Genomic DNA, 57,671 nt, shown 5'->3' with positions numbered 1-57,671 from the left:
TATAGAATATATATGCAATATTATTAATTTAAAGACATTAATCTACTTAAACCTGATGGTTATATAGTAGTTTGTAGCTAATTGCCTATAAAATCATCTGTAGAACTGGAATATTTTTACAGATAGATATTCTCTTGGCAAATAGACTAGCTGTTGCAAGGAATCTATTTGTTTGAAAGCAAGTCTTTTCTACACTGAAATATGCAGATAAAAATACCATAAATTAACTTATATATCTGGTTATATCTCGAAGTGTAGCAATATTAGTGAAAATTTTTGAGTGTTAAATTAATTCAACATTATCAGGGATAGTCATAATTTTTTTGAGATTGACAAGTCACTGAAATGTCTGATGGCTTTCACTAAATTTTTCAAACCAAAAATATGAGGAGTGGTGGAAATGTTCAATCGTTCATTTCATAATTTGTTCATAGAATCGATGGTTTTGGGGGCTACTTTGCTAGCCAGCACATCAGCCCATGCTAAAGACAGGAATTTAGTGGCTAGGACTGCCAATTTTGGGGAAAATTCCTCGGTAACAACCATCGCCCAAACCCCTAAAATTCCTGCAATCAATAGTGATGCAAATGTCCAACAGATAAACAGTATGTCTCAGGTAACATCTGTATCTCAATTTTCAGATGTGCAAGAACCTGGATAGCCGTTGAGCGAAAAACCTAGATGCCACCACCAGACGAAGCATATCGTGATGTAAGTCAACTTTGTGCCCACATTCAGCTGAATAATTTGACCAAATATGAGTTCAAAAATATAGCTAATGACAGCAATTATAGCAATGAAAAGCAGTCCCTTAAATGGCTGGCTTTTCCAAATGCTCCGCCTCTGGGTTGGGTTTGCAACGCTCATAGGATCAACTTAAATAATGTTGGATTTACCCTGGGTAAAGCATTCTGGAAAATGTTAATTCTGAAAGCTTCACCCCAGTAGAGAATGCTGCAATTACAACCAAGGGTGGCGCGGGGGATAGACACCATTTAGGAAGTAGTTACCAACAGCGTAGTATTTCCAACGCACGGGATCGTGGAGTGTGTGAGCGCGGGCATTTCGCCAGTGGCGATTGTAGTTGAATTCTTCCAATGTGGACTTAGTACCTGCTAGTTCAAACAATTTGTTGGTAGCGAGTAATGCTGCTTCGGTGGCTAAGGCTTTGGCTTCGGCAACTGCGATCGATGCTTCAACTACTTTGGGTTCTTCTAAGCCTGACTCGTTGGCGATGTCAAGAAATTCGCCTGCACGACGCAGCAATGCTTCAGAAGCGTGAACCTGAATTTGGACATTGCCTAAGTTGTACAGTGTCAGCGGATCTTCGTAGCCTTTTTCTAAATTGCTGTCAACCCAAGGGCGGGTATAGTTGCGAACAAAGTGGATGGTGTCACGGACTGCGGCTTTAGCAATTCCCACGTCTACGGCGGCTTGGATGATTTGCGCGATCGCACCCATTGGAGTAGCCCTCTCAAAGGCTAAGTAGTGCGGAATCACGTGTTCTGCCTTAACTTTCACATTTTCAATAATGGTAGTACCGCTAGCAGTGGTACGCTGTCCGAAGCTCGTCCAATCATCAAGTAGGGTTAGTCCTTCGGCATCTCTTTCGACAAATGCCACCACTGTTTTACCATCTGGATTGCTGGCAATCACAGGAACCCAATGTGCCAGTAGTGCCCCAGCAGAGTAATATTTGCGTCCGTTGAGTACGAAGTCAGATCCATCTGGTGTTAATTTTGTCTGCACATCATTCACAGACTTAGTGCCAATTTCCGAGAAGGCGTTACCAAAGCGCTTACCTTGTAGAACCAAATCAAAGAAGAACTTCTTCTGCTCATCTGTACCATCCAACCGGACTGCTTCCACCATGTAGAGATGGTTTTGGGGAATTTGGCCGAGGCTAGAGTCAGCTTCAGAGATGATTTTAATTACTTCTGCTAGGGTGGCACTTGATACAAAAGCACCGCCATACTCTTTCGGGACTGTAATTCCCCACAATCCACTCTGGGAAAACTTTTCTACTTCCTCAGCAGGCAAACGCCGATTTTGGTCGCGTTCTGAGTCTCCCTTGGCAAACTCTGCTGCTAATTCGTGAGCGATCGCGATCGCTTCTTTGTCATCCCGAATAATATGCGCCTTCTGGTCAGTATTAATTACTGATGTCATGATAAAACTCCTTGATTGTGATTGAGTGACTGATAATCGTCACTACTATGAGACAGCCTTTGGGTTTTTCTTAGTGCCGTTCGGATATAGCTGTTATCTACAACAGTTTCAATCCACAAAACCCGCTCCTACAGAGTATGTTGCTGTTAATCTTCTACACTCCAACCAACTCATCAGCTGTCCGACGATTAGATTTAAGTTCGCGCACAATTGGTATTACTGTCTTACCAAATGCTGGCAAATCATCTGTGTAGTGTAAGAAGCCACCAAGAATTAAATCAACTCCCACTTCATGGAACTGGCGAATCTTGTCAGCGACTTGTTCAGCCGTGCCAATCAAACCCGATCGAAAGCCATCGTTATACTGCACCAAGTCTTCAAAATTGGAATTCGCCCACATTCCCTGACCATCACGAGTCGAAGATCCCGCTTGTTTCACGGCTTCGCCAAATCCTTTCACAGCTTCTACATCAGCTTGGGCAATAATATCGCGCAATACTTCATGCGCTTCTGCTTCCGTATCTCGCACGATGATAAAGGAATTCAAACCAAACTTAATTGTGCGTCCTTCAAGACTCGCTAATTCAGACACCTCTGCAATCTGCTCTTTCACACCTTCTATGGTGTTGCCATTCATGAAATACCAATCAGAGACGCGGCCAGCCATGCGCCGTGCAGCCTTGGAGTTCCCACCTTGGAATATCTCCGGGTGGGGATTCTGATTAATTGGTTTAGGCTTCACCCAACCGCCGTTAATACGGTAAAAGTCGCCCTTAAAGTGAAACTCATCCTCAGTCCACAAACCCTTGAGAACGCGGATAAATTCTTCTGAACGACGATAGCGTTCGTCATGGTCTAACCAATGTTCACCATATATAGTGAATTCATCTTTGAACCAACCACTAACTACATTCAAAGCAAACCGACCGTTAGAGAGAAAATCAATACTGGCACCGATTTTGGCAACTACTCCGGGATGCCACAATCCAGGGTGAACTGCTGCAATCAATTTCAATTTCTTGGTGACTGGGGCTAGCGCTGACACAGTTGTAAGTGCCTCTAGCTGGTACTCAGCGCCATAACTAGCGATAAATCTGGCTTGTGCTAGAGCATATTCAAATCCAACTTCTTCAGCAGTCTGAGCTAGTTGAGCATTATATTCGTAAGTCCAATCTGTGCGTTGGGGAATTTTACTAACAACTAACCCACCGCTGACATTGGGAATCCAGTAAGCGAACTTAATATCTACCATAATTGTGCGTTTGTAATTGAAATTGCTTGTTTATTTGTCTAAGTTTGCAAGTGAAGCAACAAAATCTAATTTGTCATCGCTAACAAATCAGCTAAAACTTGATAGGGCAAAATCTTAGTCAAAATCGAAAGCTTGAGAGTGGTTGCAAACTAGTTTGAGTTTAGAAGTAGACAATTCTTTGATGGCAATAATATACCATAACTCGACTGTGCTACCGTAGTTTTTAATGAATCAGACTTTATCACAACAATTTTTCTGATGTCGTGACTTGATATACTTAAATTCCATTTCCATATTCCATTTTGGAATACTGCCCAATTTTCCTGAGTATTTAATTATTTTTTATACCTGCTGGCTATTATCCTGATTCAGTCAGAGCAATCAGGAATCAGGACTCGACAAAGTATCGATACTATTCCATATCGTGATAAATAAATGCTTCTCATCTGTCATCTGCAACTATACATAGCAGAAATAAATGTGGTAGTGTGAACTACTAAATTACCGTAAAAGTATGTAGTTGCCGTAGTTTGTTAATGCCTCGTAAAAAAAAGCACAGGAAAAACATTTATGCCACTTCAGTTTGGAATTTGGTCGCCGGTCTGTGGTGGATGGTTGCGCGTTGTCAACCATGAAGCTAATTTATCCACCCAAGATTTGGTAAGGCTGGCAGTTCAGGCAGACGAGTTAGGTTATGATTTCTATTACATTCCCGAACATTACTTAAATGCAGTTCACGGGCCTAACTATAATGTCGCTGACGCTTGGATTACAGCAGCTTTAGCAAGTTTAAACACCAAGAATATCAAGATTGTTGCGGCTGTACAACCTGGTTTTAAACTGCCTGCGGTGGTGGCCAATTTGAGTGCAAACATTCAAAATCAACTTAGTAACGGCAGATTTGCTCTGAGTGGTATTGCAGGCTGGTGGAAATTAGAAGTAGAAAGCTATGGAGATATTTGGCTACCTCACAGCGATCGCTACGCACGATTAGAAGAGTATATTGAGGTAATTAAGGGGCTGTGGACAGTCGAAAACTTTAATTATGTTGGCAAATACTACACCATTAAGGGTGGTATTCTCGCAGATCAGCCGACACCAACACCACCCATTTTCATTGCTGGGGAATCAGATCGGGCAATTAACCTAGCGGCTCGTCTGGGAGATTATCTATTTATCAATGCTGATGAACCAGAAAAAACGGCAGCATTGGTGCAGAAAGTGAAAAGATTAGCTAGCGATCGCTACGGTCGTCAGATTAAAGTAGCAATGAGTGCCTTTGCGATCGTTCGTGAACATACAGCCCAAGCCGAAGCCAGATTAGAAGCGATTTATCGTTCTGCCGATTGGCAGCAAATCGAGTACTTTCAAGAGCAAATCGATCCGAACGTAGTTGCCCACAACAAACTAGATATCAGTCAAACCATTGAAGCCAATCTCGGTTTATCTGCTCAACTGGTTGGCGATCGCTATACTGTTATTCAACGTCTGAAAGAATACGAAGCTGTTGGCGTTGACTTAATAGTACTGAAATTTGAATCTATGTTGGAAGATACTATTCGCTTCCACAAACTAGTGATTTCCGAATATAGACAGCAGAGTAGCTTAATTACAAAGTAATTAAAAATCTTGCCTTACCTAGCATGAATAAGATTAAACTCGAAGATATCACCCTAAATCACCTCAAAATATTAAAAGCAGTAGATGACTGTGGTAGCTTCTCAAAAGCCGCCCAAAAGCTAGGTTATAGTCAGGCACTAATTAGTAAAAAAGTCAAACAAATAGAGGATTGTTTCGGAGTAATTCTCCTAAATCGCTCCCCTGGCTTTATCTGCTTGACTAATAAAGGCAAGAAATTAATTTCCCAGACACTTAATGTCGTAGAAACTGTAGAAAATCTGCAAGAAGAATTTCAGGCAACATTTAGCGCTGAGGGCGAAGATTTGATATTGGGGGCTACTAATTTAATTTTAGAAGTCTGGCTCAAACAATATTTGCAGCGATTTCAGCTTTGCTTTCCAGGTAGAAATCTTAAAGAGATTGCGGCTAAAAACAGCAGATTTTTTTCAAATTGTCAACTCATAGAAATGGATCTTCTGCTCAACAGTTGCGCTGGATATAAAGAAGAACACCACTGCACTAGATTAAAAACTCATAAGATGCTGTTGGTTTCCTTTGGGGCAAGTAAATATCTCATTGAGCATAGCCTAGTTAAAATCAATGATATCGATCTGGCTGATGTTGTGCTTTTAGATGAGGTTCATCAGGAACTATCTAAAAATGAATTTTTGATGAACAAATTAAGTGGCGTACAAGTGCTACAAAGTTATCAAGATGTACTAAACTACGCCGAAAAAAATCAAAAGCTAACGATTTTACCTGACTTTTGCCAAGCTGATATCATATCTCAATACCAAGTTTTAACTTTTCCGATTCAAGATATTAATGAATATGGAATTTATCTTCATGTTCCTCGCTTTAGTGAATTGTTAATATCCGCAGAGAGTTTGGTAAGAAGTTTTAGACTAGATGCGGATAACTTAGAAAGTTTGCCCAACGTAAATCTATTTTTAGGTAGCTGTTCTCCCAAAGAAGAAAATATTCTGAGGATAGGTATTCAGAGAGATTCCATAGGACAGTTTATTGCTGGATATGGAACTAAGTATATTTCTGATTTACAGAGAGCATCATCACTTGAACAGGCTATTTTCAAAAATATTGAAATTAATCGAGATTTCGAGTTACAAATTATGCCCTTTGCTTCTGGGGAACAAATGAACCGACAGATGAAGCGGGGAGAACTAGATATTTGTATTTTAGATGATATTTCTCTCTTGAATAATGGTAGCCAATTCTTTGATGATTTAAGTTTTGGTTCTAAATTAATTGGGATTGCTTCGTATAATCTTTTGGGTCAAGATATAAATATTGTTTTGCATAAAGATTCTTCTATAAATACTATCCAGGATCTAAAAGGTAAACGAATTTCTACTTTATTTGGTTCAAATGCTCATAGGTTCATCATTACTCTTTTTGACCTCTATGATATGGATGTCAGTAAAGATTGCAGATTAGTGAATGAAGATCCTCGTAGAGCAAGTAAGAGTTTGGCAAATAAAACTATAGATGCCTACGTATGTTGTCACACTTTTGCCTCAATTTTAGAAGCTTATACTTTTGTCAGAAAACTACCTTTATCTCAAACAATTAGTTTAAGAATTCCATCAATCAGAGGAATTGTTTGTCGTTCGCAGTTCATTAAAGAAAACCCTAAAATCGTAGTTGCTTATTTACATGATTTAGTAGTCGCTAACTATTGGTTTAATTCATCTCCAATCAAGGCAGCAGATTTATTAACTAAAGTGATTGATGTGAGAACAACTCAAGTCAATCAGTTTTTTAATCCTGTATTTGGGAATCGCATCGATCCGACCCTCAAACCTCAATGGTCTTGGTTACTGAAAACTTTAAATCGCAGGTTGGAAGGGAAATATGGTATTTCACTATTTGATGTGGATTTCTGGATAGATGATTATTTCTTAAGACTTGTTTATAATTTGCTGAATCTAGATTATCACTTTCATCAAGTTTCTTTTGCAAGTGAATTTTCTAGTAGCTATTTTGTTGAGGAACAGTTTAGCCGACACATAAAAGTTCTGTAATGATTTAGCTCGGAGTAGTTATACCAAATTAAAAATTAAAAATTCAGAAAGCTCAATTTTATTTATAGCGATTCTCAGTTGCATAGAATACAGACCTAACCCCCAGCCCCTTCCCTTCTAGCGTTGGGGAGTAAAATTCAAAGCCTCTCTCCTTTTAGGAGAGAGGTTTGGAGATAGGTCAAAGTGTATTGCATCCGAACGAGAAGCGCTATATGTTTCTAGGCTTGCATCTGCCACATTCTTTTGAAATTGGTATTAATATCATGTACGACTAATTAGTTATAATTCCCGCATCTGTGCAAAAACCAGGAAACCCTCTTTCTTTCCCCCTGCCCCCTGCCCCCCTGCCGTTTTAATGATAAGTCTTTAACCGGACACGATATAACTCCTTCAATACATAATTGAGGGGCAATCTCCCTATGCTTGCTTTCACATATCAAAAGCAGTCACAAGGCTATTGCCCCTAAATATTTTGAGCGTGTTCGCTCTTTCTCCAGAAACACCTATGAATTATCCTTCATCAGACTATCTGGACTTATGACTCCACACACCATACTCCGCAATCTCAACACAATTACTCAGCTGTGACGAGTTCAGTACTACCACGTGTACGACGCCGTGTGAGGCTGTTGTACAGCATTACACCGATCGCCTTAATCAAATTGCCTTCCAATTCCTGGAACATCTTCATGTTCGTGCCAAAGGCGGCGTTAGCTTCATCAACGATGCGATCGGTTGTAGCATCGTCAAGGGGTAATTCATCCAAATTTTGCCGATATTTGGCTTTGAATGCCTTCTCGTCAGGAATTTCTGGAAACTCATAAAAGGCTGTTCCTTGCCCATCAGACAAATTCATCGCTGTTACAGCAATATTTTTGAGAATTTGTCCCCCGGATAAGTCACCCAAGTAACGAGTGTATGAATGGGCGATTAATAGTTCCGGTTCTGTAGCAGATATTTCTCGGATGCGCTTTACATAAGCTTCACCTGCGGGAGATAGTTTGATTTGCTCTCTCCAGTTAGCACCAAAGTAATAACCTAGGTCTTCCTCTAAGGTATACTTGCGGTTTAGCTGGGGAAAGTTAATTTTAGAAAGAATTGGGTGCTGGCTATGCTTTTCCATTTCTTCTTCCATCGCTGAGTAGACGAAGTAGAAGTTAGCAACTAGTTTCCGGTAAGAGTTTTTCTCGACGACTCCTCTTAAAAAGCACTTGACAAAACCTACATTTTCTGCCATTGTGTGGGCTTTCTTAGTGCCTACACGTAATTTGGTTGCTAAATTGCTGCTCATGCTAAATTTCTCAACTTTAAAAAGTTAACTGCCGGAGTTTTAATTTCCGAACGGCTAAAAAAGCCATTAAAACGTTACCTTAAAACTATTTGATGAGAATTTATATTAAAATTTTTTAAGCTGCAAGAATTTTGTAGTTTTTTACACAACAACAAGCCTATGAGAATAGAATTTTACATGTCGGTGCTTTGGTTTTTGGTTGTTATTAGCTGAATTTTGCTTTCAGTCTCAGGTTTCTTGAAAAAACCTTGTGATTAAACAAGCGTAACATTTATTACAACTTGTTCTTTGTTAGTAGCATTGCAAAATGTGAACTAATACAGATAAAAATCAAGACTAAAGTTGAGGGCATAAAAGGAATAATTAGCTAAAATGTGGAGACTTTACTGATAATGTAAAAACCAATACTGACTTTATGAAAGATTTACATTTAAACAGGCATTACTTAAGTAATATTACGTAAGCTATGCCTGATCTAGAATGAACTTCTAAAGAGAAAAAGCATGTCGAAATTGCTGAATAAAGTCTTAAATGCTATTTTTCAGTGTGATTGTGTGGAGTGTTTAAACATATGGTTTCATCTATAACTCTGACATCGGGTATTCCTGGGGGTTCTGCTTCCGAAAGTGAGGGATTGGGCAAAGGGATTGAGAGCAGTTTTGGGCTGAATTTAATTCCACTACCAGCAAATCCCTTATTTGGCACAGATGGGATTCGCGGACGAGTCGGAGAATTACTAAATGCACCCCTAGCATTGCAAGTTGGTTTTTGGACGGGGATTGTTTTACGTAACCATGCTACTCAAGTCGGGCCAGTCATTCTCGGACAGGACTCTAGAAACTCCAGCGATATGCTGGCAATGGCTTTGAGTGCAGGGTTAACAGCAGCGGGGTTAGAGGTTTGGTATTTGGGATTATGTCCCACTCCTGGCGTTGCCTATCTCACCAGCATCAGTGATGCCATCGGCGGAGTGATGATTTCTGCCAGCCACAATCCCCCAGAAGACAATGGGATTAAGATTTTTAGTGCCGATGGTGGGAAGTTACCGCCAATATTGCAGGCAGAAATAGAAGCGGGACTGCGTGGCAAGATATCACCTATTGCTAAAGTCAGTAATTGCGGACGGCATTACTCACGTTTCGAGTTAGTGGAGCATTATAGCTCGGCATTGAAAAAACCCTTGAACAGTGCCTTAAATCTTCAGGGAATGAAGATTGTTTTAGACTTGGCGTGGGGAGCAGCAGTCGGGTTAGCACCATCAGTATTTACACAAATGGGGGCAGAGGTAATCTGCTTGCATAACGAAGCAGATGGCGATCGCATTAATGTCAACTGCGGTTCCACCCACCTAGATATTCTTGCAGCCACAGTAGAAGAACACAACGCCGACATCGGCTTTGCCTTCGATGGTGACGCCGATCGCGTCTTAGCAGTAGACAATACAGGAAGGCAAGTTAACGGCGATTACATTCTCTACCTGTGGGGACGCCACTTACAAAAAAACCAACAATTGCCAGACAACCTGATTGTATCTACAGTCATGGCCAACTTAGGCTTTGAGAAAGCTTGGCAACAAATTGGTGGTAACTTGATTCGTACCGCAGTCGGCGACCAATACGTGCAAGCCGAAATGTTGCGGACTGGGGGAATGCTAGGCGGCGAACAATCAGGTCATATTCTTTGCCGTCATTATGCTGTGACTGGAGATGGCTTGTTAACAGCATTACATATCGCAGCTTTAGTGAGAGAGGCGGGTGTTCCCTTGAGCGAATTAGTAGATCAAAGCTTCCAGACCTATCCACAATTGTTGCGAAACGTGCGAGTTAGCGATCGCGATCGCCGTTTGGGATGGCAAGATTGCCAACCTGTACAACAAGCGATCGCTCTTGCTGAAGCTGCAATGGGTGATTCCGGCAGAATTTTGGTTCGCGCCTCTGGTACAGAACCAGTCATCAGAGTAATGGTGGAAGCAGCCAATGCCGAACTCGCTAACCACTGGACAAATGAATTAGTTGCACAAGTCCAGCAGCATTTAATGGACTAAATGAGCTATTATCTCAGCTTTTAACAAGCAGCAATTTCCCGTCACAGCTTCTACAAATTAACCAGTCTTGGTTATGTGTAGAAGCTGTGATATTTGTATTGTTAAATCATTATCATTTTCGGGAGCCGTTTATATTTTAGAAACAGGAGAAAATCTTTTTGATAATTCAAAGAGATTAAGATTTAGCATTTTTAATCGCAAATCATTAAATCAATCAGTTAGAGATGAATTCGGATTGTACGACTTACAGCAATCCCAAGAAATTTGTCAACTATAATAGATTCTCCGAGGCTGATAGGCGACAGCACCACTATGCCAAAATTAAAGTCCAAATCTCAGCAATCTAAAAACTCGAAAAAGCAGGCTAAAAAGGAAAATTCTGCCCTTAACCTCAAAGAACAATTAGCTCAAAAGCGCAAAGCAGCCCAAGCACGTAAAGAATTCACTAGCTTACTCACCACCGCCACCTTTAGTGGTGTCTTCGTTGGTATTCTGCTTTTTTTCATAGCTGGAATTAAAGCAGCAGTCCCTGGTGTTTTGGGAATACTTGTTATGTCCCTTTCCTACAAATACCCGCGCCAAGCGCTATATGCTTTCATCATTTACGTACCTGTTGGGGGTACTATCACCTACTACTTGGGCAATAGTCCCATACTCCAATTAGCTAAAGATGCTTTTTACATTCCAGCGTTAATTGGACTTTGGCAGACTTGCCGTAAACAGGGGCTACCCCTAATTATTCCCCAAGGGATTAAAATCCCACTTTATATTGTTTTGGGTTGCAGTGTACTAACGCTATTATTTGTCAATGGTGGACAACAGTTTAACCCGCCGAGTGTGGGACTATTGGAAAAAGCACCCAATGAAATACCTTTAGGTATGGGAATTCTGGGACTGAAAGTATTTTTAGGTTATGTTCCCCTGATTGGTTGTGCCTACTATTTAATTCGCGATAAGCGGGATTTTCTATTTTTATCACGCCTCCAGATTGTCCTTATACTGATTTGCTGTGTGCTGGGATTTATTCAATACCTGTTATTACTAACTGGTGCATGTCAAGGCACTAGAGGTCTTGAAGGAGATGCCTTATTTAGAGCAACCCTCGAAGCCAGATGTTATTTTGGTGGAGCGCTAGTATATAGTCCCGATGAAGGGGTTATTCGCCTACCAGGGACATTTGTAGCTCCTTGGCAGTGGGCATGGTTCTTAATTGCCAGCACCTTTTTTACCTTTGCCACCGGCTTCACCGATCCCTCCCCAATATGGCGGCTGGTAGGTTTAGGTTCTTTAGTGACAGTCTTTATTAATGCTGTAATTTCTGGACAGAGAATCGCCTTAGCTTTAGTACCAATCTGCTTCGGGATTTTGCTATTGCTTACCGGACAAATTGGCAACCTGAAACGATTTATCCCCATAGGGATAGGACTTGCTTTTGTTCTGGGGATTGCGATGGTGACTAATCCTGCTGTCGTGCAAGAGAGAACCGCGAGTTTTACTAGTCGATGGGAGGCTTCACCACCTCAAGATTTTATCGTCCAGCAATTTGAAGAGAATTGGAAAAACGTAGACGGGCCATTAGGAAGTGGTTTAGGTCGAGCAACAAACTCTGCTCGGGCGATGGGTAAAACTAAGCTTGTCGAAACCTACTATCCCAAAGTACTTTATGAAGTTGGAATTCTTGGAGTACTAGGTTTTCTGGGTTTAGTAACAAGTTTAACAATTATTGGCTTTAAGACCTATCGCTCTATAAAGAACCGTAATTTCCGCAGTTACGGAGCAGCTTTGTGGGTGTTTATATTGTTTATTAGCTACAACACCTACTACTATCCTCTGGATGTTGACCCAGTTGCTGTCTATTATTGGTTTTATGCAGGAGTTCTTTTTAAATTGCCAGAACTGGAGAAACAAGATAAGGAAGATGCTAACCCTCAGCAAAAAAACAAGAAAAGACGTCTGAAAACAATATAAATGAAATAAAAATGATAAAAGTTATCATAGGAGGTCAAAAACACCTCAGCATTCCAAATCTACCTCGAAATTCTCGGCATACACTCATCCGCCCCAAGCCTTTTCCCGCGGGCAGATATCCTATAGAAAAAATTTGGTATCCTTTAGCCAGCTTTATGGCGTGGCAACCTGTATGGGGAAGATACCAAGCTATTCATTCTTTTAACAGAATTTTATATACAAATAAACCTTGGTTTCTCACTTTTGAGGATCATCGTGTTTTATATAGAAATCCTCAAAATCAAGGTGAAGCGGCAATTTATGAATTATTAAATAATCGGTTAGCACTAGAAAATTGCCAAAAAATTATCGCTATCTCTGATTATGCCAAGTTGAGATTAGTTAAGCGAATAGACGGTTGGAAGATAGAAGACAAAGTTAGTAAGAAATTGGATGTAATCCATCCCAACTTTCCAGTCAGAGTTAACCAATCGAAACTTTATCAGGAACAGACAAATATCCAACTTGTATTTATTGGCAATCACATTGCCCGCAAAGGCGGAATTGTTGCTTTAAGACTCGCCAAGAAAGCAGAAAAATTAGGTTTACCTATTACTGTACATATAATTTCAGGACTGGAACATGGTTCAGGAGTACCAACGGATTTTCCCGATCGCAGCAAATATGTAGAGGATTTAAAGTTACTTAATCTCAATAACGTTGTTTTTCACAAAAATATTCCTAACGACAAAGTTATTGAGTTATTATCGCAAAGCCATTTTCAATTAATGGCAACATTACATGATACTTATGGCTATAGTATCATCGAAGGATTTTCTGTTGCTACTCCGGCAATTACGACAAATGTATGTGCCTTACCAGAGTTTATTCGTCACGGGGAAAATGGTTATATTTTAGAGTTACCCATTAATGAAATTAGGCATTGGAGTAATTGGCTACACGGAGAAAAAACCAAAACTAATGAATATTGGGAAATTGTGAATAGCACCTATGACTATTTGGCAGAGCAAGCATTGCAACAAATTATCCAATTTCTTGATAGAACTGATAAACAAGAACATTATGAATTTTTAAGTGCAGGAGCATTAGCTCAAGCACAAATTGTGCATAATTCCGAAAAGCAAAATGAGTTATTTGATAATCTCTATGCAGCAGCAGTGTAAAAATTGACTGAATGTGAATTCTGACTTTTTACCTTATGTGGAAAAACTAACACCAGACCTAACCCCTGAGCAAGCTTCCTTGGTAGGGAAGAGGGAAAATTTAAAGCTTTTTCCCTACTAGGGAATAGGTTTTCTAGAACCTATGAACAGTCAGAATGGAAATGAAAGCAATGGTAGCTTACTGAATTTTATGAAAATTAATTTTTACAAGGCTATCATAAAAGTAGTGAAATTACTTAAAAAAACCATGAATAATTGGCCATTAATTACTGTATTAATCCCGACCTACGGACGGGAAGAAGCGCTACGAGATAGCATTGTGGATGTCTTAAAACAGGACTATCCAAATTTTGAAGTTTTAGTTGTAGACCAAACCCCAAAACACCAACCAGAAATTCAAACGTACTTAGAGGAGATGGCGGAGGTAGGTAAAATTAAATGGTTGCGCTTAGATTGGGCGAGTTTACCAGGAGCGCGGAATTATGGTGTCCGGCGGTCTTCTGGTGAAATAATATTATTTATTGATGATGATGTTCAGCTAACCCCTGGATTGTTAGCAGCCCATGCAAAAAATTATTTGCAAAATCCAGAGGTGGGGGCTGTAGCCGGACGGGTATTTGACAGAATGAAATTGGGTGATTCTGGAGGAGATTTAGAGATTGAATATCTACCTCCCCAAGCTATGGACCCCGGAATCGCTTGGTATCATATTGATTTGGTACATACCATCAAACCCCAGCAAGTACTGACAGCCAGGGGTTGCAATATGTCTTTTCGGAGCGAAATTTTTACTAAATACGGACTGAGGTTTGATGAGAGGTTTCGCGGTAGTGCAGTGCGCGAAGAGTCAGATTTTTGTTTGCGGGTGAGGCAGACAGGATATAAGATTTGGTACGACCCAGAAGCCCATTTGGTGCATTTAGGCGAAGAAACAGGGGGTTGTCATGATATTAGTATGCGATCGCTGAAATATCAACTCACCTTCTACCACAACCATTTCTTACTGGGGCTGAAAAACCTCACTGCGACTCAAGCTTTACGCCTATACGCCCGTTTATTTGACTGTCATGTTCTGGGACGCCCACCTTGTCATAAAAGCGGTTCCCCCATCAAAATTGCCACTCGCGCTATTTTCTACATTTTGGGGTTTTTCAAAGCCTTGGGTACTGTCATCCAATCAATATGGAACGATGGCCAAATTTACAGTCGATTGGATCAAAAAGTTTAGTTATTGGGCATTGGGCATTAGTTATTTAAAAAAATGACAAATAACAAATAACAATGAAAATCTTAGTTGCTAGTCACACTTATATCGTAGACCTCAACTGTGAAAAATTACGTGCTTTATCTCAACTAGAACCGGACATTGAGGTGACAGTTGTAGTTCCAAAACGCTGGAAACCAGGTGGCGTGCAAAACAGAATTATTGAAACTGAATACCGCGATGAAGGCACATTTAGAATAGTTCCAGTTTCTAATTTTAGTCAAAATCATCAAGGACTCCTTACCTTTGGTGCTGATTTGATATCTTTGTTAAAACAATTTCGCCCCCAAATTATCCAGGTAGAACAAGGGTCTAGAGCATTGGCTTATACTCAAATGATTGCCTTAAATAAGCTATTAGGACTCAAGGCTAAAAATTTATTTTTTACCTGGTGGAATCTTCCCTATGAACTGAAACCACCAATTGCTTTATTAGAAAAATATAACCTCAGCCACAGCCACGGGATCATTTCTGGCAATCAAGATGGAGTAGAAGTTTTGCAACAACGCGGATATGAAGGGGCAATTAAAGTCATGCCACAACTGGGTGTAGATGAAAGTCTATTTACTCCCAAAGCCCAACCAGAATTAGCTGCTAAGTTTGGCATTAAAAAAGGAGATTTTGTGGTAGGCTTTGTTGGGCGATTTGTGCAAGAAAAGGGTTTATTAACACTTTTGCAAGCCTTAATAAGTTTAAAAAATAAACCTTGGAAGTTACTGCTACTAGGACGAGGAGAGTTGCAAGATGAATTAATCAAAATAGCGACAGAGAAAAATATTAAAGAACGGTTGATTTTGGTAGAAAGCGTCCCACATGATGAGGTTGCAAACTATATCAATTTAATGAGTACTTTGGTATTGCCTTCAGAAACAACTTACAAGTTTAAAACCTTAACTTCTGTTGGTTGGAAAGAACAATTTGGTCATGTCTTAATTGAGGCGATGGCTTGCCAAGTGCCTGTAATTGGTTCTGATTCTGGTGAAATACCCTATGTAATTGGCGATGCTGGTTTAGTATTTCCCGAAGGTGATGCTCAAGCCCTTGCTAATTGCTTAGTTCAATTAATGGATAAACCATATTTTGCTCATACTCTGGGTGAAATGGGTTATCAAAAAGCAATGATTAAATACACAAATAAAGCTTTAGCTAAACAGCAATTAGAGTTTTATCAAGAATTGGTCATTGGTCATTAGTCATTGGTCATTGGTCATTGGTTATTAGTGAATAACAAATGAAAATATTACAAATTGTCCCCTCAATTTCTTTGATTTACGGCGGCCCCAGTCAAATGGTACTAGGATTAGCTCCAGCATTAGTAAAAGAGGGAGTAGAAGTTACAATTCTCACAACTGATAGTAATGGCGATAATGGTCAAACACCTCTGGATGTTCCTTTAAATCGCCCAATTAAACAAGATGGCTATGAAATAATTTATTTTCGTTGTGCCCCATTTCGTCGTTACAAATTTTCCCTAGATTTATTAAACTGGCTAAAACGTCATGCTCACGAGTTTGACATAGCACATATTCATGCTCTATTCTCGCCAATAATTAGTGCTGCTGCTATTGTGTGTCGCCAGCAAAAGCTACCTTATATTTTCCGTCCTTTGGGTACTCTCGATCCGGCTGATTTACAGAAGAAAAAGCAATTAAAACAGCTTTATGTCGCAATTATAGAACGTCAAAATTTAGCTAGTGCCGCAGCTATTCATTTTACCAGCGATCAAGAAGCTAAAATATCAGAACGATTTGGAGTATCTACGCCAGATTTAGTAATTCCCTTGGGTGTAATTCCCCGTCAATCTTCTATTAAAAATGTCTGTAGTCAGTTAGAAATACCAAAGGATGTACCGTTGGTGCTGTTTATGTCACGAATTGACCCGAAAAAGGGGTTAAATTTGTTGATTCCGGCGCTAGAGAAGCTATTAGCAGTTGGTTATAAGTTTCATTTTGTCTTAGCTGGGACAAATCCTCAAGATCCAGATTACGAACAAAAGATAATATCTCAAATTCAAAATTCACCACTGCGATCGCACACTACAATTACTGGCTTTGTGACTGGAGAGTTAAAAATTAGTTTACTACAAGCTGCTGATTTATTTGTCTTGCCTTCCTACTACGAAAATTTTGGGATTGCTGTAGCTGAAGCGATGGTTGCAGGTGTACCCGTAGTCATTTCTGACCAAGTGCATATTTGTCAACAGATACGTGATAGTGAGTCGGGTTGGGTAGGCGCAATAGATGTTCAAGTACTGGTAGAGTTACTGCAAGAGGCTTTGCAAAATCCCGCAGAACGCCAACGACGGGGATTAAACGCCCAAAAATATGCCTTGGAAAATTTTAGCTGGGATGCGATCGCAAAGCAAACAATCCAAGCCTACCAGGAAATTCTCACAAACAAATTAATTTAACTCAACGCAGACAACAGCAGTTTTTGCCAAATAGGTACTAAAAGTGCTTTGACAAAGATATCTGCAATCATAAAATTAATCCCAATTAAGATTAACGCTAAAAATAAAAATCTAGACATAGGAGTTGAGCCAGACTTTATCCGAAAGTGCTGACAACCTAAAATTTTGTTTCAAACAGCTAAAGCCCGATTGGGGAATAGGGGTTTTATGTCATGATGGCATACTAGAATATATATGCTTTTCTAACTACAGGGAATCTCTCATGGCTCTCCGTCTAGGTGACACAGTACCCAACTTTACGCAAGCCTCAACACACGGCGACATCGATTTTTACCAATGGGCAGGTGACAGCTGGGTTGTGCTGTTTTCTCACCCTGCTGATTTTACACCTGTTTGTACAACAGAACTTGGCACAGTTGCCAAGCTCAAACCAGAATTTGACAAGCGCAATGTCAAAGCGATCGCACTCAGCGTTGATGACGTAGAATCTCACAAAGGCTGGGTGGGAGACATTGAAGAAACTCAAAGCACCACCCTTAACTACCCAATTTTGGCAGATGCAGATCGCAAGGTTGCTGATCTGTACGACATGATCCACCCCAATGCTAATGCGGCTGTGACAGTGCGATCGGTTTTTGTAATTGACCCCAACAAGAAACTCCGTCTCTCTTTCACCTATCCTCCTAGCACGGGACGCAACTTTGATGAACTTTTGCGGGTGATTGATTCTCTGCAATTGACTGATAATTACAGCGTGGCGACACCAGCTGATTGGAAAGATGGGGACGATGTTGTAATTGTCCCCTCACTCAAAGATCCAGAAGTACTCAAACAGAAATTCCCCAAAGGTTACGAGGAAGTTAAACCCTATCTGCGGGTAACTCCTCAGCCTAACAAGTAAATCTGAAAATGATTTCGGATAAAAAAGCAAGGACGTAAAGTTATAACTTTGCGTCTTTGTTTTTTTGCGTGAGAATATAGTCAGTTGGCTAGGCATCCGAACCTGAAGGATATTCCGATGTTTTCATCTCTTTTGGTTTTGTAAATTTCCTCTATGCAACGCCAGTTTTTTCATGGTCTGAGAATCTTAGCTGTAACTTGTGGTGTTCTGATAGCCTTTTTGGTTGACTTATGACTCCTGACTCCTGCCCAAACAGTAAGTGGTTGCCCAACTTTTTTATATAGTAAACTCTCCATAATCACACCGTTATTATTGGCGGTGAGAGTTTTATTCGGCTGACGGAGAGACTCATAAAAGCCGTTGTACCAGCCCTCTTTAGACTTAAGGTTGGCTTGAACGAAATCAAATAACTGACGGGTATAAGCAGTGTTATAAAGTACATGCCAGCCGATCGCAGCTTTGGCACTGAGAAATCGCAAATTGTTGTACTGTTCTCTGGTATCTGCAATGGTTGCCCAAGGTTCTCCGTTGACAAATAGACTGCTGTAAACAAAGTATGGCGGACGATCTAAGTTGTCTTCGGTGACGGCAGTTAATTGTTTTGTGGCTTCATAACGCGCTGCTTGAGCAGCTAAAATCCGATCGGCATAAGCTTTAGGCAAAGCTTGAAATCCAGTTTCAATGCCATCTAAGATATAGGGTTCGCTAAGAACGTAGTTATTGGCTCCAGAGTTTTTATAGTCCCGTTTATCGTAAGGAATTCCCTGTCCGTAAAGATCGACAAAGGCAGTCTGAGACTGATAATCTAAGGCTTTATTAACATCCAAACCCCACAGTTTCAGACCATAAGCAGCATAATTCTCATACCCCAAGCGACCTTCTTGGTTATACTGTTCTTTGCCTTTGATGACAGCAGTACCATACATTTGGCCATTTGTGGTCAGACGTTTGACTTGCCAATGTTTCCAAACTGCTGCTGTTTGCGATCGCATTTCTGGATACTTGGCCTCGACAATCTTCAACCAGATTGCCATTCTTCCCAAATCAATGGCTGACCAACCAATTTCTTCCCGTTTTTCTAGTTGACCATAATTAACGGGTACGAGTGTTTTCGCATTGTAAACCTTGTTGGGTAGTTCTCCTTTGTACAAAGGCATTGATGCTAATGTATTCAACATTTTGCTCATTTTGGCTTCAAATTCAGCCGCAGGCACGATATTGAGTTCTCTAGCACTGACTAAGGCTGCGATCGCTGCTGTCTGATCCCACATACTTATCGAGGCAAAGCCATCAACAGAATTGATCAAGCCAGTTTCATCGTTCCAGTTGCGCTGGAAGTATGACCAAGCTTGACGGGCCGTTGTCATTTCCTCTGGGGTCAGTTTTCCAACTCCAGGAGCAGTATAGGGAATTATGGCTACTGTTAGTTGGTTCTTAGGAATGGATTGACCTGGTAAAACTACGGATTTAGCATCAAGGCTGGCAACTATTTCAGCTTCTTTCGCACTAGAGACAGGGCTTTGGGGTTTCTCTGGTTGAGAAGCAATTGGGGATGTTGATATTTCAGGTTTTTTTATAGAAGTATTGGAAAGTTGTTTAGACCAACCATTTAAAAGTGCGATCGCGATCGCAGCGGTAAGGACTCCTCCTACAGAAGCTAGTATGGACAAGCTCTTAGGTGGCGGTTGAAAGTCAGAACTCATACTTATTAAAGCCTTATTTTGTAAGTCAGGGTTATTTGCGTAGTTTCACCAAATACATTCTTCCCAACTTTGAAATCTAACTAACACCCAGAAGTCCACCTGACCACTACAATAAAATAGTCACGCACCCGATCTCTGGAGTTCTAGCAGTGGGCTTATTTGATGATTTGAGTCGGTTTTTAGAAAACCGTTTAGAAGAATTCTTGCGTAACAATCCACATTTGGAGTTAGAGGCGCTGCTAGAACAGCTGCGTGAGCAAGAAGAAGACACATTAAAGCTGATCGCAGATTTAAAATTACAAGAGAAGCGATCGGAAGAAGAAATTCTGTCTACCGCGCAAGAAATTCAGCGTTGGCATATCCGCATTCAAAAAGCCAAAAACGCCAATAGAGAGGATTTGGCAGCGGCGGCGGGTGAGCGAGAAGCAGCCCTGTTGCGCGAAGGAAATCAGCGCTGGGGACACATGCAAGGACTGAAAGAACGCATTAACCAATCTCAAGAACTACTGCAAAAAATTCAGCAACGGCGACAGGAGGTACAAGCTAAAGCCGCCGAAGCACAAACAGCCCGTGCGAAAGCGCAAACCCAGCAGCGTTCGGAAAGCATTGGTTGGTCGAATCAGACTAGCAGTTATTCTGGTGGGTTGGATGACTTAGAAGAGAAGTTCCGTAGCTGGGAAACTCAGGATGAATTAGAACAAATGAAGCGGAATATGCAGAAGTAGCGCCTATTGGCTAAAATACGCCAAAATAACAAATGCGATCGCCAAAGTAACAGACGTTTTGAGGTAGTAAAACCAGGGAGAGGTCTTTTGATTCAGCTACTTTCTTCATTCTCAGGTAGTTTTGGAATGTAGAGTTAAATTTTTCCAAAATGTCTTTAACTGAAGAAATTCTTTCCCAATTACCCGGCGATGTTTTAGGAGGATTGCACCAAGGCGATCGCATCCTCACATCTCTAAGAGAAAATACCGCACCAATACCAACCTTAGTTAAAGAAAGTCAACAGCCTTTAGGCGTTGTAGATTTCGATGTGCTTATCTGCGGTGGTACTTTAGGCATTTTAATTGGTTGTGCCTTAGCTGTGAAGGGACTACGGGTAGCGTTGCTGGAACGGGGAATTTTGCGGGGGAGAGAACAAGAATGGAATATTTCTCGCAAAGAATTAGATGTATTTGTGGAATTGAACTTGCTGACTGAGGAAGAATTAGAGAGTGCGATCGCCACTCAATATAACCCAGCGCGAGTAAGTTTTGCTGGCGGTACAGAAGTTTGGGTAGAAGATGTCTTGAATATCGGCGTAGATCCAGTTTATCTACTAGCTACTTTGAAAACCCGATTTCTCGCCGCCGGGGGAAAGTTGTTAGAAAACACACCCTTTACTGAAGCAGTGGTTCATCCCGATGGGGTGATGGTAAATAACCAATTCAAAACTCGGTTATTAATCGACGCGATGGGACATTTTTCACCCATCACCCAACAAGCACGCCAAGGCAAAAAACCAGATGCGCTGTGCTTAGTTGTGGGAAGTTGCGCTCAAGGTTTTCCTGAAAATAACTCAGGCGATTTATTATTATCATTCACATCATTGCAGAATCAATGCCAATACTTCTGGGAAGCCTTTCCAGCTAGGGATGGCAGAACCACTTACTTGTTTACCTACATGGATGCAGAACCCCAACGTTTGAGTTTAGAAGCGATGTTTGAGGAATATCTGCGTCTTCTTCCAGAATATCAGGGAGTGGAGTTGAGCAACCTGAAATTTCAACGGGCACTATTTGGTTTCTTTCCCACCTATCGCCAAAGTCCGCTAAAAACTCCTTGGAGTCGCATTCTACCAGCCGGAGATAGCAGTGGTAGTCAATCTCCCTTGAGTTTTGGTGGTTTTGGGGCAATGGTGCGTCATCTGAAGCGTTTAACTTATGGCATTTACGAAGCGCTGGAAACAGAACAATTATCTGCAAAAGCGTTAACACTGCTGCAACCCTATCAGCCAAGTTTGACTGTCACCTGGTTGTTTCAAAGGGCGATGAGTGTTGGTGTAAATCAAAAAATTGCCCCAGATCAAATTAACCAATTACTCTCAGCGGTATTTCAGGAAATGCAACAGTTGGGTACACCAGTGCTAAAACCCTTTTTACAAGATATAGTGCAGTTTTCGGCACTAACGCAAACACTGTTAAAAACTGGTTTATATCATCCTGGAATAGTTGCCAAAATAATTCCACAAGTAGGTTTGGCAAGTTTGTTAGATTGGATGTTACATTACAGTAATTTAGGTGTATACACTGCCTTACTTGCGCTAAGTCCAATGCTAGAAACATGGATTAAGAATCAAGCAAAAGAACAACAATATTATTGGCATCGTTTGATTGATGCTTGGAAGTATGGTTCTGGCGGTGATTACTCAGATTAAACTTAGAATTTTATCGGTGTGAGGATAACATAATGGAACGGAAATCATCAGGAATCAAATACTTTGCAGTGCTGATTGGATTTCTACGCGATCGCCAAGGATTTTTAGAGGAAGTTCGCCAAGGTACAAGATTACCAAATAAAATCATTTCGCTGCTAGTTTGCAGTTCCTTATTTATCGCTGCTTATGGCGGAATTATTGGTGCATACCATAGCTGGATGCAAGCTATATCTTCCGCCATAAAACTCCCAGCCCTTTATTTAATCACACTTTTGATTTGTATCCCGACCTTGTTCTTTGCGAATATTATTTTTGGTTCCAAGCGGAGTTTTGCCCAGCATTTAGCATTAGTTTTAACTGCGGTTTCAGTCACCAGCGTACTTTTATTTAGCTTTGCTCCAATCACGCTGTTTTTCTTAATTACCACCAATAATTACCAATTTTTAATTCTGTTAAATGTCTTTATCTTTGCCATCACTGGATTTATTGGTGTTTCGTCTTTATATCAAGCCACGAGTTTAGTTTTAGAACAAGATAATGAAGGTAGTAAAACCCGCCAGAAAATTTTGCAATTTTGGCTATTTCTTTACGCTTTCGTAGGCAGTCAATTAGGATGGACTCTCAGACCATTTTTTGGCACACCTGGTTCTGTCTTTGAACTATTCCGTGAAAGAGAAGGTAATTTCTATTTAAGCGTGATTAAATCTCTGAGCTATCTCTTTGGATTTCGTTAATTACTCATTAGCAATTACCCAAAATATACAACCTATAAAAATATGCTGAAAAAGCAAAATCGCGGAATTCAACAATTTAGTGTTTTAGTGAATTTACTGCGCGATCGCCAGTCATTCTTAGAAGAAATTCGCCAGGGAGTGCGATTACAAAATAAAATCAGTTCTCTGTTCGTAACTAGTTCCATTTTCTTTGCCATCTATGGCGCAATTATCGGTGCGTCTAACAGCTGGGCACAAGCATTATCTGGTGCTATTAAACTCCCAGCATTTTATTTATTAACACTGATTATTTGTTTCCCGACTTTGTTCTTTTTTAATGTTTTGTTTGGTTCCCGGAGCAGTATTCAACAGCATTTCGTGGTGCTACTCACATCTGTATCAGTGATTAGCGTGCTTTTATTCAGTTTGGCACCAGTTACGCTATTTTTTCTGATCACTACACCCGATTCTTATCAATTTTTTAAACTGTTGAATGTATTTATTTTTGGGATTACAGGCATATTTGGCGTTAAATTTCTTTACGAAGGAATGCAATTACTTTCTCAACTAGATGAAGTAGGCAAAAAAACCCGCACGACTATTTTAAGATCCTGGTTATTGCTTTATGCCTTTGTTGGTATGCAGTTAGGATGGTTTCTCAGACCGTTTTTTGGTGCCCCTGACTCTAAATTTGAATTGTTTCGGGCAGTTAAAGGCAACTTTTATTTGGATATTGTCGCGGCTATTTCCGAAATTTTAGGTTTGCGTTAATCTCAGATTTTTGCGTGTTTTGTACTATCTCCAGATAATTACTCACCGTTTGCGTAATCATTATTAAATAAGTCAGGAGGCAGAGGGAAGTATTCCTCCTGCCTTTTTTCATTAACTACTGCTGAAGGGTATAAAAATATTACTTCGTTAGACAGAATATTGATAGCAGTAGTTACCGCTCATCAGAATAATTTAAATTTTTTTATATTATAAAACTTATACATATTATACAAATTATACGCTATTAGAGCATTTATTGAAACACGAACTCTAACAACAGGATGCTAAAAGTAAGCAGTGTTTATGAAATTTATGTTTAGTCGGTCAAATAAATAGTTTATCTTAGCAGTGCTGCCCTGAAAGCCAGTGCCTTCAGGATACTAATTTCTGCAATCAAAGCTGCTAAGGGAGTAGATACTTTCAAAGGTAATAGCCCGTTCACAATTTTTGTACCTACTGATGAGACGTTTGCTGAACTTCAAGCAAACACACATAAATGCACTATTTAAGAACTTTCCAAAGCTCAATAAAGTCTCAATTTTGGAACTGTGATGCATATAAATAATAAATTTCCTACTAATACTTCATTTCTTCAAGGGCTGCGAGTACTCCTTGTAGATAATGATGTCAATTTCTGCAATTCGTTGACGGCGATGTTGCAATCTTATGGTGTGAAGGTGCAAGTGGCATTTTTTGTCCAGCATGCTATGGAAATATTTGTGCAATGGCAACCTGATATCCTCTTGAATGGTATTTCCTCGCCAAAGGAGAATGGCTATGCTCTGATTCACCAAGTGAGAACACTTACGGGAGAGCGAGGCAAAGTAGTGCCAGCCATCGCTCTGACAGGCACTGTAACTGAAGATATGTATCAACATGTTCTCTTAGCTGGGTTTAATCTATGCTTTGCTAAACCCGTAGTTATTGATGATTTCGTTGCTGTGCTTGGCATTTTAGCAATTGCCAATAATCCTCATTTGCGCTCATGCTAACTAATATCCATAGATAACAAGCAAAAAACTTAGAGAAATATTCAGGTATTTAGACCAAGACTAAGATGGGGAGTGGGGAGTAATGGAGTTAAATGACTTCAAAATCACTGTAAATTACAAAACAAATATAATATCAATGCTGAATATTAAAGCATCTTCCAAAAGGTCTATATTTCCGATGACTACTCATTAATAAATATCAATATAGATTAATTTTTAATTTTAATTTATAGCTGTCTGCTCAGAGGATGTTTGAAAAGTTTTTTTGGTAACACTAAGCCTCGAAAACCTAACCCCCCAGCCCCCCTTCCTTACAAGCAAATGGGGGTTTCAAAGCCTCTCGACCTTTCGGGGAGAGGAATGGAAGCGGGGTTTTGAGTATACTTTACAACTTTTCAAACAACCTCTTAGGAGCAGATGGTATGGTGGAAAGAAACATTTTGCAGATACTAACTTTATACTACCTTATACCATTTTAATGTGAAGTTGCACATATCTTGATCCCCCTAAATCCACCTTAAAAAGGGGGAATTTGATAGATGTTTTTCCGGTTTCCCCCTTATTAAGGGGGGCTAGGGGGGATCGAATTCTATGCAGCTTCATAAAAAATTGGTATTACTTACAAATTCTCAGTTTGAAAGGCTCAGATCCCCGACTTTATTCCAGAAGTCGGGGATATTTTTGGGCGTAATTCCTGCACAGATTGTTATAATCAAATGCTATTGCACGAAAACCCGATGTAGTGGGGCTTACAGTTGTAGACTCCTACAGCCGATTTCTGTGTTGCAAAGATTTTTGGAAATGGTGTTATGTATGTTGAGGTAGGAAGCAACGTCCTTCTCCCGCCTACCAGTTCGCGAAACTTACTGTAGGGAAGGGTTGATAAAACTTTAAATCCGCTACAACAGAAAAAACCCTCTGCTAAACCTGTGAAAAAACGAGTAACACTCACCTTCCCGAAACGCGCTGTACAAATGCCAGTCACTTACGTACTGGCCAAAGAGTTCAACGTCGCCGCCAATATTATCCGCGCCCAAGTTGCCCCAAATCAAATTGGCAAACTGGTAGTGGAACTATCGGGAGATATCGATCAATTAGATGCAGCGATCGAGTGGATGCGATCGCGCCATGTTAATGTTTCTTATACATTAGGCGAAATTGCGATCGACGAGGATGTGTGTGTCCACTGTGGTCTGTGTACTGGGGTTTGTCCTACCGAAGCCCTCACCCTCCACCCAGAGACATACAAGTTGACATTCACGCGATCGCGCTGTATTGTCTGCGAACAGTGTATCCCTACCTGTCCTGTACAAGCAATCTCTACTAACCTTTAACAATCTAAAATCTAAAATCCAAAATGGATTTCACCCCAACTTAAACACATCCGCTATTACACCACCATCATCCACCAGCCTAGTTTTTGCTGGAGAGTCATAAACTACCAATAACGAAGGTATACCAGTTACATCCTGAAACAGCGTCATTCCTTCAGCGTGTTCTTCCCGATTTCCATAGGGAATATCTTGCACAAAATCTGGATTGCTGAAGACATTTTCTCGCGAATTCACACCATTTATCCAGCGATAAACTTGCACTGGGCCATCTAAATCCATCGTTGGCCCGGCTAAAATCAACAAATCTTTTCCATCTACATGCAAATCTCGAATTCCCAAACCATTCAACCAGATAAAATGCTTTTTATATAACTCCTTCACTTCCCCAATTTGCTTCAATTTCATGAGTCCAGGGGTAGAATCTTCTAACTCTATTTCCAACACCACAGCCCAACCCCGCAATACAGGGCCGCGCAAACCCAAAAAAATGCGGTTTTGATAAACGCCTATTCCTTCAATGTCAAAGCCATTATCTTTTCCAGGAATTGCTGCCTTAATAAATAAGCCTAAATGGGCATCATCTGTTAAAGCTGTCATCAGCAAATTACCCTGATTCGTCACCTCTAGTTTCGCGGCATTCAATTGCACATCTGGATTTTGGGGGTGTGGGCAAGATGAGGATAACTTACCGTCTATCAGAGGAATCCGTCCTAAGACGTAACGGTTGGGTTCTGATTCAATTTTTGCGAGCCTTTTAAAGTTTTTTGCATCTGTATTTTCGGGTTTGGGTTTTTTGCGTTTGTAGCTGTGAGAACCAACAAACCATAGGTAATAATCAGTGTAAGCCAGTCCTTCTATATCAATTTCTTCCTCTTCTGGTGCAGGTAAATTGATAAATTCTGCTACTCTAAATTGTTGGTGATCTGTAAATTTATCAGGATCAACTAAAGAGAGACGCTCAATAGTTGAGGTTTCATCTGACCCCAACCATAAATACTTCTGATGTGTTAGCAGCACGGCTGATAAGTCTTCTCTATGTTCTTTAAAATTATCTATAAATGTCAACAAAACTTGATTTAGCAAATGTAAGTTTGGCATTTTTAATCTTGTTTATAGTTACACAAATGTTAATTATGATATTACAATATAAAGTTAAGTTTCTGCAAAAAATCATTTAAAAACTATAGCTCAGAGCAAATTGCTAGGGTGAATCTGCTTTTCAGACCTTTGATAGATATCGCCTATTTATAAAATAGTATGCAACTATCAATAGTCATAAAAAAAGTTTACAATCCTCATTGAATAAAAAATATCAAACGTCGATACAAAAGTAGATACAAATTTTTAACTAATGTTATTATGCAATAACCTCATGAGGTAGTCATTAAGAGCAATTATGAAATTAGCCACACAACCCACAGTAAAAACTCTAGGAGACTACGCCTACCAAGCGATTGAAAAACACTTTAAGAAAACCTTGAAGTGGGAAAAATTAGTGAAGAAAGATGAAGATCCAGAAGCGCTGCACCAAATGCGAGTAGGAATGCGCCGCCTACGGACAGCGGTAACTCGGTTCGGGGTAGCGGTAGATGTGTCCAAACCAATCAGCGATAAAAATATTGGTAAAATAGCCCGTCGTCTTGGAAATCTGCGAGATTTAGACGTACTCAAAGAAAGTTTGGAAAACAATTACAAACCAAACTTACCCCACAAAGAGCAAGAATCTCTGCAAACAGCTTTTACCGCTTTGGCAAAACAACGTGAAGATGTACAATCGAGTGTACAGAAAACATTAAATGATCAATCTTACAAGTCTCTAAAAGATGCATTGGATAAGTGGTTAGAGAAACCCAGTTATCAACCTTTGGCATCTGTTTCCATTCAGCAAGTGCTACCAGACTTACTTTTACCAGAAGTGAGTAGCTTCTTACTGCATCCAGGTTGGCTAGTTGGTACCGAATTTGTAGAATCAGAAGTGAAGATCCAGAAAAACTGGAAACCAAAAAAGATAGAAAAACAATTGACAACAGAAGGTGAAATTCTTCATAGTTTGCGGAAAGAAGCTAAACGTGTACGCTACCAAATGGAGTTATTTACTGACTTATATGGTGAGTCTTACGCAGCTTATATTACAGAAGTGAAAAATATCCAAGAAATTTTGGGTACGATGCAAGATAGTGCGGTTTTAACTGACTGGCTTGCAGATGTATACAAGTCAGAAATTCAGACTCAGTTGCCCACTCTTGCTAATTTGTTAACTGAAAATCGTTACCAGTCGTGGCAGCAGTGGCAACCTTTGCAAGAACGATATTTGAAAACTGAAACCAGGCATAGTTTTCATTTAACAATATTGCACCCGCTTTCAGGAGTAATAAATTAAAAGTTACTCTTAGTTGGGCAAGGATTGGATTAACGAGCAGACAATTGAATAGGAGCCTCTAGCGACAAAACATAAACACTGCTCTGAGGAATTTGTACAATACGGGTATTTTCGGCGGAACGTAAACCTGAAATTAGTCCAACAGCGCCTCCTAGCATGGCTCCCCGATCAAACTGTTCGGGATCGCCTTGGCTGAAAAAGCCCAAGGTGCTTCCACCAATCCGGCCCCAAACAGAGCCATTTTCAAAGGCTTTATCATTAGCTCGCATGTGGGTAATGGTAGTGCCGGGAATCATCTGACTCGATGCTTTAATCGAGACAATTCTCCCATTGACAACCAATGACTGCGCGACAATTTTAGCGCCTCCATCAGTAGGTTTAAGGGTAATAGTTACAGGAGTATTTTCCGGCGCGACAATATTACCTTGGTTATCTTTAATAGCGCTAGCTAAAGGAAGTGTGAGGGGGTAATCCTTTTTTTGCCCAACATCTACGGTAACGGATGCTGGAAAAGAAACAATAATCGCTGTATCTTGAGGAATGTTAATCTCTTGATTGACTGCTGGAGTCGGTTGAAGTGGCTGAGTTGTTACTGGTTGGGCGTTAGCTGGCAGGATAATGGAACCTAAGACAGACATAGAACAGGCGAGGCTCAACAACATTTGCGTTTTCATGACTGTTTTTCTTTGATGTGAGTAGTGTTTTTTCGGATTGAATCCCTTCACTCAATCAATAGGTTTGCAGTTATTAATTTATGCAGACTTGTATAGCGGTTTCCATTCAGATGCGGTACAAAATTATATCGCGAGTTGTAGGGGCACGGCAGTGCCGTGCTTCGCTATGTCGGGAAACGCTATATCAGAAAATTATTTCATTTCTTGCCTCTTCCCAGCCCGTGACTACTAGTTATAAATTACACAAAATTGACACGTATGAAAGATGTGCGCTCATACGGAATTAAAAACAGCTAACTTATTCTAAAATTCTAAAATTAGCTTGACATGATTAAAGCTTTATGTTAATAATAATAGTTTGTGGAAACTTTACTTCTTAATATAAGCTCTTGGCTAACGTCATTGTCATAGGTGCCCAATGGGGCGATGAAGGAAAAGGTAAAATAACTGACTTACTCAGCCGTTCCGCAGATGTTGTGGTTCGTTACCAAGGGGGTGTCAATGCTGGACACACAATTGTAGTTAAAGGTCAGACCTTTAAGCTGCACTTGATTCCCTCTGGTATTTTGTATCCAAATACTGATTGCATTATCGGCTGTGGAACAGTCATCGATCCACAGATTTTGATCGCAGAACTCGACCAACTAAAAGAGTTAAATATTTCCACTGACCACCTGCTGATATCTGAGACAGCCCACGTAACAATGCCTTATCATCGGTTGATTGACCAGGCATCAGAAGAACGACGGGGAAGCCATAAGATCGGCACAACAGGTCGGGGCATTGGGCCGACTTATGCTGACAAATCTGAACGTACAGGCATTCGGGTTTTAGACTTGATGGACCCTGATGGGCTACGTGAGCAGTTGGAGTGGACGATTAATTATAAAAACGTCATTTTAGAAAAGCTTTACAACTTGCCGCCTCTAGATCCACAAGAGGTGATTGAACAGTATTTGGGGTATGCAGAACGCTTGCGACCTCACGTTGTTGATACATCGTTAAAAATATCCGATGCGATTCAGCGACGGCGCAATATTTTGTTTGAAGGCGCACAAGGTACGCTCCTTGACCTAGATCACGGAACTTATCCCTATGTCACCTCCTCTAATCCTGTGGCAGGGGGGGCTTGCGTTGGTACTGGGGTAGGACCGACAATGATTGACCGGGTAATTGGGGTGTCAAAAGCCTATACAACGCGAGTGGGAGAGGGGCCATTTCCCACCGAATTGGATGGAGAGTTGGGAGAATTATTGTGCGATCGCGGTGCCGAATTTGGCACAACCACTGGACGCAAACGGCGCTGTGGCTGGTTTGATGCCGTCATCGGTCGCTATGCCGTGCGAATTAACGGCATGGATTGTATGGCACTCACTAAACTAGATGTCCTAGATGAATTAGAGGAAATCCAAGTTTGTGTCGCATACAACATAGATGGCCAACGTAGCGAACACTTCCCCACCAGTTCCCGTAAATTTGCTAGATGTCGCCCCATCTACAAAACCTTACCAGGGTGGAAAGTGTCAACAACTCACTGCCGTACCCTAGAAGACTTGCCACAGCAAGCATTGGACTACGTAAAATTCTTAGCTGAATTGATGGAAGTCCCGATTGCGATCGTCTCACTAGGAGCCAGCCGCGATCAAACCATAATCGTAGAAGACCCCATCCACGGGCCCAAACGCGCTTTATTGCACCCCGATGGCACACCTGCTACCTTGCTAAGTGCGTAAATTGGTTATTAGTCATTTGCTAATGACAAATGACTAATGACAAATGACTAATGACTAATGACAAAGGACAACTTCTATGGCTATTACAGTCGAATCTCAAAAACGTCCAGAAGGTAGCAAGCCAAGAGCTTTGCGCCGTTCTGGACTGATACCTGCCAATTTGTACGGTCACAAGGGTACAGAGTCAATTTCTTTGACCATTGATGCCAAAACTGTTGAGCGCTTGCTCAAAAGAGCTTCAGTCAACAACACCTTGATTGATTTAAACATTACTGATGCACCTTGGCGTGGAAAAGCCTTGCTGCGGGAACTTCAGATTCATCCAGCAAAAGGTACGCCTTACCACCTCAGCTTTTTCGCAGTTGCGGGCCACGGCGACACCACTGTAGAAGTTCGGTTGCGTTTTGTGGGAACTGCTGTTGGTGTTAAACAAGAAGGTGGTTTTTTAGACACTGTTATAACTGAATTGCAAGTGAGCTGTGCGCCGGAAAATATCCCTGAAATAATTGAAATTGATGTCTCTAACCTGCAAATCGGAGATAGCTTACGTATTAACGAGCTAGTCTTGCCTGAAGGTGTCACAGTTCTTGGTGATACGGAGCAAGTCGTAGTTAGTGTTTCGCAGCCGCAAATTAGCGCTGCTGCTGAGGATGAGGCTGAGTCAGAGGGTGAAACAGTCTCTGAAGCTACGTAAAGTGTGTAATAATTTTTGATGATAGCCAGGGGGAAACTCCTGGTTTTTTTGTATTTGAACTTGTAGACCAAAGAGATGACAGAAGTAACTCTTCCAACTTTTATTGAGCAAATGTTACAGCCTGGATTTTATCCCCATGCAGTAACAGAACCTATTCAACTAATTCAAACCCATATTTCTTATGTGCTGCTGACTGGAGATTACGCTTATAAACTGAAAAAACCGATGAATTTTGGTTTTTTAGACTTTTCTACCTTAGATAAGCGGCAACATTTTTGTCAGGAAGAGTTGCGGTTGAATCAACGGGGAGCTGCTGAACTATATTTGGAAGTGTTACCTATAACTTTGGTAGGGGAGCAATACCATTTAGGAGGAACTGATGAGCCTGTAGAATACGTGCTAAAAATGCTCCAGTTTCCGCAAGAGTCGCTATTAAGCACACTTTTTGAACAGGGGAAGTTAAATGAGACACACCTAGATGAGTTGGGACGGGTGGTGGCTCAATATCATGCTGAAGCACAGACGAATGATTACATTCGCAGTTTTGGTGAAGTGCCAAATGTCCGGGCTGCCTTTGATGAGAATTATCAGCAAACTGAGAAGTATATTGGTGGCCCTCAGACCCAGACGCAATTTACAGAAACAAAGCAATATACAGATAACTTTTTTGCAGAACGTCCAGAATTATTTGCTAGCAGAATTCACAACGATTATATTCGTGAATGTCACGGGGATTTACACCTGAGAAATATTGCCCTGTGGCACGATAAAATCTTGTTGTTCGATTGCATTGAGTTTAATGAGCCGTTTCGCTTTGTCGATGTGATGTATGATGTGGCGTTTACGGTGATGGATTTGTCAGCTCGGCAGCGCAAAGACTTGGGTAATGCGTTTTTGAATGCCTATATAGAGCAAACTGGAGATTGGGAAGGCTTACAGGTGTTGCCCTTGTATTTAAGTCGTCAAGCTTATGTCCGGGCAAAGGTAACTTCATTTTTGCTAGACGATCCGAGTGTACCCGCGACGGTAAAGGAAGAAGCGACAAAAACCGCCGCTGACTATTACAAACAGGCTTGGGACTACACTAAACCAAAGCTGGGCCAATTAATTTTAATGTCGGGGTTATCGGGTTCTGGTAAAAGTACCACAGCAAAGTCTTTAGCGCGTCAACTGGGAGCGATTCACCTGCGTTCGGACGCGGTGCGGAAACATTTAGGGGGAATTCCTTTGTGGGAACGGGGTAGCGATGATTTGTATACACCGGAGATGACCGAGAAAACTTACACACGACTGTTGGAATTGGGAATTATCCTGGCTAAACAAGGTTTTTCGGTGATTTTAGATGCCAAGTATGATAAACAGCAGTTACGGCAAGAAGCGATCGCTCAAGCTACAAAGCACCAACTTACCGTTCAGATTATCCAATGCACAGCACCGCTAGAAGTTCTCAAAGAGCGTTTGAATAATCGCACTGGCGATATCGCTGATGCTACTGCCGATTTATTAGCCTCACAAATCAAACAAGCTGAACCTTTCACTGAAGAGGAACAACCTTACTTAAAGATTTTGGATACAACCCAACCACAACAGGCACAATTAAAAGCAGTAATTCCCCAATAGCTTTTTTACTCTATGGCAGACAAAAAGAACGACTTTTTTAGTATTTCTCCCAGCTTTTTTTCTCAGCTGTTATTTGGGGCATTTTTAACATTTATATTAATAATGACCGGCTCCGCACCAGCCCTAAGCATCTTCTTAGGAATCATGGGCGGTTTCATTTTAAGCTGGATCACAAATGCAACCAATAATAGCGCCCAACCTCCAACTGTAGCCTCCTCTGATGGCGTCGATACTGGACTGAAATACTGGTTATTTTTCATGCTGGGCTTTGTGTATTTGGGGTATCCAGCACCCATGAGTATCTTGCTAGGTGGAATAGGCGCTTTAGCTGGAGGCTGGATTACTGCTTGGTGGGGAAGTAAGGAAGAAACTAGAACTCAGTTGCAAGTTGAAGAGTCGCAAGAAGGCGAAGTTGAACCAACAAACGAGAGGATCAACAAACGGCAAATAAGAAAAACCGCCCGCCGTTACCGTCGTGCTGCTGGAAGTAGTTTTAATTTCAGGTTTTGGGAAAAGTAGTAATTTGGTATGGGGCATTGGGCATGGGCAAGAGACAAGGCAGAGACTTGTTCAATAATTCCCCCTTGTCCCTCTTGTCTATTAACAGCAGCAGCTTTAGCCGCCCAATCCCCAATCCCCAATCCCCAATTCTTATAATAGGATTTCAGTGCTGATAAATCGGAGGTAAGTGTGACCACTACGGTACACTGGCAGGAACGGGTTGGTAATCAAAGGGATTGGGTTTGGCGCGGCTGGCAAACCCGCTACACTTATATTCGCCCTAGCCAAAATCACCACAAGACAACACCCCTAATTCTGTTACATGGCTTTGGCGCTTCCATTGGTCATTGGCGACATAATTTAGAGGTGTTGGGTGAACATCACACAGTTTACGCCATAGATATGCTGGGTTTTGGCGCTTCTGAAAAAGCCCCAGCTAATTACAGTATCGAATTCTGGGTAGAGCAGGTTTACGATTTCTGGAAAACATTTATTCGTGAACCAGTAATATTAATAGGCAATTCCAACGGTTCACTAATTTCTATGGCCGCCGCCGCCACCCACCCGGATATGGTGCGGGGTATGGTGATGATGAGTTTACCCGACCCTTCATTAGAACAAGAAGCAATCCCTCCTGTACTGCGCCCACTCGTGAGAGCAATTAAAAATATTGTTGCTTCGCCGTTGATACTTAAACCTGTATTTAACTTCGTGCGCCGTCCTGGGGTGGTGCGTCGCTGGGCTAGTCTCGCCTACGCTAACCCAGAGGCGATTACCGACGAACTGATAGAAATTTTAGCAGGGCCTCCCCAAGACAGAGGTTCGGCGAGGGCGTTTAGTGCTTTGTTTAAAGCTGCGATCGGAATTAACTTTAGTCCCAGTGTCAAGACAGTATTACCAACCTTAACAATTCCGATGCTTTTAATTTGGGGACAAAAAGATCGGTTTGTTCCCCCAGCCCTGGCTAGCCAATTTGCCCAGTACAACGAAAAATTAGAGGTGCTGAATCTGGAGGATGTAGGGCATTGTCCCCATGATGAATGTCCAGAACAAGTTAACCAAGCGATTTTAGATTGGATTGAGAGATGGGTTGGCGATCGCCAACCATTGGTTGTTCCCTAAATGTTATGCAATGGGAGCGATCGCATCAACAGTATCTTTGAATTCCTTAATACCTAGCCAATCGTTGCTTGGTTAGTGTCAACATCTGTAGTCCCGTTCACCGAACGGGCTACAGAAACCATCCTGTTGAGAATTTCTTGACTGGGAACTTTACCTTTCAACACCACAGTGCTGCCTGTCTGAGCAACCCAAAGGGTATTAACATCGTCGAGTTGGGGGTCTTCATCAAATGCCAACGCTACCCGCTTTGCTAAACCACTTTGGTCATATTCTCCGCTTAATCCCAGACGTTCTGGAGGTATTGATTGCGTAGCAGTCGGAGCGGCATCAGTACTAGAAGCTTGCTGTACAGCCTGTGGAGCCGGATTTACTTCTGCATTTTGAGGTTTTTCCATTCCAAACAATCTTTGTAACCAACCCATAAAAACTTTTCTCCTATTAGAGGCTTATCAAGTTTGAGTATAAAAGCTTTACGACAAATGCTGCATCTGCCAACAAAAAGATATACATTCAATGAAATTCTTGTTTGCGGTATGATTTCTAGACAATTTCTCCATTGAGAATGCAATGAGTGCAACTGTTAAGTTTACAATAGGAGGTCGCACTGAAAATTTAGTGCGGTAGTCCGTCTAGCGTAGCCCTTAGCTAGTGTCTGCGTTACTCAATTCCTGCTCTAGCCTCTGTTGGCGAAGATGAAACATACCCTTTCAGTTCTCGTAGAAGATGAGGCGGGTGTTCTTTCCCGCATTTCTGGTTTATTTGCGCGTCGCGGCTTTAATATTGAAAGCCTTGCTGTTGGCCCTGCTGAACAAGGAGGAGTCTCCCGAATTACGATGGTTGTCCCTGGTGACGACCGCGTTATCGAGCAACTCACCAAGCAACTGTACAAGTTAGTCAATGTCCTAAAAGTACAGGACATTACCGAAACTCCTTGTGTCGAGCGGGAATTGATGCTTTTGAAGGTAAATGCTAGTAGCAGCAATCGCTCAGAAGTGATCGAACTGTCTCAGATTTTCCGGGCGCGAGTCGTGGACGTGGCGGAAGATTCTCTCACCTTAGAAGTTGTGGGAGATCCAGGTAAAATGGTAGCGATCGTGCAGGTGTTGCAAAAATTTGGTTTGAGAGAAATCGCCCGTACTGGCAAAATTGCCCTAACTCGGGAGTCAGGCGTGAATACTGAGTTACTCAAATCTTTGGAAGCAAAGGTTTAGTTGGGAATTTAAATCAAGACTCAAAAATACTCAACAGCAAGCACATAAATCAAACGCAGCAGAAGTCATAGTGACAATTGTTACTATGACTTCTGCTTTGGGACTATCAAAAAATTCAGGAGGCAGGATTAATATCAAGTTCGGGTGATTACTTATAAATATCCCTCTTGGGACAATAGGCTTGGGTTAAAGCTTGATCCCTCCCTAACCTTAAAAAGGAGGGAATTAGGAACTTTTGCAGGTCTAAATCAAGCAATAAGTAACAAGAAATACTAGCATATAATTAAGTATATGCAGTTATGTCTTTTTATATGCACAAGTTACGCCAGATTGGCATGACGCAACCGATAAGAAACTGCTACAAAGTTAATAAGCTAAACCACATCTAGTTTGCATATCTAAAATTTATATAATTCTTGTGGGTGGGCATCTTGTCCGCCCTAATTATGCAAGTTCAATCTGGAACAGCTTGGAAGGATAAAAAATTAACAAAAACTACTATTCCTAATAGTTGTAAATCTAGCTTTTGCCTGATTTCAAACGTTGGATTGAAATAATTAGAAGTATCTATTTTGAGCCAAAATAAATCATTGAATAAAATCGTCAGCAAGGAAGCTACGTGGAATATCTTTACAAGGATGGAATAAATATCACTAGCTGAACTGTATTGATTTATCAAGGCTATTTATAGACGTTAATATTTTAATGCCAATTTAATAAATTTCTGACAAGTTAAAATTCCCTAAAATGAGTATTTTGATAGGGAAAGTTTACAGTGACAACATCATTTAGCTGGGATTAATTGACTATATTTACTTGTTTAAACCAACTTGGAAAATTTCCGCTTAATTGAGATGATTATTTAAATTATCTTAGAGGCTTTTGATACATGGATTGCTTATTATTTGTTTCTCACTGGCTACCTCAAAAATTAATTAGCAGCTTGTTGATAAAATTGCTGGATTTAAAAAACAAACATTTGTTTATTTTTGACGCCATTGTTTTTTTATTTACAGCATTTTTCGCTCTAAATCTATGTTTGAATGGTAATTTTGCCATCCAAGAGTATAAAGCAAAATTAGGAATTGCAACAATACTTTTTTTAGCAGTCAAACTAACTGTATTGTGGAATTTTGGTTTTTATAGACTTTACTGGCGCTATGCCAGTATTGAGGAACTGTTATATATAACTCTGCTAATAGGTATTGCAGTAATAATTCAAGCTGTATTCTTTGATGCTATACGATTTATACCGTATTTAGCAATGGATAAGCTGCCACAATCACTACCATTAATTGACGGTTTACTTTCGTGTATTTTTATTGGTGGACTGCGTTTCAGTATTCGGATTGTAGAAAGAATCAGCCAGCAACGTACAGTATTTAAGCCACAAGACCGGGTGTTGATAGTTGGTGCTGGTAATGCTGGGGTTTCCCTTGTACAAGAAATGCAAAGAAATCCTCAACTTGGGTTTCATCCTGTTGCTTTTATTGACGATGATCCGCGCAAATTTCGTGCATATATACGCGGGATTCCTGTAGTAGGCGATCGCTATCAAATTCCTGATGTTTTAAAATCTCTCAAAATCCATAAAGTTATCATTGCGATGCCTACAGTTACAGGTAGGGTCATTCGGGAAATTCTAGATATTTGCAACGCAACTGGAACTCAAACTAGCACTTTACCAGGCATACATGAAATCCTCAATGGTCGTGTGCGAGTTGACAGCATTCGGGATGTCCGCATTGAAGATTTGCTCAGACGTGAACCTGTACAAATAGATTTTGAACAAGTTTCTCAATTTCTCAAAGGCAAAACAGTACTGATCACAGGCTCAGGTGGATCAATTGGTAGCGAACTTTGCCGTCAAATTTTTAAATGCAATCCTGCTGAAATCATCCTTATGGGACATGGAGAAAATTCTGTGTTCAATATTCAACAAGAGCTAGAACAACTTGTCCAAGTTATCGAAAATGAGGGCAAATCTCCAAGAAACACTCCTCGTATTTCAACCTTCATTGCTGATATTCGCTTTAAGTCTCGATTAGAACATGCATTCGAGCTATTCCAGCCTGATGTAATTTTCCATGCTGCGGCTCATAAGCATGTCCCATTAATGGAATTAAATCCAGTAGAAGCAATCACCAACAATGTAATGGGGACAAAAAATTTACTAGAACTATCACTGCAATATGATGTGAAACATTTCGTGATGATTTCTACAGATAAGGCAGTTAATCCTACCAATGTTATGGGTGCTAGCAAGAGAGTTGCCGAAATGTTAGTGCTGCAAGCTGCAAGAGAAAGTGGTAAGCCCTATGTCACCGTGCGCTTTGGCAATGTTTTAGGCAGTCGAGGTAGTGTAGTTCCCACCTTTAAAAAACAAATTGCAGCAGGCGGCCCAGTAACTGTTACCCATCCAGATATTCGTCGTTATTTCATGACAATTCCAGAGGCAGTTCAACTCGTTTTGCAGGCTACTGTACTTGGTTGTGGTGGTGAAGTCTTAATGTTAAACATGGGTAAACCTGTGAAAATTGTTGATTTAGCTAAAGAATTAATTCGCCTTTCAGGATATGAAGTAAACCAAGATATTGAGATTGTGTTTACTGGTTTGCGTCCAGGGGAAAAGTTATTTGAGGAATTATTTATTCCTGGAGAAGAATATGAACCAACCCAACATGAAAAACTATTAGTAGTTAAAAATGCTAGTGGAATGATTTCAGACAAATTGGCTATTACTGTAGAAACTTTATGTCAAGCAGCAGCTAAAAACGATACGAGTTTTATCCTGTTTTTGCTTGAGCAACTAGTGCCAGGATATAAACCAAAACAGTTAGAGAGTTATGTATCTACAAATGTTTCTAGCAATACTCCTGTCAGAATACTGGCACAGATGAAACCGTAAGGAGGATAAAAAATTCAAAATTAAAAATGGCAAATAGGAGAATCAATATGTACGAAAATTATAAGCTCAACAGGATCTTACAGGTATCCGATAGAGTATCTAGGGGTAATCATAGATATTTAGCTGGAATGAAAAAAATAGCCAAGACTTTTGTCACAAGAAGAAGTGAGTGGTCAATTGGAATTTATATAGGTGAATCTCTTGTTGATTTTTTTAGTTCAGAAAAAATTATTAATCCAGTTTTGACTGCTAAGGATATAACAGATGTCCCAGCCCACTTTGTTGCTGACCCATTTATGGTTTGTGAGGATGGTATTTGGTATATGTTCTTTGAAGTACTAAATAGTCTTCAAAATAAAGGAGTAATAGGATTAGCAACTAGCAATGATGGATATAAATGGAATTACCAACAAATTATCCTTGATGAACCGTTTCATTTATCTTATCCATACGTGTTCAAGTTCCAAAACGAATACTATATGATTCCAGAAACTTCTGAAGCTAGTTCTATTCGTTTATATAAAGCAACTAATTTCCCAACCAAATGGTCATTTATCAAAACCTTACTTGATAAAAGAGATTTTGTAGATCCTAGTATTTTTCAATACAATAATTTATGGTGGCTATTGACTGCAACATCAGAAGCAAGGAATATTCTACGTCTTTATTATTCTAAAGATTTGACAAATTCCTGGATTGAGCATCCTAAAAGTCCTGTTATAGAAGGAAATAAAAATATAGCAAGACCAGCCGGTAGAGTTGTAGTACTTGATGACAAAATTATTAGATATACCCAGGATTGTGAGCGTATTTATGGGAATAAAGTTCGAGCTTTTGAAATAACTGAACTGACAACAAAAAATTATCAAGAAAAAGAATTCAAAGAAAATCCAGTTCTCAAAGCAAGTGGACTAGGTTGGAATCAAATAGGTATGCACCATATTGATCCTCATAAAATTGACAAAAATAAATGGATAGCATGTGTAGATGGAAAGCGTGATCGATTAGTTATTCACCCAAATTCAATCCTAACGATTTGGCAAAAATCGCTAAGAGCTTTTTTCAATATTGCAAATTAATAATTACTATTTTGATAATTTTAATTTTAATCACATAGTGAGGAGAAAAGAGATGTTGATTATTACAAAGAAATTTATCTTTTCAGTAGGAGAAGTCTGGTTTGACGAAGATCCACAAGAATTAGGTAATGTGGATGTACTCCATTACAGGCAATGGATACACCCTATTGAAGGTGGTCAGTCTGATGAATTTTACACAAGGTTGATTGACTTAACAAAAAGTCATGATGAACTCTGGGGAAGTATCAGTAGTAATGATAAATATAAGATTAGGAGAGCAGAGCAAAAAGACCAGGTGATTTATGAATACTGGGAGCAGATTGACTGTGAGATCATCAATCAATTTTCTGACTTTTATGATTTATTTGCTTGCCAAAAAGGGTTAAATAAAATTAATCGAACCCAGCTAAAAAATCGTGCAGATGCTGGTGTAATTGATATTTCACGTGTCAAACTAAACAATGGTGAATCTTTAGTTTGGCATGTTTATTATCGTAGTGATAATAGAGTTCGTCTTTTGCATTCTGCATCAGTTAAAAATAGTACTGATACTTCCTATCAGTCAATTTTAGGGCGGGCAAATCGTTACCATCACTGGCAAGATATAGTGAGATTTAAAAATTTAGGAATTTCCGTTTATGATTTTGGAGGCTGGTATACCGGAAATACAGATCAAGAAAAGCTAGGGATTAATCAGTTTAAAGAAAAATTTGGTGGAGAGATTGTTAAGAATTTTAACTGTATTAATGGCATCACTATGAAGGGCAAACTATATTTACATTTGCTGAAAGTTTATATGAGTTTATCTCAATTATCCTTACCACGCTTCTCAAATTTTAGATTTTAGATTGAATAACTCTAAATCGTTTCAACTGCGGTATGAAAATGTGGCGTTTGCAAAGCTTAGTTGATTACTGGAAGCGACTGACAAGCGGCTCTATCAATCGCCAAATTTTTGGTGCAGCGATGATAGTTGGTTTATTGACAGCATTGGTTAAAGTGGCGGCTGTAGGTAAAGAATTAGTGGTTGCTCAGAGGTTTGGTACTGGAGACGACTTAGATGCGTTCTTAATTGCTTTGTTGGTTCCTTCTTTTATCATCAATGTGGTAGCTGGTTCTTTTAATACTGCTCTTATACCTACTTATATGCAGGTACGAGAGCAAGAAGGTATAAAGGCCGCTCAAAGGCTTTTTTGTGGAGCCACAATTAGCGGCTTGGGACTATTAGGAATCACAACAATATTGATGGTAGCTAGTGCACCCCTATATTTACCATATATTGCTGCTGGGTTCAGTCCCGAAAAGCTAGATATGACTTTTCATTTGCTATGTGCGATCGCACCTCTTGTTCTATTAAGTGGGATTATTATCATCTGGGGTGCTGTATTGAATGCAGGAGAGCGTTTTGCATTAGCAGCTTTGTCACCAATTATGACTCCAACTATTAGCGTCTTATTGTTATTGATGGTTAAGTCTTGGGGTATTTTCGCTTTAGTAGCAGGGTTAATCTGCGGTGCAGTACTAGAAATAATTCTTTTAGGAACAGCACTGCATCGACAAGGAATTTCATGGCTTCCAAAATGGTATGGGTTCGATACTCACCTCCGTCAGGTTGTTAGTCAGTATTTCCCCATGATTGCAGGAGGGTTTTTAATGTGCAGTACAAATCTAGTAGATCAATCTATGGCAGCAATGTTGTCACCTGGTAGTGTAGCAGCACTGAGTTACGGTAACAAACTGATTTCTTTTCCGATATCTCTAGCTACCACAGCATTAAGTACTGCTGTAATTCCCTATTTTTCTAAGATGGTAGTTTCTAAGGATTGGATAGGCGCACGCCATACGCTTAAGCAGTATATGCAGATCATCTTTGTGACTACTATGTTGCTGACGGTATTCTTGCTTGTATTTTCTGAGCCTCTAGTTAAGATACTCTTTCAAAGAGGTTCGTTTACAGCTAACGATACTCATTTAGTAGCTCAGATCCAAAATTACTTTGCTTTACAAATCCCTTTTTATATAGCAGGAACATTGGTTGTACGATTAATTTCTGCCATGCAAGCCAATCAGATATTGATGTGGGGTTCTGCTTATAATCTAATCATCAATATCGTTCTCAATTATGTGTTTATACAATGGTTTGATGTTATAGGTATTGCTTTATCTACAACCTGTGTTTATATTTTTTCCTTCTTATTTTTAACGCATTATGCGAACAAAAAACTAACAAGTCCTTCTGCCAATTGAGAAGATGGAGCATCTGTCAAATATTTGAGCGAAAAATGAGAATAACATTAATTATTCATTCCCTTACTTATGGCGGCGCAGAACGTGTTATATCAATCATGGCAAATTTCTGGGCAGCGAAAGAATGGCAAGTTACTATATTGACGTTTGATAACAATGCAACACCCCAATTTGATTTAGATAATCGCGTTTTTTACACCCCTTTAGATATAGCTGGAGAATCACCCAATGCGATTATTGGCATTTGGAATAATTTGAAGCGCATCGGAAGATTACGAAATGCAATTATCAACAGCAACCCAGATGCTGTGATTAGCTTTATGTCTAAAATTAATGTGATTACTTTACTAGCAACACGATGGTTGAATATACCAGTGGTGGTGTCTGAACGTAGTAATCCAGTAAAAAGTTCTTTAGGTGGAAATTGGAAACAACTACGACAACAGACTTATTCATTTGCAGATCGGATTGTTTTTCAAACTAAAAAAGCAAGAGACTATTTTCCATCAAATCTGCAAACTAATAGCTGTATTATCCCTAACATGGTTGTATTGCCACCGATGGAAAAAAGACCATCGGACAAGGTTTTAAGAGAGCGATCGCTCATTGCTATGGGACGCTTTGTCCGAGAGAAAGGCTTTGATCTGCTGCTGCAAGCCTTTGCACAACTGAAGAATCGTTATCCAGAATGGACATTGACTATTTTGGGAGACGGAATACTACGTCCAGAGTTGGAATCATTGCGTAAGCAACTTGGGTTGAGCGATCGCGTTCATTTTCCTGGAATGGTGAAAAACAATTATGATTTTTTGCAGCAGGCGGAGATTTTTATTATGTCTTCCCGCTTTGAGGGTTTTCCTAATGCCCTTTGCGAAGCAATGGCATGTGGGTTACCAGTCATCTCTACAGATTGTCCTAGTGGGCCACAAGAGATTATTCGTAATGGCATAGATGGCATTTTGGTTCTAAATGAAGATGTGTCAGCGTTAGCCACAGCAATGGAACGACTGATGTCTGATGAAAAAGAACGGAAGTCTTTAGCTGTTCGGGCGCCAGAAATAATCGAACGATTCAGTTTAGAGAAAATAATGGGGATGTGGGAAAACTTGTTAGCTGAAGTTATTAAGAATAAAATCTGACAATTAATAACCATGTTTTATTTTTAAAGATATGAAAAAGAAAATTGTATTCCTCATTCGTGACCTTAACTATGGAGGAGCAGAAAGACAATTAGTGACACTAGTTAAAGCTCTTGATAAACAATGCTTTGATATCACCGTTTTATGCTTTTACCCTAGTGGTTCATTATCTTTAGATAAAGACTTGAAAGATAGTGGTATCCCAATCATCTGTTTAGATAAACAGGGACGTTGGCATTTATTTGGCTTCTTTTGGCGTCTTGTTCAGCATCTTCAACGTATACATCCCGATGTGTTGCATGGATATGTTGGGATACCAAATTTACTCACTATCTTCTTAAAGCCCTTTTTTCCTTCAACCCGTATGGTTTGGGGAATACGCTCATCTAACGTAGATCCTGATTTTGACGATTGGTTAGGGCGTTTACTTTTCCAGTTAGAGTGTTTCTTGTCCCACTTGGCTGACCTGATTATTGTCAATTCCTATGCTGGTCGAGCATATTACCTGACTAATGGATTTCCTGCTAACAAGATGACAGTAATTCCGAATGGTATTGATATCGAACTATTTAAACCCGATCAAGGAGCTAGGATAAAAGTACGAAAGTTGTGGGGAATTTGCGAAGACACAATTTTGCTCGGTTTAGTGGGGCGACTAGATATAAGGAAAGACCATCCCACATTTCTTAGAGCAGCAGCATTACTATCTGAAGAGAGACGTGATGTGCGTTTTGTCTGTGTGGGTAGTGGCTCGGAAAACTATGCGCGAGAGTTATATGAACTAGCTGATGAATTAGGCATCTCTAATCGAGTTATCTGGGTAAAAGCGCGTGCAGATATGTCTGCAATCTACAATACCCTAGATATTGTTGTTTCTTCATCCTACACAGAAGGATTCCCCAACGTAATTGGAGAAGCGATGGCCTGCGGCATACCTTGTGTGGTAACAGATGTAGGTGATGCCGCTTGGATTGTTGGTGATATTGATGTAGTAGTACCTCCTAAAAATCCAGAGGCTTTAAAAAATGCTCTGAAGAGGTTAATAGAAACTATTGGTATTGATGGGTGCGATCGCACTCAAATTCGTCAGCGAATTATTGACCATTTCTCAGTACTTCAATTAGTCTTTAAAACCGAAGCTGCTTTACTTTGTCTATCCCATGAATCAATCTCTCAATAAAAAGTTGAATTTCCTCTTTTATTACCAATGTACCCTCGCAGTAGGTGCTATTCTCATTTTTTTTACAGAAATTAGTTCCTACTTGTATACATCAGGAATCTTCTCTCAACCTCCCTTATTTTGGATCGTATCCTTTGGTATAGCCTCCATACCATTGCTTTTTTTACAGATAAAATATCTCCCACGCTCTGTGATTAGTTGGTGCTTTGGTTTTATATTTGTCTCTTTATTATGGTTCGTATTATTATCGATACCTGGTGAGATTGCTGTTGAAGAATTAAGAAAACGCATTTTATCAGTGATATTCATCGTAATAATGATTCTAATTTGTTCTTTAAACAAAAATATTCATTATTGGATTAGATGGGCAATCTTTATTACAGTCTTAATAGCTGTATTCAACAACATTTACGAATTTTTTAACCCGATCGCATTTAATTCACTAGGTACTGGTGGCCGATCTGCTGGATTTTACCTAAATCCCAACAGTGATGGGGCTGCGTTAGTACTTGGGATGATTTTTAGTGTGAGTTTATTACAGCCAATATATCGTTTACCTTTCATATCTATCATCGGTATTGGCGTGCTGTTGACATTTTCGCGAGGAGCTATTCTTGGCTGGCTAGTTACAATTATTATTTTTACCATTACCCGTGTACTTAATCTTCAAAAATTACTTTATTGGGTGTTGGGAATAGTAACGATAATAATTACTTTAGGATCACAGTGGTCAGAAGAAATATTACAAGATTTGAGCTTCAATGAAAATTCACTTGAAAGAATTGCATGGTTCCAAAATATTTCAAGTTCTGATTCTGAAGATTCTGCTGATTCTCGTTTAGAAGTAGCTCAGTTAGCTTGGCAGATGTTTACTGAACATCCATTCTTTGGTAATGGAATTGGCTCAACTTTAACGTGGAATATGGAAATATCTACACATAACATCTACTTATACTATATGGCTGACCACGGAATATTAGGCGCTTTTATCCTACCTTTATTAGTATATGCAGTGACACAGCACGCACATGGAGAAACTAAATATATTGGCTTGGCTTTTGCTGCTTTTATTCTTCTCTGGGGTCTATTTAGCCATAATGTTTTAGAGGAACGCTACATCCTCATAATGTTCTCGTTAATGGCTGCAATGACTGCTGTAAGTCAGTTAGAGCACAAATTTCAACTAGAAAATAAATCATGAAAATCATTTATATTATTACAGGACTTTACACCGGTGGGGCTGAAGTCATGCTTTATAAACTTCTTTCCAGAATCGATCGAGAACGTTTTAATCCAGTTGTCATTTCTTTGATGGATCGTGGTATATGGGGCGATCGCATTGCAACTTTAGGTATTCCTGTTTACACCATTGGGATAAAAGAAGGAAAGCCTAAATTAGCGAATATTTGGCGATTAATTCACATAGTCCGTCAACTCCAACCTGACTTGATTCAAGGTTGGATGTATCATGGAAACTTAGCTGCACAGTTTGCCAGACTTTTTCTATTCAAACAGGTGTCAGTTTTATGGAACATTCGTCATTCACTTTATTCTTTAGACTTAGAAAAACCAAGAACAACTATTATTATTAAACTTTCTGCTCAGTTTTCTAATTCTGCTACAAAAATTATTTACAACTCTCAGAATAGTGCCAGACAACATGAAAAAAGTGGCTACTGCATTAAGAAAACCTGTGTAATTCCCAATGGATTTGAAACAGATAAATTCATCCCGTCAGACAAAGCTTACCTTAGTGTTCGTTCAGAATTCAATATCCCTGAAAATGCTTTGCTGATTGGTCTGATTGGTCGTTATCATCCGATAAAGGATCATTTTAATTTTCTTCAGGCTGCTGCATTACTACTTAAGAATTATCCCAACGTCCAATTTGTTCTTGCTGGCAATAAAGTAGATTGGCAAAATCATATTTTATCTGAGCTAATCCATGAATTAGGGCTTGTTAAGCAGATACATCTACTCGGTGAACGTCATGATGTGCCCCGTTTAACTGCTGCTTTCGATATCGCCTCTTCCTCTTCGTCTGGAGAAGGTTTTCCTAATGTAATTGGCGAAGCTATGTCTTGTGGTGTTCCTTGTGTTGTCACAGATGTGGGAGATTCGGCCTGGATTGTTAGTGATACAGGAAAAGTTGTCCCCCCAAGAGATCCAGAGGCATTAGCGAATGCTTGGAAAGCGTTGATAGATATAGGAACTGAGGGTAGAGAAGCTTTAGGAAAAGCAGCACGCCAAAGAGTGATCGAATGCTTTTCTTTAGACTCTGTTGTGGATCAATATGAAGTGCTATACGACAACATACTTACTAAAAAAACTAAATTGAAAGGCTAACATTTTATGTGTGGCATTGCTGGTTTTTGGAATATATCTAGACAAGTCAGCCCTGAAGAACTCTGTTACATGGTTCAGCAGATGTCAGACACACTCTTACATCGGGGGCCAGATAATGGCGGGAGTTGGGTTGATGCAGAGATAGGGATCGCTTTGGGACATCGACGACTAGCGATTGTAGACCTTTCGCCAGAAGGACATCAGCCGATGATATCTGCGAATGGTCGGTATGTAATTGTTTTTAATGGCGAGATTTATAACTTTTTGGAGTTAAAGCGGCAACTTGAAGTACTAGGGCATCATTTTCGGGGACGTTCTGATACTGAGGTGATGTTGGCTAGTTTTAGTCAGTGGGGATTACATGAGGCACTTGGGCGCTTTAATGGGATGTTTGCTTTTGCCTTGTGGGATCGTCAAGAGCGAATTTTGCATTTAGGGCGCGATCGCTTGGGTGAAAAACCTGTCTATTATGGTTGGATGGGTCAAACCTTTTTATTTGGCTCTGAGCTAAAAGCTCTGAAAGTCCATCCCGCTTTCCAGGCAAAAATCAATCGTGATGCCTTAGCAGTGTTTCTCCGAAATAACTACGTACCTGCACCCTATTCAATCTACGAAGGCATCTATAAGTTACCACCGGGAACAGTCCTCACTTGGAACGGTATGGATGCTCATCCCAATCCTGTACCCTACTGGTCTGCACTCAAAGCCGCCGAGTTGGGTGTTAATCAACCCTTCATCGGCTCGGAAATAGAAGCTGTAACACAGATGGAGGCGTTATTACAAGATGCAGTCGGACTACGCATGGTTGCAGATGTGCCTTTAGGAGCCTTCCTTTCAGGAGGGGTTGACTCTTCCACAGTAGTAGCCCTAATGCAGGCTCAAAGTAGCCAATCGGTGAAAACATTTACCATCGGTTTTGATGAAGATAGCTACAATGAGGCACATTATGCTAAAGCAGTAGCACAGCACTTAGGCACAGACCATACAGAACTTTATGTAACCCCAAAAGATGCACTTGCTGTCATCCCCAAGCTGCCGACACTTTACGATGAACCCTTCTCCGACAGTTCCCAGATTCCAACTTTCTTAATATCCCAGCTTGCAAAACAGCATGTAACAGTCAGTCTTTCCGGGGATGGCGGCGATGAACTCTTTGCAGGGTACAAACGCTATTTTTGGGGTCGCAGCACTTGGCAAAAGATTGGCTGGATACCTCCAACGCTGCGTCAAGCTGTTGCACGCTCCCTGTCTAGCTTATCGCCTCAAACTTGGAATCGGGGTTTGGCTAACTTTCATGGCTTACTACCAGCTAAACTCAAGCAACCTACTCCTGGGGATAAATTGCACTGGATTGCGGAAATTTTGGCTGTTTCTGATACCAAAGCTTTATACACAAGCATGATTTCTCATTGGAAAGAGCGAGAAGCATTAATAGTAAATAGTTTAAAGCCTTTGATGAATTATAGCGATCGCCACCAATTAACGCAGTTACCCGACTTCATTCAACAGATGATGTACCACGACACGGTAAATTATCTTCCAGACGATATCCTGGTCAAAGTTGATCGAGCCAGTATGGGTGTGAGCTTAGAAAGTCGGATACCATTTTTAGATCACCGCGTAGTGGAATTAGCTTGGCGCATACCTATGTCCATGAAAATCCGTAACGGTCAGGGTAAGTGGCTATTGCGTCAGATTTTGTACAAGTATGTACCTCAAAACCTGATTGAGCGCCCCAAAATGGGGTTTGGGATGCCGATTGATAGTTGGTTGCGCGTTCCTTTGCGAGACTGGGCAGAAGCCTTACTAGATGAACATCGGCTACAGCAAGAAGGATTTTTGAATCCGCAGCCGATTCGCCAAAAATGGGCAGAACATCTTTCATCTGAGCGAGACTGGCAAAATTATTTGTGGGATGTGTTGATGTTTCAGGCGTGGTTAGAAGAAAACCATTAAATTCTTGCAGCATTCTCAATCAACATAGCGATTTTCAACGCGCAGGGTAGGCACGCAAAGTAAGCGCAACACGGAGTTTTTCTAACAAAATTCGCTATGAATTAATGAAATACTGGATTAACAAATATTTCAATCAGGAGAAGTTAAAATGTCTCTTTATAATAGAAAAACAAGATTTATTAGCAGGTTAAAACTTCTTGTCTGGATGCTATTAACAGTATTTACTGTATTTGCTTGTTCAAGTATCGATCTATTAGCAAAGAACTCATTTTTAGCCGATCGTCCCTTTGTATGGGTGACTTCAAATTTAGAAAGGATAAAGCGAGAAGACCTAGCAAAAAATAAAAATAGCATTGATTTGTATGCGGCCCGTGGGGAATATGAGCCTTTTCAGATAGGAATTCACGCACCCAATAGTGGTCTGACAAACGTCAACGTTTCAGTCTCCAACTTATCTGGGCCAAACAATCAAATAATCCCCAAGACTAACATTACACTCTATAGAGAACATTACGTTCATGTTACTCATTCTAGTCCTAACAAAAAAGGCAGTACCAATCCACCTTTAGGTACTGGATGGTATGCTGATGGACTAATTCCGTTTAATAATCCTGAAAATAAAGGAGATATTAAAGGTGCTGAATTAGATGCAGTTCCATTCAACCTCAAAGCTAGGAATAACCAACCTATTTGGGTAGATATATTTGTACCTCGCGACACTCAAGCCGGTCAATATTATGGCACTTTCACTGTTAGCAGTGACCAAGGAGATGTTACAGGCAAAATCCACCTTAAAGTTTGGAATTTTGAGTTACCGATAAAACCATCGCTCAATTCTGAGTTTACATTCTATGAACATCAAGATAAAAGCGATATGGTAGAACTTCTCAAACATAAGTTAATGCCAGATGCACATTTTAACCCAGTAGATGAACCGGAATTAATGAAGCAGTGGGGACTTCGTTCCCGAAGTCTTCCCTTTTGGAGCGGGGCTAATGTTAGTACTTGCAAAATGGCTTCAGCCCCTTCTATCAATAAGATTAAAACTACTGCTGCTAAACATGAATCTGGTCTATTTCTCTACACTAGATATGCTGATGAGATTGATAACTGTCCAAGTCTGATTAAACCAGTGAAACAATGGGCGCAAAATTTTCACCAGGCTGGAATCGCAACTGCCTTAGCAATGACTCCTACACCTGCACTTTATGATGATGGTTCCGGTACTGGACGTTCAGCTATAGATATCTGGGTAGTATTACCAGAATCCTATGATGAGGCTCCAAAACAAATATCTGACGTTCTACAAAAAGGAGACAAAGTTTGGTCTTACAATGCTTTGGTACAGGATGGGTACTCTCCTAAATGGCAGATAGACTTTGAACCAATCAACTACAGAATTCATCCAGGCTTCATTAGCCAAAGCCTGGGACTGACAGGGATTTTATACTGGCGAGTTGACCTATGGACAAAAGATCCGTGGAAGGACGTTCAAACTTATTCCCAGGAAAAAGACTATTATCCTGGTGAAGGGATGTTGTTTTATCCTGGTAAACAGGTTGGTTTGAAAGGAGTTGTCCCTTCCATGAGACTCAAATGGATCAGAGAAGGGGTAGAAGATTACGAATATCTCGAAATCTTCAAAAGTCGCGTAAGCGCAGCCCATCGTAGATATCACCAAGAATGGGGGCTTCGATTAGCTAGGCGTGTCGGTCTTGACTGGAAAAACTGGACGCGAGATCCAAATCTGCTGGAATCAGTCCGGCGACAGTTGGGTGAAGAAATAGAGAAACTTTCTTCTTATTGATCCTCTCCTGACTGTGAAACTGAGCAATCGCGTTAGTTTACAATTGGGAGATTCTTGATTCTAATAATTAAAATATAGATATAGCATCGTCAATTATTCCTTGACAGAGTATATGAACCAGTAAAAATCTCAAAAGCAATAATAACTACAGCCAAACAATTAAATAGATGCGGTTATGTCTTTTTATTTGTAGAAGCTGCGCCAAGTTGGCATGACTCAAAGAAAAAAGTGTTACAAAATTGAGATAGAAATCAATAAGACTGCTGTATTACCTGATTGCAAGTTTTAACCTGTCCGAATAAGGGTTATTTCAATTCTCAAAATATTTGTCTTTTTGATAAATAACAATGGTCAAATTTCGTATATTCAAAACATGCTTCTGTTGAGCTATGAGCAACCGCATTGCAGTTATTGGTCTTGGCTACGTTGGTCTACCCGTTGCCCTGGCATTTGCTAAAAGATTTCCTCATACTATTGGATTTGATATCAATTTAGAGAAAGTTAAAAGTTTAAAGCAAGGTAGCGATCGCACAGGTCAAATCTCCACTGATGAGTTAATCAATTCTAGTCTAATCATCACTTCAGACCTCTATGATCTAGTAGATACAAACTTTTTTGTGATTGCTGTACCAACCCCAGTTGACCGCAACCATAATCCTGACCTCACCTTGCTGATTAAAGCCTCCGAACTCGTCGGTAAAGTGCTACAACCTGGAGCAATTGTGGTGTACGAATCCACAGTCTATCCAGGGGTAACAGAGGATATCTGCGGAGCAACTTTGGCAAAGGTATCAGGCTTAAAGGTAGGTGTTGATTTCAAGCTGGGCTACTCTCCAGAACGGATTAATCCGGGTGACAACGCTCATACACTGGAAAAGATTGTCAAAGTGGTAGCTGGGGAAGATGCAGAAACTCTGGAACGAGTTGCAAGCATTTACACAGCCATTATTGATGCAGGAGTCTATCGCACCTCCTCAATTAAAGTAGCTGAGGCTGCCAAAGTGATTGAGAATACCCAGCGAGACTTAAATATTGCTTTGATGAATGAACTGGCGCTAATATGCGATCGCATCGGTATCCGCACCCACGATGTTTTAGCAGCTGCAAACACTAAATGGAACTTTTTGCCATTCACCCCAGGACTTGTTGGTGGTCACTGCATTGGAGTTGACCCCTACTATCTAACTACCAAGGCAGAAGAATTGGGATACCATCCCGAAGTCATCCTAGCCGGTCGTCGAATTAACGACAGTATGGGTACTTACCTCGGTCAGCGTTTTGTCAAACTCTTAGTTGAAGCTAACCTGTCGATTAAAGAAGCACGGGTAGGAATTCTTGGTCTTACCTTTAAAGAAAATGTACCCGACATTCGTAATAGTCGCATACCAGATATCGTGGCAGAATTGCAGCAATTCGGTATTGAACCACTCTTACACGATCCTCTGGTAGATCCCGATGAAGCACAGCAGGAATATGGGATTCATTTAGTAGATTGGCATAATCTGTCTGATTTAGACGGGGTAATACTTGCAGTCAGTCATCAGGCTTACTTAGATATGCCTTGCGAACAACTTTTTAACTGCTTGCATCCAGGTGGAGTGTTGATGGATATCAAGTCCATTTTTAGCCAAGCTACACTACCACCCCATATTCATTACTGGAGCTTATAGGGAAAACATCATGGTCAAGGTTTTAGTCACTGGTGCTGCTGGTTTTATTGGTTTTCACCTCAGCCAACGCCTATTGACCAGAGGTGATGAGGTTGTTGGTCTAGATAACCTAAATGATTACTACGATGTCCTGCTGAAAAAAGACCGTTTAGCTCAACTAGAGGAAAACTCAAGTTTTAGTTTTTATCAACTGGATTTGGCAGACTCAGTAGCTATAGCTCAACTGTTTGCTGAACAACGGTTTGATGTGGTGGTTAACTTAGCAGCTCAGGCTGGTGTCCGATACTCCATCAAGAACCCTCATGTATATGTAGATAGCAACTTAGTAGGCTTTATTAACATCTTGGAAGGTTGTCGCCATTCAGGCGTCCAACACTTGGTATTTGCTTCTTCTAGTTCTGTCTATGGTGCTAATACTAAAACACCCTTTTCTATTCATGACAATGTAGACCATCCAGTTAGTTTATATGCTGCAACTAAAAAAGCTAACGAGTTAATGGCTCATAGTTATAGCCATTTATATGGTTTACCAACAACTGGACTCCGCTTCTTTACTGTCTATGGGCCGTGGGGACGTCCAGATATGGCGCTGTTTTTATTCACTAAGGCAATTTTGTCAAACCAGCCGATTGATGTCTTTAATTACGGGAGGATGTGCCGAGATTTTACATATATTGACGACATTGTAGAGGGTATTATCCGGGTGATGGATAAAATTCCTGAGTCAAATACAGGAGATGCAACCGACCCAGGAACGAGTAAAGCTGCTTATAAGATTTACAATATAGGTAACAATCAACCAGTTGAATTAATGCGCTTCATAGAAGTGCTGGAAGACTGTTTGGGGATGAAAGCAGAAAAGAATTTGCTCCCTTTGCAACCTGGTGATGTCCCCGTCACCTATGCGGATGTTGATGATCTAGTCAAGGATGTAGGCTTTAGACCTAGCACAACTATTGAGGTAGGAATTGGACGTTTTGTAGCTTGGTATTGTTCTTATTATCAGAACGCTAATACTCGATTAACTCAAAACTCCTGGGTGAGGGTGGGGAGTAATAAATAATGAAAATACTGCATATTTGTGCAATTGGAGGTACTGTCCAGACGCTTTTACGGCCTCAAATTGATTACTTATTGTCTCATAATCTGTCAGTTGAAATAGCTTGCTCTCCAGGTTCAGAGGTTGAAGAATTACAACAACAAGGATATATAGTTCATCCAATTCAAATTGACCGTCAGATATCTCCTATCTGGAATTTGAGAAGTATTTATCAACTGACGCAATTAATTCAAAAGAATCAGTACGACCTTGTTCACGTCCATACTCCTATTGCTGCTGTCTTGGGTCGCATTGCAGCGAAACTGGCTGGTGTTAAACGAATTGTTTACACTGCTCACGGTTTTCCATTTCACGATCAATCCTCACCTAGTCAATATCGTTTTTATTTTATTGTTGAGAAACTTGCTGCTTTCATAACCGATCTCATCCTTACCCAAAATTATGAAGATATTGCCACAGCTAAAAAGTTAGGTCTTTGTCCGCTGGAAAAAATATATTATTTAGGTAACGGTGTAGACATTAATCGTTTTAAGCGCGTAGGCGTAGCCCATCGTAGACATCGCCTCAATTCTACTCATCAAAGCTTATTACGAAAATCCTTGAGTATTCCTGATAATACCGACTTGATTATTGGCACAATTGGGCGTATAACCCAGAAAAAAGGGAGTGGATATTTGATTGAAGCAGCAGCGAAATTGCTGCCTGATTTCCCCAATTTGCAAGTTCTGGTGATAGGCTCTCAACTCAGCAGTGATCCTGAACCTTTTCACACAGAACTGATAAAAAAAATTCACTCTCTAGGAATTGAGCAACATGTTACTTTGACAGGCGAACGTCAAGATATACCAGAACTTTTAGGGCTGTTAGATATCTTTGTGCTGCCTACATTCACTCATGAAGGACTACCACGATCTATCCTAGAAGCAATGTCAATGGGTTTACCAGTTGTTACTACAGATATTCGCGGCTGTCGAGAAGCTGTAATTCATGGAAAAACAGGTTTAATTGTGCCACCTCAAAATAGTGAAAAGTTAGCTGAGGCTTTAAAAACACTATTGTCTAACTATGAATTGCGACAAGCTTATGGTCAATACGGCCGTGAACGGGTGGAAGTTGAATATGATGAAAAATTAGTTTTTGAACGACTTTATAAGTACTATCAAGACTTATAAATTTGAGGCAAACTAGAGATTAGAAGTATTTTCAGAGTGAAAAACGTATCTATGCATCGTCATAATTTACAGGGCGTTAATTTAAAAAAAGACAGTAGATTAATCAAATCTATATTAGATAGAGTTGTGGCAGCGATCGCTTTGATTTTTCTTTTTCCTTTACTCATGAGTGTAGCGATCGCTATTTATTTTCGTATGGGTAGCCCAGTTATTTTCACCCAACCCCGTCCCGGTCAAAATGCTCGGATTTTCAACTTTTACAAATTCCGTACTATGACTAATGCACGAGATACTGAAGGTAATTTTCTTGCTGATGAAAAACGCCTCACAGCCTTTGGTAAATTCCTGCGTCAAACTAGTCTTGATGAATTACCTCAACTTTGGAATGTCTTGAAAGGAGACATGAGTTTTGTTGGCCCTCGTCCATTATTAGTAAAGTATCTTGACCGCTATACCCCTAAACAAGCACGTCGTCATGAAGTGAAGCCAGGTATTACTGGCTGGGCGCAAGTTAATGGTCGCCGCACATTAGATCAATTTTGGAATAAAAAATTTCAGTTAGATGTTTGGTATATCGATCACTGGAGTCTATCACTTGATCTGAAAATTCTGTTCATGACTTTATGGCAAGTACTGCAACGAAAGAGCATCACCCAGGAAGGTCACGTTACATCAGAGGAATTCAAAGGTCAACTTAAAGAACAATAGCGGTTTTCCTAAGCAATAGAAGTATTGGAACTAGAAAAACATGAGTTTTCAACAGATACAAGATGTATCCGCAGCGGTGTTAACCTCAATGACAGAAGAAGAATGTGCTGATTGGCATCGCAAACGGGGAACGCATGTTATTCGCCATTGCGATCGCTACTGGAAGGAGACTGTTCGGGGTTTCTATCAGCCGCTTCATTGGTTGGCACGCTTGAGTGCTGAAGAAGCAACTTTCCCAACCTCCTTATCTTGGGGATTCCAAACAACATTATGTGAGATTGATACAACTATTGCTAACGCTTCAATGCCGATTCACTGCTTACCTAATCTAGAAAACTATGATCTCCAAAGTGTGACAGCAAATCGTCGAAATCATCTACGAAGGTGTTACAAACGAGTAAATATTGTGCAGTTAAATGAACTCACACTCTTGCAGGAGCAGGGTTATGAAGTCTTTTTGTCGGCATTAAAGCGAACAGCTTATCGTCAAATCCCTTCAAAAAAAGACTATTTGACGGGACTAGCCGATTATGTCGCCCCTGAACAACGGTTGATTCTTGCAGGTCTTAATGGTGCAGACCTTTGCGGTTATGTTACAGGATACGCTGTCAACGGTATTGCTTACATTGATGAAGTAATCATCGCCACTGAGGCATTGTCTACCTACATTGGTACAGGATTGCTATTTGAATTTGCCCAGGTCTGTCGCCGTTCTGGGTTAATTCGTGAGCTTGTCAACGGTCTGCACTCTCGTGAAGATGAAAAACTCTGTATTTTCAAAGAAGGAATGGGCTTTCAGGTAAAGCATATTCCTGCAAAAGTAGAGATAAATCCCATTATTGAGAGATTCATCCACTGGCGATATCCACACAAATATTATCGTCTAGTTGGGCATGACTAAATAACTCGTAATGACGCTTTTACGGACGCTCATTTACTCGCTACTTGTAATTCGTAATTAATTTTAAAGATGGATATTCAAGTAATTGATTTAGCTAATCCTTTGTGGTTACAAACACTGGAACATCTCAGTTATGATGTTTATCATTTGCCTGAATATGTATATTTAGAGTCTCAAAGAACTCAATCCATACCAGAGGCTATTTTAATAGTCGATGGTGAAAAAATATTTTTTTTACCTTATTTACTGCGCCGCTGTGATGATTTATTTGACGCAGAGTTAACGATTCCAGAAGTGTTTGATGTTGTTTCGCCTTATGGTTATCCTGGATTTCTATTAAGTGAAGCAGCGGCTAACACACCTGAGTTTTTAAATTTGGCACTTGAAAAACTCAAATCTGTATTTTTATCTAAAAACGTGTGTTCAGCATTCTTACGCTTGCATCCAATACTAAATCAAAATGTTAATGAAGTTTTAATCCCTCAATTATGTCAAGTATCGGGAGAAACTATATCTATTAACTTAAGCCTATCAACAACAGAAATATGGCAGCAAACCCGACCGGAACACCGCACTTATATCAATAGATGTAAACGGAATGGATTTACAGCAAAAATGGTTAATTTTCAGGATTGTATCAATGATTTTATTGATGTATATACTGAAACAATGGAACGTGTAGAAGCTAAAAAATATTTTTATTTTGATAATAAATATTTTGCTTCTCTAGCAAATATGAATGAAAATATCCACTTGTGTATTTTAGAGTTAAATAATCAAGTTGCCTGTGCTGGAATATTTACTGAATGCTGTGAAATAGTTCAATACCACCTTGGAGGAACAAAAAACGAATTCCTAAAACAAGCTCCTAGCAAGTTAATGTTTGATTACGTTCGATTTTGGGCTAAAGAACGTGGAAATAAATTTTTGCATTTGGGCGGTGGTGTTGGTGCAGCTAAAGATAGTCTCTACAATTTCAAAGCAGGTTTTTCTAAACAAAGACATTCCTTTTTGACACTGCGTCTAATTACAGATGAAGAAAAATATATTTATTTAGTTAAATTACGAGCAAAATCTTTAAAAACTGAGCCAAAAAGTTTACTTAACTCAAGTTTTTTCCCTGCCTATCGTTCTCTTAATTGAGGGATAAATAACAAGACTTACGCAAAACTTTTATGTAAATATATCAACAAAAAATAGCGAAGTGATCTAGGTAATGCGGATGAATAAACCAATTTTGCTTTCAACACCTCACATGAGCGATCGCGAACTAGAATTTGTCAAAGAAGCTTTTGAAACTAACTGGATTGCTCCTGTTGGCCCCCATGTTGACGCTTTCGAGCAAGAATTTTGTCAAGTAACTGGCGCTAGCCATGCTGTTGCTGTTAGTTCTGGTACAGCGGCTCTACATTTAGCTTTGCGATTAGTTGGTGTTGAGCCTGGGGATGAAGTTTTTTGCTCTACTTTAACGTTTATTGCTAGTGCGAATCCAATTACTTATTTAGGAGCA

At 40.2% G+C, this 57,671-nt stretch carries 49 protein-coding genes (1 of these 49 only partly in view); 42 read left to right on the top strand and 7 right to left on the bottom strand.

Going from position 1 to position 57,671, the window contains the following annotated elements; all coding sequences use genetic code 11:
- Window positions 1-400: 400 nt before the first annotated feature.
- Together HWQ44_RS11950 and HWQ44_RS11945 are read left to right on the top strand one after the other, a co-directional pair.
- Window positions 401-661: a hypothetical protein gene (locus HWQ44_RS11950; RefSeq protein WP_292718705.1), complete on the top strand. Its 261-nt coding sequence runs from the start codon at window positions 401-403 to the stop codon at window positions 659-661.
- Between the two features lie 20 nt (window positions 662-681).
- Window positions 682-948 carry a hypothetical protein gene (locus HWQ44_RS11945; RefSeq protein WP_292718703.1) on the top strand — a complete coding sequence of 89 codons (267 nt, stop codon included), beginning with the start codon at window positions 682-684 and terminating at the stop codon, window positions 946-948.
- Window positions 949-960: 12 nt separating this feature from the next.
- On the opposite strand, the gene HWQ44_RS11940 is transcribed toward HWQ44_RS11945, so the two are convergent.
- Complete coding sequence (locus tag HWQ44_RS11940; protein WP_292718701.1) at window positions 961-2,169, bottom strand: SfnB family sulfur acquisition oxidoreductase; 1,209 nt, start codon at window positions 2,167-2,169, stop codon at window positions 961-963.
- A 154-nt stretch (window positions 2,170-2,323) separates the two neighbouring features.
- On the bottom strand, window positions 2,324-3,421 hold the full coding sequence (sfnG, locus tag HWQ44_RS11935) for a dimethylsulfone monooxygenase SfnG (protein ID WP_292718699.1): 1,098 nt from the start codon (window positions 3,419-3,421) through the stop codon (window positions 2,324-2,326).
- 570 nt (window positions 3,422-3,991) lie between these two features.
- On the opposite strand from sfnG, the gene HWQ44_RS11930 reads away from it, so the two are divergent.
- Window positions 3,992-5,041, top strand: coding sequence for an LLM class flavin-dependent oxidoreductase (locus HWQ44_RS11930; protein ID WP_292718697.1), 1,050 nt, complete (start codon window positions 3,992-3,994; stop codon window positions 5,039-5,041).
- A gap of 23 nt (window positions 5,042-5,064) precedes the next feature.
- Window positions 5,065-7,083 (top strand): LysR family transcriptional regulator, encoded by a 2,019-nt coding sequence (locus HWQ44_RS11925; protein ID WP_292718695.1) that lies wholly within the window; start codon window positions 5,065-5,067, stop codon window positions 7,081-7,083.
- Window positions 7,084-7,657: 574 nt separating this feature from the next.
- Here HWQ44_RS11925 and HWQ44_RS11920 read toward each other — a convergent pair.
- The gene (locus tag HWQ44_RS11920; protein ID WP_292718693.1) at window positions 7,658-8,374 is read right to left on the bottom strand and encodes a heme oxygenase (biliverdin-producing); all 717 of its coding nucleotides are present in this window, start codon (window positions 8,372-8,374) and stop codon (window positions 7,658-7,660) included.
- Window positions 8,375-8,945: 571 nt separating this feature from the next.
- On the opposite strand from HWQ44_RS11920, the gene glmM reads away from it, so the two are divergent.
- From glmM to HWQ44_RS11885, 7 genes are all read left to right on the top strand, one after another.
- A complete protein-coding gene (gene glmM, locus HWQ44_RS11915; protein ID WP_292718691.1) occupies window positions 8,946-10,418 on the top strand; it encodes a phosphoglucosamine mutase in 1,473 nt (490 codons plus the stop codon).
- Between the two features lie 312 nt (window positions 10,419-10,730).
- On the top strand, window positions 10,731-12,386 hold the full coding sequence (gene hpsL, locus HWQ44_RS11910) for a hormogonium polysaccharide biosynthesis protein HpsL (protein WP_292718689.1): 1,656 nt from the start codon (window positions 10,731-10,733) through the stop codon (window positions 12,384-12,386).
- 11 nt (window positions 12,387-12,397) lie between these two features.
- Window positions 12,398-13,549 (top strand): glycosyltransferase family 4 protein, encoded by a 1,152-nt coding sequence (locus HWQ44_RS11905; protein ID WP_292718687.1) that lies wholly within the window; start codon window positions 12,398-12,400, stop codon window positions 13,547-13,549.
- Window positions 13,550-13,796: 247 nt separating this feature from the next.
- On the top strand, window positions 13,797-14,777 hold the full coding sequence (gene hpsN, locus HWQ44_RS11900) for a hormogonium polysaccharide biosynthesis glycosyltransferase HpsN (RefSeq protein ID WP_292718685.1): 981 nt from the start codon (window positions 13,797-13,799) through the stop codon (window positions 14,775-14,777).
- Between the two features lie 53 nt (window positions 14,778-14,830).
- Window positions 14,831-16,006, top strand: a complete 1,176-nt coding sequence (hpsO, locus tag HWQ44_RS11895) for a hormogonium polysaccharide biosynthesis glycosyltransferase HpsO (protein WP_292718683.1) — start codon at window positions 14,831-14,833, stop codon at window positions 16,004-16,006.
- Window positions 16,007-16,044: 38 nt separating this feature from the next.
- Complete coding sequence (gene hpsP / locus HWQ44_RS11890) at window positions 16,045-17,223, top strand: hormogonium polysaccharide biosynthesis glycosyltransferase HpsP (RefSeq protein WP_292718681.1); 1,179 nt, start codon at window positions 16,045-16,047, stop codon at window positions 17,221-17,223.
- 262 nt (window positions 17,224-17,485) lie between these two features.
- Complete coding sequence (locus tag HWQ44_RS11885; protein ID WP_292718679.1) at window positions 17,486-18,124, top strand: peroxiredoxin; 639 nt, start codon at window positions 17,486-17,488, stop codon at window positions 18,122-18,124.
- 170 nt (window positions 18,125-18,294) lie between these two features.
- Here HWQ44_RS11885 and HWQ44_RS11880 read toward each other — a convergent pair whose 3' ends face one another.
- Window positions 18,295-19,827, bottom strand: a complete 1,533-nt coding sequence (locus HWQ44_RS11880; protein WP_292718678.1) for a DUF3131 domain-containing protein — start codon at window positions 19,825-19,827, stop codon at window positions 18,295-18,297.
- Between the two features lie 149 nt (window positions 19,828-19,976).
- On the opposite strand from HWQ44_RS11880, the gene HWQ44_RS11875 reads away from it, so the two are divergent.
- The 7 genes from HWQ44_RS11875 to HWQ44_RS11850 all read left to right on the top strand — a co-directional run bounded on the left by HWQ44_RS11875 (window position 19,977) and on the right by HWQ44_RS11850 (window position 26,053).
- The gene (locus HWQ44_RS11875) at window positions 19,977-20,552 is read left to right on the top strand and encodes a TIGR04376 family protein (RefSeq protein ID WP_292718676.1); all 576 of its coding nucleotides are present in this window, start codon (window positions 19,977-19,979) and stop codon (window positions 20,550-20,552) included.
- 149 nt (window positions 20,553-20,701) lie between these two features.
- The gene (locus tag HWQ44_RS11870; protein WP_292718674.1) at window positions 20,702-22,243 is read left to right on the top strand and encodes an FAD-binding oxidoreductase; all 1,542 of its coding nucleotides are present in this window, start codon (window positions 20,702-20,704) and stop codon (window positions 22,241-22,243) included.
- A gap of 29 nt (window positions 22,244-22,272) precedes the next feature.
- On the top strand, window positions 22,273-22,977 hold the full coding sequence (locus HWQ44_RS11865) for an actin-binding WH2 domain-containing protein (protein ID WP_292718738.1): 705 nt from the start codon (window positions 22,273-22,275) through the stop codon (window positions 22,975-22,977).
- 42 nt (window positions 22,978-23,019) lie between these two features.
- Complete coding sequence (locus HWQ44_RS11860; RefSeq protein WP_292718672.1) at window positions 23,020-23,727, top strand: actin-binding WH2 domain-containing protein; 708 nt, start codon at window positions 23,020-23,022, stop codon at window positions 23,725-23,727.
- 332 nt (window positions 23,728-24,059) lie between these two features.
- On the top strand, window positions 24,060-24,236 hold the full coding sequence (locus tag HWQ44_RS33545) for a fasciclin domain-containing protein (RefSeq protein WP_366931374.1): 177 nt from the start codon (window positions 24,060-24,062) through the stop codon (window positions 24,234-24,236).
- A 42-nt stretch (window positions 24,237-24,278) separates the two neighbouring features.
- Window positions 24,279-24,719, top strand: coding sequence for a response regulator (locus HWQ44_RS11855; protein WP_292718670.1), 441 nt, complete (start codon window positions 24,279-24,281; stop codon window positions 24,717-24,719).
- A gap of 929 nt (window positions 24,720-25,648) precedes the next feature.
- On the top strand, window positions 25,649-26,053 hold the full coding sequence (locus HWQ44_RS11850; protein ID WP_292718668.1) for an NIL domain-containing protein: 405 nt from the start codon (window positions 25,649-25,651) through the stop codon (window positions 26,051-26,053).
- A 30-nt stretch (window positions 26,054-26,083) separates the two neighbouring features.
- On the opposite strand, the gene HWQ44_RS11845 is transcribed toward HWQ44_RS11850, so the two are convergent.
- Window positions 26,084-27,151, bottom strand: coding sequence for a DUF3616 domain-containing protein (locus HWQ44_RS11845; RefSeq protein WP_292718666.1), 1,068 nt, complete (start codon window positions 27,149-27,151; stop codon window positions 26,084-26,086).
- Window positions 27,152-27,449: 298 nt separating this feature from the next.
- Here HWQ44_RS11845 and HWQ44_RS11840 point away from each other — a divergent pair, with 298 nt between their 5' ends.
- Complete coding sequence (locus HWQ44_RS11840; RefSeq protein ID WP_292718664.1) at window positions 27,450-28,433, top strand: CHAD domain-containing protein; 984 nt, start codon at window positions 27,450-27,452, stop codon at window positions 28,431-28,433.
- Window positions 28,434-28,462: 29 nt separating this feature from the next.
- Here the strand turns inward: HWQ44_RS11840 and HWQ44_RS11835 are convergent, their stop codons facing one another.
- Window positions 28,463-29,107, bottom strand: coding sequence for a hypothetical protein (locus HWQ44_RS11835; protein WP_292718662.1), 645 nt, complete (start codon window positions 29,105-29,107; stop codon window positions 28,463-28,465).
- Window positions 29,108-29,496: 389 nt separating this feature from the next.
- Here HWQ44_RS11835 and HWQ44_RS11830 point away from each other — a divergent pair, with 389 nt between their 5' ends.
- The 5 genes from HWQ44_RS11830 (at window position 29,497) to HWQ44_RS11810 (ending at window position 34,777) form a co-directional block, all read left to right on the top strand.
- Window positions 29,497-30,840, top strand: coding sequence for an adenylosuccinate synthase (locus HWQ44_RS11830; protein WP_292718660.1), 1,344 nt, complete (start codon window positions 29,497-29,499; stop codon window positions 30,838-30,840).
- Window positions 30,841-30,916: 76 nt separating this feature from the next.
- Complete coding sequence (locus HWQ44_RS11825; protein WP_292718658.1) at window positions 30,917-31,534, top strand: 50S ribosomal protein L25/general stress protein Ctc; 618 nt, start codon at window positions 30,917-30,919, stop codon at window positions 31,532-31,534.
- 75 nt (window positions 31,535-31,609) lie between these two features.
- Window positions 31,610-33,154 carry an AAA family ATPase gene (locus tag HWQ44_RS11820; RefSeq protein WP_292718656.1) on the top strand — a complete coding sequence of 515 codons (1,545 nt, stop codon included), beginning with the start codon at window positions 31,610-31,612 and terminating at the stop codon, window positions 33,152-33,154.
- Between the two features lie 12 nt (window positions 33,155-33,166).
- Window positions 33,167-33,673, top strand: coding sequence for a hypothetical protein (locus tag HWQ44_RS11815; protein WP_292718654.1), 507 nt, complete (start codon window positions 33,167-33,169; stop codon window positions 33,671-33,673).
- Window positions 33,674-33,844: 171 nt separating this feature from the next.
- The gene (locus HWQ44_RS11810; RefSeq protein WP_292718652.1) at window positions 33,845-34,777 is read left to right on the top strand and encodes an alpha/beta fold hydrolase; all 933 of its coding nucleotides are present in this window, start codon (window positions 33,845-33,847) and stop codon (window positions 34,775-34,777) included.
- Between the two features lie 53 nt (window positions 34,778-34,830).
- On the opposite strand, the gene HWQ44_RS11805 is transcribed toward HWQ44_RS11810, so the two are convergent.
- The gene (locus tag HWQ44_RS11805; RefSeq protein WP_292718650.1) at window positions 34,831-35,199 is read right to left on the bottom strand and encodes a BON domain-containing protein; all 369 of its coding nucleotides are present in this window, start codon (window positions 35,197-35,199) and stop codon (window positions 34,831-34,833) included.
- Window positions 35,200-35,469: 270 nt separating this feature from the next.
- Between HWQ44_RS11805 and ilvN the strand changes: the two genes are divergently transcribed.
- The 18 genes from ilvN to HWQ44_RS11715 all read left to right on the top strand — a co-directional run.
- Window positions 35,470-35,988, top strand: a complete 519-nt coding sequence (ilvN, locus tag HWQ44_RS11800) for an acetolactate synthase small subunit (RefSeq protein ID WP_012408560.1) — start codon at window positions 35,470-35,472, stop codon at window positions 35,986-35,988.
- A gap of 889 nt (window positions 35,989-36,877) precedes the next feature.
- Window positions 36,878-38,896: a nucleoside-diphosphate sugar epimerase/dehydratase gene (locus HWQ44_RS11795; RefSeq protein WP_292718648.1), complete on the top strand. Its 2,019-nt coding sequence runs from the start codon at window positions 36,878-36,880 to the stop codon at window positions 38,894-38,896.
- 47 nt (window positions 38,897-38,943) lie between these two features.
- Window positions 38,944-39,975: a hypothetical protein gene (locus HWQ44_RS11790; RefSeq protein ID WP_292718646.1), complete on the top strand. Its 1,032-nt coding sequence runs from the start codon at window positions 38,944-38,946 to the stop codon at window positions 39,973-39,975.
- Between the two features lie 52 nt (window positions 39,976-40,027).
- Entirely contained in the window at window positions 40,028-40,822 is a 795-nt protein-coding gene (locus HWQ44_RS11785; RefSeq protein WP_292718644.1) for a hypothetical protein, read from the top strand.
- Between the two features lie 38 nt (window positions 40,823-40,860).
- Window positions 40,861-42,222: a lipid II flippase MurJ gene (locus HWQ44_RS11780; RefSeq protein ID WP_292718642.1), complete on the top strand. Its 1,362-nt coding sequence runs from the start codon at window positions 40,861-40,863 to the stop codon at window positions 42,220-42,222.
- A gap of 35 nt (window positions 42,223-42,257) precedes the next feature.
- Entirely contained in the window at window positions 42,258-43,361 is a 1,104-nt protein-coding gene (locus HWQ44_RS11775) for a glycosyltransferase family 4 protein (RefSeq protein WP_292718641.1), read from the top strand.
- A 31-nt stretch (window positions 43,362-43,392) separates the two neighbouring features.
- The gene (locus HWQ44_RS11770) at window positions 43,393-44,541 is read left to right on the top strand and encodes a glycosyltransferase (RefSeq protein WP_292718640.1); all 1,149 of its coding nucleotides are present in this window, start codon (window positions 43,393-43,395) and stop codon (window positions 44,539-44,541) included.
- Window positions 44,522-45,742: an O-antigen ligase gene (locus HWQ44_RS11765; RefSeq protein WP_292718638.1), complete on the top strand. Its 1,221-nt coding sequence runs from the start codon at window positions 44,522-44,524 to the stop codon at window positions 45,740-45,742. Before HWQ44_RS11770 ends, HWQ44_RS11765 begins: the two co-directional genes overlap by 20 nt.
- Window positions 45,739-46,887: a glycosyltransferase gene (locus HWQ44_RS11760; RefSeq protein ID WP_292718636.1), complete on the top strand. Its 1,149-nt coding sequence runs from the start codon at window positions 45,739-45,741 to the stop codon at window positions 46,885-46,887. Before HWQ44_RS11765 ends, HWQ44_RS11760 begins: the two co-directional genes overlap by 4 nt.
- A 6-nt stretch (window positions 46,888-46,893) precedes the next feature.
- Entirely contained in the window at window positions 46,894-48,843 is a 1,950-nt protein-coding gene (gene asnB, locus HWQ44_RS11755; protein ID WP_292718634.1) for an asparagine synthase (glutamine-hydrolyzing), read from the top strand.
- A 148-nt stretch (window positions 48,844-48,991) separates the two neighbouring features.
- Entirely contained in the window at window positions 48,992-50,650 is a 1,659-nt protein-coding gene (locus tag HWQ44_RS11750; RefSeq protein WP_292718632.1) for a glycoside hydrolase domain-containing protein, read from the top strand.
- Between the two features lie 389 nt (window positions 50,651-51,039).
- A complete protein-coding gene (locus tag HWQ44_RS11745; RefSeq protein ID WP_292718630.1) occupies window positions 51,040-52,320 on the top strand; it encodes a nucleotide sugar dehydrogenase in 1,281 nt (426 codons plus the stop codon).
- Window positions 52,321-52,330: 10 nt separating this feature from the next.
- Complete coding sequence (locus HWQ44_RS11740; protein WP_292718628.1) at window positions 52,331-53,383, top strand: NAD-dependent epimerase; 1,053 nt, start codon at window positions 52,331-52,333, stop codon at window positions 53,381-53,383.
- Window positions 53,383-54,552 carry a glycosyltransferase family 4 protein gene (locus tag HWQ44_RS11735; RefSeq protein WP_292718627.1) on the top strand — a complete coding sequence of 390 codons (1,170 nt, stop codon included), beginning with the start codon at window positions 53,383-53,385 and terminating at the stop codon, window positions 54,550-54,552. Before HWQ44_RS11740 ends, HWQ44_RS11735 begins: the two co-directional genes overlap by 1 nt.
- Before the next feature lie 36 nt (window positions 54,553-54,588).
- Window positions 54,589-55,260 (top strand): sugar transferase, encoded by a 672-nt coding sequence (locus HWQ44_RS11730; RefSeq protein ID WP_292718626.1) that lies wholly within the window; start codon window positions 54,589-54,591, stop codon window positions 55,258-55,260.
- A 40-nt stretch (window positions 55,261-55,300) separates the two neighbouring features.
- Window positions 55,301-56,161 carry a hypothetical protein gene (locus HWQ44_RS11725; RefSeq protein WP_292718625.1) on the top strand — a complete coding sequence of 287 codons (861 nt, stop codon included), beginning with the start codon at window positions 55,301-55,303 and terminating at the stop codon, window positions 56,159-56,161.
- Window positions 56,162-56,230: 69 nt separating this feature from the next.
- Window positions 56,231-57,304: a GNAT family N-acetyltransferase gene (locus tag HWQ44_RS11720; protein WP_292718624.1), complete on the top strand. Its 1,074-nt coding sequence runs from the start codon at window positions 56,231-56,233 to the stop codon at window positions 57,302-57,304.
- A gap of 79 nt (window positions 57,305-57,383) precedes the next feature.
- Window positions 57,384-57,671: the start of an aminotransferase class I/II-fold pyridoxal phosphate-dependent enzyme gene (locus HWQ44_RS11715; protein ID WP_292718622.1), read on the top strand. It continues 900 nt past the right edge of the window; 288 of the gene's 1,188 nt are visible here — the first part of the coding sequence; it begins with the start codon at window positions 57,384-57,386; its stop codon lies beyond the right edge, outside the window.

Source organism: Nostoc sp. JL34 (assembly GCF_017114945.1).
Classification (GTDB): Bacteria; Cyanobacteriota; Cyanobacteriia; order Cyanobacteriales; family Nostocaceae; genus Nostoc.
The sequence above is the reverse complement of the archived record's forward strand: the minus strand, read 5'-3'. Positions and strand labels throughout refer to the sequence as shown.

What these genes read in the sequence shown, in the direction of transcription:
- HWQ44_RS11950 (WP_292718705.1), top strand. Translation starts at nt 401, where the DNA reads ATGTTCAATCGTTCATTTCATAATTTGTTCATAGAATCGATGGTTTTG.
- HWQ44_RS11945 (WP_292718703.1), top strand. Translation starts at nt 682, where the DNA reads ATGCCACCACCAGACGAAGCATATCGTGATGTAAGTCAACTTTGTGCC.
- HWQ44_RS11940 (WP_292718701.1), bottom strand. Translation starts at nt 2,169, where the DNA reads ATGACATCAGTAATTAATACTGACCAGAAGGCGCATATTATTCGGGAT.
- sfnG (WP_292718699.1), bottom strand. Translation starts at nt 3,421, where the DNA reads ATGGTAGATATTAAGTTCGCTTACTGGATTCCCAATGTCAGCGGTGGG.
- HWQ44_RS11930 (WP_292718697.1), top strand. Translation starts at nt 3,992, where the DNA reads ATGCCACTTCAGTTTGGAATTTGGTCGCCGGTCTGTGGTGGATGGTTG.
- HWQ44_RS11925 (WP_292718695.1), top strand. Translation starts at nt 5,065, where the DNA reads ATGAATAAGATTAAACTCGAAGATATCACCCTAAATCACCTCAAAATA.
- HWQ44_RS11920 (WP_292718693.1), bottom strand. Translation starts at nt 8,374, where the DNA reads ATGAGCAGCAATTTAGCAACCAAATTACGTGTAGGCACTAAGAAAGCC.
- glmM (WP_292718691.1), top strand. Translation starts at nt 8,946, where the DNA reads ATGGTTTCATCTATAACTCTGACATCGGGTATTCCTGGGGGTTCTGCT.
- hpsL (WP_292718689.1), top strand. Translation starts at nt 10,731, where the DNA reads ATGCCAAAATTAAAGTCCAAATCTCAGCAATCTAAAAACTCGAAAAAG.
- HWQ44_RS11905 (WP_292718687.1), top strand. Translation starts at nt 12,398, where the DNA reads ATGATAAAAGTTATCATAGGAGGTCAAAAACACCTCAGCATTCCAAAT.
- hpsN (WP_292718685.1), top strand. Translation starts at nt 13,797, where the DNA reads ATGAATAATTGGCCATTAATTACTGTATTAATCCCGACCTACGGACGG.
- hpsO (WP_292718683.1), top strand. Translation starts at nt 14,831, where the DNA reads ATGAAAATCTTAGTTGCTAGTCACACTTATATCGTAGACCTCAACTGT.
- hpsP (WP_292718681.1), top strand. Translation starts at nt 16,045, where the DNA reads ATGAAAATATTACAAATTGTCCCCTCAATTTCTTTGATTTACGGCGGC.
- HWQ44_RS11885 (WP_292718679.1), top strand. Translation starts at nt 17,486, where the DNA reads ATGGCTCTCCGTCTAGGTGACACAGTACCCAACTTTACGCAAGCCTCA.
- HWQ44_RS11880 (WP_292718678.1), bottom strand. Translation starts at nt 19,827, where the DNA reads ATGAGTTCTGACTTTCAACCGCCACCTAAGAGCTTGTCCATACTAGCT.
- HWQ44_RS11870 (WP_292718674.1), top strand. Translation starts at nt 20,702, where the DNA reads ATGTCTTTAACTGAAGAAATTCTTTCCCAATTACCCGGCGATGTTTTA.
- HWQ44_RS11860 (WP_292718672.1), top strand. Translation starts at nt 23,020, where the DNA reads ATGCTGAAAAAGCAAAATCGCGGAATTCAACAATTTAGTGTTTTAGTG.
- HWQ44_RS11855 (WP_292718670.1), top strand. Translation starts at nt 24,279, where the DNA reads ATGCATATAAATAATAAATTTCCTACTAATACTTCATTTCTTCAAGGG.
- HWQ44_RS11845 (WP_292718666.1), bottom strand. Translation starts at nt 27,151, where the DNA reads ATGCCAAACTTACATTTGCTAAATCAAGTTTTGTTGACATTTATAGAT.
- HWQ44_RS11840 (WP_292718664.1), top strand. Translation starts at nt 27,450, where the DNA reads ATGAAATTAGCCACACAACCCACAGTAAAAACTCTAGGAGACTACGCC.
- HWQ44_RS11835 (WP_292718662.1), bottom strand. Translation starts at nt 29,107, where the DNA reads ATGAAAACGCAAATGTTGTTGAGCCTCGCCTGTTCTATGTCTGTCTTA.
- HWQ44_RS11825 (WP_292718658.1), top strand. Translation starts at nt 30,917, where the DNA reads ATGGCTATTACAGTCGAATCTCAAAAACGTCCAGAAGGTAGCAAGCCA.
- HWQ44_RS11820 (WP_292718656.1), top strand. Translation starts at nt 31,610, where the DNA reads ATGACAGAAGTAACTCTTCCAACTTTTATTGAGCAAATGTTACAGCCT.
- HWQ44_RS11815 (WP_292718654.1), top strand. Translation starts at nt 33,167, where the DNA reads ATGGCAGACAAAAAGAACGACTTTTTTAGTATTTCTCCCAGCTTTTTT.
- HWQ44_RS11805 (WP_292718650.1), bottom strand. Translation starts at nt 35,199, where the DNA reads ATGGGTTGGTTACAAAGATTGTTTGGAATGGAAAAACCTCAAAATGCA.
- ilvN (WP_012408560.1), top strand. Translation starts at nt 35,470, where the DNA reads ATGAAACATACCCTTTCAGTTCTCGTAGAAGATGAGGCGGGTGTTCTT.
- HWQ44_RS11795 (WP_292718648.1), top strand. Translation starts at nt 36,878, where the DNA reads ATGGATTGCTTATTATTTGTTTCTCACTGGCTACCTCAAAAATTAATT.
- HWQ44_RS11790 (WP_292718646.1), top strand. Translation starts at nt 38,944, where the DNA reads ATGTACGAAAATTATAAGCTCAACAGGATCTTACAGGTATCCGATAGA.
- HWQ44_RS11785 (WP_292718644.1), top strand. Translation starts at nt 40,028, where the DNA reads ATGTTGATTATTACAAAGAAATTTATCTTTTCAGTAGGAGAAGTCTGG.
- HWQ44_RS11780 (WP_292718642.1), top strand. Translation starts at nt 40,861, where the DNA reads ATGTGGCGTTTGCAAAGCTTAGTTGATTACTGGAAGCGACTGACAAGC.
- HWQ44_RS11775 (WP_292718641.1), top strand. Translation starts at nt 42,258, where the DNA reads ATGAGAATAACATTAATTATTCATTCCCTTACTTATGGCGGCGCAGAA.
- HWQ44_RS11770 (WP_292718640.1), top strand. Translation starts at nt 43,393, where the DNA reads ATGAAAAAGAAAATTGTATTCCTCATTCGTGACCTTAACTATGGAGGA.
- HWQ44_RS11765 (WP_292718638.1), top strand. Translation starts at nt 44,522, where the DNA reads ATGAATCAATCTCTCAATAAAAAGTTGAATTTCCTCTTTTATTACCAA.
- HWQ44_RS11760 (WP_292718636.1), top strand. Translation starts at nt 45,739, where the DNA reads ATGAAAATCATTTATATTATTACAGGACTTTACACCGGTGGGGCTGAA.
- asnB (WP_292718634.1), top strand. Translation starts at nt 46,894, where the DNA reads ATGTGTGGCATTGCTGGTTTTTGGAATATATCTAGACAAGTCAGCCCT.
- HWQ44_RS11750 (WP_292718632.1), top strand. Translation starts at nt 48,992, where the DNA reads ATGTCTCTTTATAATAGAAAAACAAGATTTATTAGCAGGTTAAAACTT.
- HWQ44_RS11745 (WP_292718630.1), top strand. Translation starts at nt 51,040, where the DNA reads ATGAGCAACCGCATTGCAGTTATTGGTCTTGGCTACGTTGGTCTACCC.
- HWQ44_RS11740 (WP_292718628.1), top strand. Translation starts at nt 52,331, where the DNA reads ATGGTCAAGGTTTTAGTCACTGGTGCTGCTGGTTTTATTGGTTTTCAC.
- HWQ44_RS11735 (WP_292718627.1), top strand. Translation starts at nt 53,383, where the DNA reads ATGAAAATACTGCATATTTGTGCAATTGGAGGTACTGTCCAGACGCTT.
- HWQ44_RS11725 (WP_292718625.1), top strand. Translation starts at nt 55,301, where the DNA reads ATGAGTTTTCAACAGATACAAGATGTATCCGCAGCGGTGTTAACCTCA.
- HWQ44_RS11720 (WP_292718624.1), top strand. Translation starts at nt 56,231, where the DNA reads ATGGATATTCAAGTAATTGATTTAGCTAATCCTTTGTGGTTACAAACA.